We start from the raw sequence: 56,382 nt of genomic DNA, 5'->3' as shown, positions 1-56,382 counted from the left end.
ACTACAGTTAAAGGAAACATCACCCTGTATCCGATCAGTAACGAAGGTTTTACCAGGAGCCTCATTCACTCGCACGGGGTGATCACTGGTGCGGGTTTTGAAACACCTGCTGAAGCCTTGTACCTGGGTAAAAAATTATTGGTGCTGCCTATCCGTGGCCAGTATGAACAGTTATGCAATGCTGCCGCCATGAAAGATTTTGGGGTAGTGGTGGTAGATAAGATCACCCACGATTTTGCGGCACAGGTAAAACAATGGCTGCTCACACAGCAAATAACTCCCCTGACCTTAACGTATTCTACCTATGAGATTGTTCGGTTGGCAGTAGCAAAAGGAAGGTCTTTGCATAAACACCAATTATCCGGGGAAGGCCTGCTGACCGAGGAAGATATGTTAGCCCTGTACTGATACCTCCTGCAGACTGGTTCGGCACCATTCTTTAATCGTTGTCACCGGCCAGTAATACCTGCCAGGCTTCTGTGATTTTTCCTGAATCGAGCAGTTCGGCCGCATATTTATGCAATTCGTTTTCCATATCTGCCGGATTGATCGAAAAATACTGGATGATGTTCTTCAAACGCTCATCCTCAAAAGCCGGATTGATCTCGGGCAGTTCGTGAACATTTCCCAGTAGCCCCAGGTGATTACCCGTTAAAATAGCACTGTTACGGATACCCTTCGGTAATGCGTCTATACCTATGCCGAGCTGTGTATTGGGCTTGGGTACTTTGAACAGGTTGCTCTCATCCACTTTGCAATACCAGTCGCCGCCAAGCCGGGCCACCAGCTGCAGTTTCCGCTGGTCTATTTTTCCGTCATCGCCCAATATTTCAGGGTCAACATGCATGCACAATACTTCGGCAATAACCAGCTGTCCGGCACCGCCTTCTTCGCCCAGGCTTTTTACTTCGTTCACTTTACATTCCAGTTTGATCCTGGCTTCTTTTACCATAGGTGGTCTTACCATTGATGCGGTTTCTTTGGTAAAACCTGCTTTTACGAACTCGTCCACTCCTTTCGGAAATTCGCAGCTGGCGAGACTGGTTTGCTGTACCATATCGTAGTCAACGATATTGATCACACATTCCGGGACCTCCATTACATTCTGAAGTGTGTGTTTGGTGCTATTGTCACGCACCCTGCGGGCGGGAGAAAAGATAACGATAGGCGGTTGTGAGCTGAACAGGTTGAAGAAGCTGAAAGGACTCAGGTTTACATTTCCCTCTTTATCTATGGTGCTGGCAAAACAGATAGGCCTGGGTGCTACAGCATGGTTGAGCCATTGCTGTTTTTCGCCGGTGGTTATTTTTGAAAAATCTATAATCATAATCTTTATCCAACCGCGGAGAACGGGAGAGAGCGGAGTTTTCGCAGAGTTAGAAGCGATAAACCAATCTTCTGAATCCGTCCTTTAGCAGGGTTACGTTAAAGTTAATAAGATATCCAAGTCTTTTGTCGGCTAATTTCAAGTAGGTGATCAGTTGTGACGCAAATATCGGATTGATTACGTCCACTGATTTTATCTCGATGATGATTTCTTCTTTCACCAGAATATCCATTATGTATGATTTACCTAAAGGAACACCTTTATACATTAGTTCAACAGGCACCTGGGTTCGGATAGGAATATCTCTTAGTCTGAGTTCTTTTGCTAATGCCAGCTCATAAGCAGATTCCAGTAATCCCGGCCCCAACTCTCTATGAACGGCAATAGATGCATCCAGAATAACCCCTCCCAGCCGGTTCAATTCTTCTTTGGTCATATCTCTGCGTTTAACTCTGCTTCTCCCGTTCTCTGCGGTTAGCAGAGTCTGGTAACATGGCACGTTAAATTAAACGAAAGAGCCTCTATAAGAAACCTTATTTATACCCAGTATTTCTACTATTGTTATTTTTTCCTCTCCAAAATGGAGAAACTACTGTCTTCTGCCACAATGGTGTTGCTGAGTTTACCAATACCTTCTATCTCCATTTCTATGGTATCGCCTGCCTGTAGCCATTGCTCCACATAATCGGGATCATTCAATTTTCCGGTTCCGTTCAGTTCGAGAAAACAGCCTGTGCCAACGGTTCCGCTGCCAATCACATCGCCGGGGTGTATGTCTGTACCATAGGCGCAACGTTCAATGATCTCTGCAAAGGTCCAGTCCATATCACCCACATTACCGCTGCTTACCTGTATGCCATTTACCCGGCATTTCATAGGCAGGTTCCAGTTCTTGCCGGTATGCCCTTCTTTGCAGGGGATCTCATACTGCTGCAGTTCGTCCAGGGTAACGAGGCAGGGCCCTATCACAGTCGAAAAATCCTTTCCCTTGGCCGGTCCCAGGTTCAACAGCATTTCTTCCATTTGTAAACGTCGGGCGCTCATATCGTTCATGATCATCAGTCCGCCAATATACTGGTCGGCTTCTTCAGCAGGAATATTCCTGCCCTGCTTACAGATAACAATTGCAGCTTCCAGTTCAAAATCCAGTTTTTCAAAATGGTCCGGCATACAACGGATCTCACCGGGACCCTGTATGCTGTGGTGGTTGGTGAAATAAAAAATGGGATACTGGTCAAACTCGGGTATCATCTCCACTTTCCGGTTACGTCTTGCTGCTGCCACATGTTGCCGGAACGCATACCCATCCCGACAGGAAGTAGGGAATGGAACGGGTGCCAGCAGTGGTACCTCTTCCAAAGCAATGCCCTGCTCATTTCCAATTTTACCCGATTTGATCGCGGCATCCACTTTCTGTGCTATCGGGTACATATCTTCCCAGTAGTGCAGGAACATGTTCATGCTATTCGGCAGCTCGGGATGCAGTGCATCGCAGTCGAACAATAAGCCATCTACTAAAAATGCCAGTTGGTCGCGGCCATCGTTGAGGTAAGAAACCAATTTCATAAGCAAACAAAGATGAGCGACGAAATTAGGGCAAAAACCACAGCTAGAAACAGCCGTGATGACTATCTTTAATCAGAAATGTTGCTTTATGAAAAAATGGACATGGCTGCTTGCATTTATTTGCAGTACTGTAATAGCACAGGAAAGTTCCTGGATCCGTATCAACCAGTTGGGTTATCCCACCCAGGGCAGTAAAGTGGCCGTATGGGGCAGCAAGACAAATAAAATAATACCTGATTTTGAGGTAGTGGATGCTAAAACGGATAAAGTAGCGTATCGTTATACGGCTGGCAGGGCTTTCGGTGCTTATGGACCCTTTGTGCAAACCTATCGGCTGAAGTTCACAGATTTCACCAAGGCAGGTACCTATTACCTGCGGGTGGGAAAAACCCTGTCGCCGATATTCAGGATCGATGATGATGTGTACAAGGGTACCGCGGACTTTTGCCTGCGGTACATGCGGCAACAGCGTAGCGGATTCAATCCCTTTCTGAAAGACAGTTGCCATACGCATGATGGATATACCTTGTATGGGCCTATGAAAGACAGTACCCATATTGATGCTACCGGAGGATGGCACGATGCAAGTGATTATCTCCAATATACCACCACTTCTGCCAATGCTACCTGGCATTTGCTTTCTGCATACCGGGATTTTCCAGGTGTTTTTTCTGATACCAAACAAGCCAATGGACTGGAGGGTAAAAACGGAACGGCAGATGTGCTGGATGAAGCAAAATGGGGGCTTGACTGGTTGCTGAAAATGAACCCGAAAGATGACTGGATGTTCAATCAGTTAGGTGATGACCGTGATCATATGGGAATGCGCATACCCAAAGAAGATACTTTTTATAGCAAAGGTTTTGAGCGCCCGGTGTATTTTGTTAATGGAAAACCCCAGCAGCGTGGCAAATTTCTGAATGCCACTACGGGCGGAGCATCTACTGCCGGTAAGTTTGCGAGCACTTTTGCCTTGGCAGCGCAGGTGTTTAGATCCGCTTACCATAGTGATCGTGAATTGTCAGATATGTTTCTGCGTAAAGCGGAAGCAGCTTATCGATATGGAACCCGTATGCCCGGTGTTGCACAAACAGCATCGGTACGGTCGCCGTATATTTATGCAGAAGGCAATTGGGTAGACGATATGGAACTGGCTGCGGCAGAGCTGGCATATGCGGGCAGGAGCAATTTTAAAAATTATGCAGATCTGGTGCAACAGGGTTTTGCTTTTGCAAAGCAGGAACCCGTTACTCCCTGGTTAGGGAAAGATACAGCCCATCATTATCAATGGTATCCTTTTGTGAATGCAGGGCATAACAAACTGATCAGAACAGCTGCAATGGCCGATGGTTTTGAGAAGATAGGGGATACACTGAAGCTTTTCTATAAACAGGGAATTGAACAGGTTTGGGATAAGGCAAAGAACAATGCATTCTATAGGGGAGTGCCGTTTATCTGGTGCAGTAATAACCTGACGGTTTCTTTTGCTATCCAATGTTTGTGGTATGCGCAGTTAACCGGTGATCAACAGTTTGCAGAACTGGAGCAGGCCAATATCGATTGGCTATTCGGATGTAATCCCTGGGGAACCAGTATGGTGTATGGATTACCGGCCAACGGTGATACACCTGTAGACCCACATTCGGCTTTCACACATATCGGGAATTATCCTATTGATGGTGGTTTGGTGGATGGACCGGTTTACACGGCTATTTATAAAAACCTGATCGGCATCCAGTTAAAAGACCCCGACGAATACGCCGATTTTCAAAGTGACCTGGCAGTCTATCATGATGACTACGGCGATTACAGTACCAACGAACCCACCATGGATGGAACGGCTTCGCTGATCTATTTGCTGGCGGCCAGAGAGGATGCCTATAATGCAAAACAATGCGTAAAATGGCAGGGAGTGAATCCTTTCGGATCAGGTAAAACTTTTTCGCAGGGTGCCATTATCCGGGCTGATACCACTGCAAAGCAGGTTGCATTGGTTTTCACCGGGGATGAATTCGGTGAGGGGCTGTCAACCATCATGCATACACTGGAGAAACAACAGGTAAAAGCCAGCTTCTATTTTACCGGAAGATTTTATCGGAATAAGCATTACCAACCTGCTGTTAAAAGACTCTATCAGCAAAAACATTTACTGGGACCACATTCAGACCAGCATCTCCTGTATAACGATTGGAGTAAGCGGGATAAGATCCTGGTAAGCCGTGATTCGCTGGAAGCTGATTACAGCAACAATCTCAAAGCCATGCAACAACTGGGTATCAGGCAGCTGCCCGGAAAACAACTGTTTATACCACCCTACGAATGGTGGAACAAAGAGATCGCCGGATGGTTTGGTACCCAAAATGTGCAGCTTTTCAGCTTCACTCCCGGCATCACCAGCAATGCAGATTATACCTGGCCGGAAATGGGTAAGGCTTATAAAACCAGTGAACAGATTATGACCACGATCAAACAGCTGGCGGATAAACCGGGCGGATTGAATGGTGTTATCCTGTTGCTGCATGTGGGAACGGACCCGCGTCGTAAAGACAAACTCTATCATCGTCTTGATGAGCTGATCATGTATGTAAAAAAGCAGGGCTATACGTTCAAACGGATCGATGCCTTATTGAAATAATCCTGCGTAACCTCCCCGCTCTCTGCGGCTTCGCGGTGAAAATAGGGTCTCACCATTTTTCATCTTCCGGAATATCATCCTGCTGCTTGAATAGTTGTTTGTTTTTCTCTCTCTGAGCGATCCGTTCCAGGATCAGTTGGGCGATCATTTCGCCGGCATCCCTGGTGGGATGCTCCAATAACACCGACCTGAGTTTTGCCTCACTCACATCCAGCCTGTACAAAAGCTGAACCAGCCGGGAAAAATCCTTATCGATCAGTTGATGGATGAATTCGGCCAGTTGTTCCGGCCCCAGGTCTTCCAGATTAAGGAGTTCATTGTCGGTAGACATACTTCTCTAAAGATACTAAACCCACATGTAAACGCAGTACAGTGAAATGATGGCCGGTTCTCCTCCTGCTCCGTTATTGTGTATCTAATCAATATTTTTCCATCACACCCAGTCCGAATAAGGCAAAATCATATTTCACCGGATCGTTGGGGTCCAGCGTACGCAGGTAGTTGGTCAGCTCTACAGCGGCCTGCCAGTCGATCTGTTTGCGGTCCAGTAATCCAAAACGTTTGGCCACCCTGGCTACGTGCAGGTCAATAGGACAGATCAGGTCTGCCGGCCTGATCTTTTTCCAGATCCCGAAATCAACGCCCAGCCGGTCTTTGCGCACCATCCAGCGCAGGTACATGTTCAATCTTTTACAGGTGGAGCTTTTATAGGGTGTGGCAATATGTTTCCGGGTGCGGTTGGGTACATGTTCCAGAGAGAAAAAATAGTTGTGGAAATGGATGAGCGTCCGCTCAATACTGTTTTCCGCTTTCCCAGGCACAAAAGCTTCTTCCAGGCTGCTGTGACGGGAGTAATGGTATTGCAGGAAAGTAACAAAATATAACAGGTCCGTACTGTTGAAAGTGCGGTGTTTGAATGAGGTCAGTGATTGAAGCTCTTTGGCACTATGGTGCAGGCAGAAATCATAAGGAGCCTGATCCATCAGCTGCATCAGTTCGCGCGATTTATTGATGATGGTAGTCCGGTTACCCCAGGCAAACACTGCAGCGAATAAACCCGCTATTTCAATATCCTGTTTCCGGGTGAACAGGTGTGGTATGCAAACAGGATCATCTTTGATGAATTCGGGGCGATTGTACTGACGCACTTTCTCATCAAAGAAATCTTTCAGTGAACGACCGCTGGGTACTGCTGGTGACTGCATATGCAAACTTACCCAAAACCACAACGCGGAAATATAACAGAAAGACCTCCCGCAGGGCAGGAGGCTTTCCTTTTCTCACCACGTATGTTTATTTTCTGCGGATCCTGCCCGTGCCGCTTACCAGGGTATTGGTAATGGCCGGCCGGCCCCAGTAATCAATATTCCCTGATCCGTAAATAAAGGCACTGATTTTCTGTGAACAGGTGATCTCTATGTTCCCTGATCCAAAGATCTCGGTATTGGCTTCCAGAGCAGTGCATCCCAGTCCATAAATATTACCAGTCCCGTTCACTTTCAACTCTACCCGTAAGAAGGAAGAATTGGCGATCGTAATATTTCCCGATCCGTTAACAGAGCCCGCGAGATAGGGTTTATTGAAGAAGTTACTGATATTGATCTGCCCGGAACCATTGCTCCTGACCAATTGTATATCCGGCACCACTAGGGTAACCCTGATATTGTTCTTACGAACCCTGTAATAAGGATCCTTGAAGCGTAATACAAGGTTCCCGTTATTTACTTCGGTAAGGAAGAGGGGAACAAGGTTTTCGTAACCGCTTACCGTAACTACCTGCACATTACCCTGAATGATATCGACTATCGCCGTTCCTTCCAGCTGTACACTGCTGATAGCATCTATAGAACGTGTTTCTGTAATGGATTCACCATGACCGCGGATGCTTTTGGTACAGGAGTTGAACAGGAGAGAACATAAGAACAGAACAGGAGCCCATTGCTTCATCGTATTACTTTTATGAAAGCAAAAATGAGTTCTGTGCCCTGAACTATTTTTTGAGAATCAGTAAACGGTTCATTTTAGATGATGAACAGCCGATAATAAGGATAAGTGTAAATCTTTTATAATGCTTGCTGGTATTGTGTTTTAAAAGAATCACATGTTTATGTGATAAATAATCAGTGCCTGTTTTATTAAACAGATTTCTCTTTTTTAGTGATGAGCCAGGTAATGGGAATCAATACAATAAGAAACATGAGGTACAATAGTTGCCCGGAAAATTTGCCATGTCCGTTAACGGTATGCATAACACTATGTGTGGTATGGTATACGATATTACCAGCCCAGTGTAAACCCAGTGTCAGCCAGATATTGCCCGTTCTGACCATCGCCAACATGAGGAAAATACCAATGATGAGGATATACGACCAGAATGCCGGTCCTTCAGAGAGGCGATAAATATGATTGCCGAGATAAACCAGAGAAGACAAACCGATTAACACATAACGGTTCATTTTCCCGTTAAAAAAACGATAGAGGTAACCACGTGTTAACACATCTTCAGACAAGGAAGAGAAAAAAGTGCCAAAGGCAAACAACAGGAACTGTGAAATAAAAACGGAGGCGGGTGGTATTTCTTTGATCCTGTCTATATCCAGTGTAAAACTGGTTAAAGTAAACAGGATATAGACGATGATTCCCACGGCAAGCCCGGTTCCCAGCTGGTCCCAGGTTTTTTTCTCCAATACCATTCCCCAGGCAGCTAAACCGGGCAGTCCCTGCCATTTGGCTACCAGCCAGGCCACCACAAAAAATACGATACTGAGGCTGAGAAAACCTGCGGGACTGTTCTGAAACAGCATCATATATTCTGCAGCATGATAACAGGCGAACAGTGCAATAAAACCCAGCAAAGCTTTGGCAGCAGCAATTTTTCTCATGGTGTGTATTTGCGAGTCGGTTAACCGATGGCCTGGTTCAGGTCTTCGATCAGGTCTTCCACATCTTCAATACCCACACTTAACCTGATCAGGCTGTCTGTTAAACCATTTTTGATGCGTTCCTCCCTGGGGATCGATGCATGTGTCATAGATGCGGGGTGATTGATGAGTGATTCTACGCCACCGAGACTTTCAGCCAGGGCAAATACTTTGGTAGAAGATAATACGCGTTTGGCATTCTCCACGCTGTCATCTTTCAGTGTAAAACTCATCATACCACCAAAACCGCGCATCTGTTTTTTGGCAATAGCATGGTTATGATGGTCTTCAAAACCGCACCAGTAAACCCTTCCCACTTTGGGATGGTTGCGCAGGAAGTGGGCCACTTTTTCGCCATTTTCGCAATGGCGCTGCATACGTACATGCAGGGTTTTGATGCCGCGCAGTACCAGGAAACAATCCATCGGTCCGGGTACGGCACCGCAGCTTTTTTGGATGAAATACAGCTGCTCGCGTAATGCCGCATCGTTCATCACCAGGCAGCCCTGAATCACATCACTGTGACCGCCGAGGTATTTGGTAGCAGAATGCATCACAATATCTGCACCCAGGTCAAGCGGGTTCTGCAGGTAAGGTGAGGCAAAGGTATTGTCTACACAAAGGATAGCTTTGGCTTCTTTGGCGATCTCAGAAACGGCTGCGATATCCGTGATATTCATCAACGGGTTCGTAGGAGTCTCTATCCAGAGCAGTTTGGTTTTGGCTGAAATGGCTTTGCGAATCTGGTTCACATCGGTTGTATCTACATACGTGAACTGTATCCCGTACTTGGCAAAAATTTTAGTGAACAGGCGATAGGTACCGCCATACATGTCATTGGCACAGATCACTTCATCGCCGGGGGATAACAGTTTGATCACCGCATCGGTAGCTGCCACACCGCTGCCGAATGCCAGGCCGAATTTGCCGTTCTCGATCTGCGCATAGGCATCTTCCAGTGCTTTTCGGGTTGGGTTCTGGCTGCGGGCATATTCGTAGCCTTTGTTCACACCCGGTGCTTCCTGCACATAGGTGGAAGTCTGGTATATCGGGGTCATGATGGCACCGGTAGATGGGTCGGGTTCTGTTCCGGCATGTATGTATTTGGTAGCGAGTTTCATAATATCAGGTTCTTAGAATGAAGAAGTTATTTTGGCTGTATGGTAATCGGTAAGCTGGCTTTCAGGTCATCCCAGAGAAAAACCAGGTTAGCGCTGTTCTTGCCATCTTCGAAATACATCGTGAATGCTTCCACGGTATCGGTGTTTTTCTCAATATCGATATCTGTGCGCAGCACGTCCTTTTTACTGTCGTAAGTGTATCCCCCCCAGCTGTAATTATCCCGGTTCACAATGATGGTCCATTTGCTTTCGGAGGGGATGCAGTATAAAGTATAACGTCCTTTGGCAATGGATTTGCCAGCGATTTTTACATTGCTGAAAAATTCGATCTCGGTAGCTTCATTGGCACCCAGGCGCCAGAGTTCATTGTATTTGAGGATGCCGCCAAAGATGTTCCGTCCATTTTTCAGGGGGCGACCATATAATACGCGTGCCACCGGTAAGGCGCCGGCTTTGCCGCTCATTTTCAGTAAGGGGTAGTTATTGGGCCAATAGCTCATATCCATTGGCGACTTATCCAGTTCGGTCGGTTTGGGTTGTGCCTGGGTCGTGGTCAACAGCAGCAGGCATGCCAGGCTAAAGAATAGTTTCATGTAAATGGATTTTTTCAAAGATAAATGCTATTGGGATAGTAACTCGCTGAAATGTGCGGAAGCCAATGATTTAACATCCGGGAAGAAGGCAGCATATAGTTTTTCCAGTTCCGCATATTCTTTCCTGAATACACGGAAAGCTTCAGAAGCATCATCCAGGTAGGCGGCTCTGCGTACCAGTCCCCCAAAACTTTTTTCAATACCATATTCCGATCGGTAATGGTATAACCAGTTCTGGGTACGCATATAGGGTAACATGCCGGCAAATTTTTCGGGTAACAGGTGATGATGAGCAGTCAATTGTGCATATACCTGTTCTGCAAAAAGCTGTAATTCCGGTTCGGCCAGTTCCGATTCGTCTTTTGCCAGGAAATGATCATACACCACGTCGATAAATGCGCCGGCATAGGCGCCTACCGCCGGTTTCATAATGGCTTTCGCCTCCCGGGTGGCAGGGTGCTGATCGGTATAGCTGTCGATAAGCCTGTGCAGCCGGATGCCTTTTTGTATGGTATCGGGGTATTCGTATTGTTTTTTACCCTTTACAAAATCGCTGATCATATTGCCCACAAGTATGCCCGGATCGTTGAAGGAGAGATATGCGTGGGCGAGGTAGTTCATGATTCAATGAGTGAATGAGTGAATGAGTGAATGAGTGAATGAGTGAATGAACACTTTATGTGGTAAAGTTCCTTCATTTCGCGCCACTTTTCAAAATTAACCCGTTGGTAACGGCTTTTGTGATTTTGTTAAGAAATGTGCTCAAATGCTTAGCAGGACTACATTCTGTAGTACCTGGCTCAATTGATCAGGACCGTTCATCTGCCGTTCGTACCAATTTGCCGGAGGGATACCTGCTCTCGTCACAATTCGCTAAAACCGGCAACCTGGCTTTCTACATTTGATTTGTCAAACAGAAATGACAACAGCCAATCATTAAAAAACCGAAAACAAAAACTATGAAAAAATTATTCATCGCTGCCCTGTTCGTGGTGGTAGCAGGAAGCACCGCTTTTGCGGCAGATGTAACCACCAGATTGAACTACAAGGTGAAAAGCAATTTTGAATCACGTTTTCATGGCGCGCAGAATGTGGTATGGAGCGCTACGAATGCTTATCTGAAAGCCAGCTTCAGTATTGCTGATGAGAATGTAGAAGCATTCTTTGATGGACAGGGCGACCTTATAGGACTGACCCGTAAAGTGGACCTGAAAAAACTTCCCCTGAATGCGATCCAGAAAATCAAAAAAGAATATGCTTCTTACCGGGTAAAGGAAGCCCTCGAGTTTGACAGGGATGGCGATAAATCTTATTTCCTTTCGCTGGAAGATGGTACTAAAAAACAGATCCTGGAAGTGTCACTGTATGGCGCTGTTTCTAAATTCAAAGGATTCGAAAAATAAGTACAGGTTAGGTTGCAAAAATCACGGAGGCCCTGCTATTGAGGGGCTTTCTGTTTTACAAAATCATGCATTGAAATGAAGTCGCCTTCTTTTTTCAGGTCTTTGACCAATTGCTGTAAACGATTCAGTAAAACCAGGCCATGGTGTTTTTTGGTAAAACCCGGTAACCCATAATTGCCGATATCGGTGAACTCCCATGGATGGAAATAGAGGCAGATATAGCCATCTTTTCGCAGTGTCTGTACACTCAGCTGTTTAAAAACGGCATAGGGCAGGTTCTTAAAACTCAGCCAGAAAAGCGGGATGCGCAACAGGGGCGATACGGAAGCCGGCACACGTATCATTCCTTCATCCAGATAAAGGGTACGGGGCAGGTGCAGGTTATTGTACCTGCCGGGTAACCAGGTAGGGTTAACAGATGAATCATAGAGGTAACCTGCTTTTTTTACTTCCTGCATGGACACTTTGCGCATGCGGGGCATACGCAGTCCTGTTATGTTCTGGCCACTGATCTCTTCCAGTTTCTGTCTGGATAATAGCAGGTGTTCGTCTGTAAAATCAGAATGATAAAAAGTATGCGAAGCGATCTCATGCTGCTGCGCCAGTTGCCTGATAGCAGCCGGGTAATGCATGGCAAAGTTGGCCGTAGTGAACAGCGTACTGGTAATGGCCGGATCTGACAGTACGGGCGCAATGGCATCCAGTCCCTGTTTACCAACGCGCATCTGTTCTTCGGCACTGATGGGGAAGTTGTATTCCAGTGGCATGTCGAATTCTTCCACGTCGAAACTCAGGAGCACAAAACGGTTCATGCCGGAAGATTTGATTCTTTTACAATGTAATGTGGCCTTTGTTTGCCCTGCATGAACAGTTTACCCAGGTACATTCCGATGATACCGAGGATCATCAATTGTAATCCCCCGAAGAAAGCAATGGTGGCGATCATGGAGCTCCAACCGGAGATCGGGTGGCCGAAATAATAACTGTATACAATGTAAGGGATGTACAACAGCGAAGCCAGCGAGAACAGGAAACCAAGATAGGCTGCAATATACAGTGGCCTGGTACTGAAAGACGTGATACCCTGTAAGGCAAAACGGATCATCCGCTTTACGGTATATTTTGATTTGCCCTGTGTTCTTTGAGCAGGATCATATTCCAGTCCCAGCTGTTTAAAGCCCATCCATTTTACCAGGCCACGCATGAACAGATCGGTTTCCTTGAATGCGCGGAACACTTCCACCACTTTGCGGTCCATTAAACGGAAATCGGCTGTGCCGGGCTCCAGTTCTATATCGGATAGGTTATTGATGAGATCGTAGAACATATTGGATGTTTTACGTTTCATCAATGGCATTTCTTTATGGTCTTTGCGGATGGTGTATACAATGTCATAACCTGCTTCCCATTGTTTGATCATATCCGGTATCAGCTCTGGTGGGTGCTGCATGTCACCGTCCATCATGATCACCGCATCGGCATCCACCATATCCAGCCCGGCTTTTAAAGCGTTCTGATGACCGAAGTTGCGCGACAGTGAGATGAAGAAAACATTGGGGTGAAGGGCAGCCAGCTGTTTTAGTTCTTTCAGCGTGCCATCGGTGCTGCCATCGTCTATAAAAGTGATGTCGTACAGGTAGGGCAGGCTGGCAAAAGTCATCTGCAATGCGCTGGTGATCACACTTACATTGGCCTCTTCATTGCAGGCAGGAATAACTATGGAGATCCGTTTTTTCATCAGCTAACGGCTAAAGGGTTTCATGCGTAGGCAAAATACAATTATTTCTGCAGTTCCTGTGTTTGTGTTGCAGTTCCGGCAGGCAGCACTGTACCTGCAAAATCTTTTCGCAACAGCTGGTAAACGATCACACACCAGGCAGTAAAACAAGGCAGCGCCTTCAGAGAATAGGGCAAAATGATATTCCGTCTTACATAAGGTGGAAACAGGTCTGTTGCCGACAGGCTTGTGAGCAGGATCACAAACAGGAGCAAGGCGTTCATCCATTTCTTGCGGGGCTCTTCCTGTATGCTGTACCACAAAGCAATACCGGTTACCGCCAGCACGAATGTGGAAGATTCTGCCGAAGAGCTGAAGATCACTGCGCCGATCAGCAGCAGGCACAGGTAGCTCATCCGGAACGTTGCATACCGGTATTGGCTGATCCGTAAAAAAGGCAATGCGTAAAACAGGGCGGCAGGACCGATAACAAAGTAATTCTTCACCTGTACATGCCCCATGCGGCGGATCATACCCATCACCGAAATATCCTGCATCAGGTTTTCACCGGCGAGGTTCACATTCTCGGCATTCTTTTGTATAAGGGACTGGAGCCAGTCCTTATAGGATTGAATGATGAATTCCGGAGAAGACAGCAACATTGGCAAACAGAACAGAACCACTCCCCAGAAAACCAAAGAAAGCAGGAAGCGCAATTTATGTTTTGAGAACAGGAAAAATGCCACACCCACAATGCCATACAATTTTATAAAGAACCCGGCCATAATACATAAAGCTGCCCATCCGTCTTTTTCTTTTTCTACCAACACATAACTTAACAGGATCCACCCGGTGAGCATGGGGTTGAACTGTACGTTGTGTATGGCGGTCATCATTTCCACCAGCCCGATCAGTAAGATGAGCAGCTCCTGTTTTTTGCTCAGTTGTAATTGTTGGATGGCGTAGAACAGGACCCCGGCATTGGCCAGGCACCAGAGAAAACAACCCAGCCATACCGGCAAAAGGGCAAAGGGTGCTATCAGTATGCTGAAAAGCGGTCCGTAATGGTTAGAGTCCAGGTATTCGCCGGGATACTGCAGGTACAAATGTTTTTGTGCCAGTGTGTGCTCAAAGACCCCCTTGAAAATATAGTAGTTGTTGATGGCTTCCTGTCCGCGACTGATCTCGGCAATGGCGGCCAGTATGGCCAAAAAAAACCAGGCAAATACCGGCAGGGGTATGCGCAGGCTACCAATTGTTATGGATCTGTTCAGTAAATGCATGCAAGGGGTCAGGTGCAAAAATATCGGTAAGATCCCGGTACGGAAAAATAAATATTGCCCAACCTTCTATTCCGGCAAAAAACCGGTCAAAAAAATTACTTTTGCCCCCTAAATCAAGAACCATGAGTAAAGGACCTGTTTCGCAGTTTATCCAGCACCATTATAGGCATTTTAATGCCGCCGCATTGATCGATGCAGCCAAAGGATACGAGACCCACCTGCTGGAAGGGGGCAAAATGCTGGTAAGTCTGGCCGGTGCCATGAGTACCGCAGAACTGGGCATCAGCCTGGCCGAAATGATCCGCCAGGATAAAGTGGCCATCATCAGCTGTACCGGCGCCAACCTGGAAGAAGACATCATGAACCTGGTGGCACATAGCCACTACAAACGTGTTCCCAACTACCGTGATCTGAGTCCGCAGGAAGAATGGGACCTGTTGGAGAACCATTATAACCGTGTTACTGATACCTGTATTCCTGAAGAAGAGGCATTCAGAAGGTTGCAGCAGCATATCCATAAGATCTGGTCAGAAGCCGATGCCAAAGGAGAAAGATATTTTCCGCATGAGTACATGTACAAAATGCTGCTGAGCGGCGTATTGGAACAATACTATGAGATCGACCCCAGGAACAGCTGGATGCTGGCTGCCGCAGAAAAGAACCTGCCGATCGTGGTTCCGGGTTGGGAAGACAGTACCATGGGTAATATTTTCGCTTCCTATGTGATCAAGAATGAACTGAAAGCCAGCACGATGAAAAGCGGTATCGAATACATGGTATGGCTGGCCGACTGGTACCGCCAGAACAGCGGTGGTAAAGGAGTAGGTTTCTTCCAGATCGGCGGTGGAATTGCCGGCGACTTCCCCATTTGCGTGGTGCCCATGATGTACCAGGACCTGGAATGGCATGATGTGCCTTTCTGGAGTTATTTCTGCCAGATCAGTGATTCTACCACTTCTTATGGTTCCTACTCAGGTGCGGTTCCCAATGAAAAGATCACCTGGGGTAAACTGGATATCCATACGCCCAAATTCATTGTAGAGAGTGATGCCACCATCGTGGTGCCATTGATCTTTGCTTACCTGCTGGGTTGGTAATAAGAAAGAATTAGGAAACGTCATTTCGGATGGGATGCGGGTAACTACCTAAGCTATCCTTTTTTCGGAATGACGTTTTTATTGGATATATCTCTATAACAAAAAAACAACAAAGAGATCCCAGGTTTCCCCGCAATCCTCCTTATCTTTCTTTTCTTAATCATTTACAAACCATTTCATGAAAAAAATTATCCTGCTTGGATTCAGCTTAGTATTCTTTTTCCAGATCCAGGCACAAACCAAACTAACTAAAGCCAATGTAATTGGTAAATGGAACGTGTCTGCAGTAGAGATGACAGGTATGTTCTTTTACAGTATCGATAAAGATTCACTTGCTTTTGGCGAGATGATGAAAGCACAGGTAAAAGACGAGCAACAACTGGCATCCATCACCGCTATGATGAAACCGCAGCTCAGCATATTCAATAATGTGGCTTTCATCTTCAAGGAAGACGGTACGGCAGAGCTGGGTACGGGCATGGAAATGGCAGAGTCGGCCACGTACAAAGTGGATGAGGCCAATTCCACCATCATCACCACCGATAAGAACCAGAAAGAAGATGTGTTGAAAGCGGATTTTAAGGAAGACAAACTCCGCATCACTGTTAAACAGCCACAGGGTGAGATATTGATGGTGTTGAAAAAAGCAAAATAAGTACCTCCCTGTTTATAAAAAGCGAAGCCGCATCATTCCGATGCGGCTTCGCTTTTTTATGATATTTCTGCGTTTATTATCTCGCAGGCATGGTCAATGGAATGTCTCTTTTCAGCATGGTATCGCGGTTGGCAATTACCCAGGCAGTATGGAATACCAGTTGGGTACGTTTTTCCATGATGCCGAACTGGATCTTGTCTACGGTGTCGGTGGGTTTATGGTAATCAGCACCCAGCATACCATCGTAGAAGAACAGGATGGGAACACCTTTGCGGGCAAAATTGTAATGGTCGCTGCGGTAGTAGATCCTGTTACGGTCGTTGGGATCATCGTATTTGTAATCCAATGCAATGTTCACGTATTGTTTGTTCACGCCTTCATTGATCGGGGCCAGATCAGAACTTAATTTGTCGTGACCGATCACATAAATATAGTTCAGTGTATCCCCTTTGCGTGAAGAGTCACCTCTTCCGATCATATCGGTGTTTAGGTCAACAGATATTTTGGCCATATCTACCGTTGGGTGTTCTGAGTAGTAAGCAGAGCCTATTAACCCTTTTTCTTCACCACTGACCGTCATGAAGACCATCGTTCTGCGGGGTTTGTTCCCTTTTTTGGCGGCTGCAGCAAAGGCTTCTGCCATTTGCATTACGCCTACAGTACCTGAACCGTCATCATCGGCACCATAGAAGATGGTATTACCCTGTTTGCCCAGGTGGTCGTAGTGGCCGGTCAGGAATACGTATTCATCTTTTTTATCGGTTCCGGGTAATACACCGATCACATTACTGCTTTCCAGTGTTTCTGTATTCTTAATAGCGCTAATGGCTACTTCAGATACATAGTTTCCTTTGGGGGTATTTTTCAATTCAGCCTGAGAAATTTTGGTGGTTCTTCCCAATAAAGCGGCGGCAACTTCCTCAGAAATAGTAGCTACCACAAAATGGTTGGTAGCCGCAGCAGTAGTAGGTTTAGTGATGTACAAACGTCCCTTGATAGAAGTAGGATATTTGCGAGGGAAATCTGCTGAAATTATCAATATTCCTGCAGCGCCATTTTTGCGAGCAGCATTTATTTTGGCCGCAGAAGGACCTCCGAAGTTGCGTCCGGCAACAGGTGCAGCTGTTAAGCCTCCATCCATTACGAGTACGAGCTTACCTTGTACATTGAGGCCCTCATAATCGTTAACATTGGTGGCAGAATCTACATTGCCATAGCCTGCAAATACAACACTGTTATAATTCCAGTTGCCAGTAGAGATTGCCTGCATACTGAACATGAAATCTTTATCCCATTCATAGGATTTACCATTTATGCGGAATTTCTTTTCGCTTAGCACTTCCTCATAAACAGGGTATAATTGCTGGTAACTATCGCCATTGCCTGGTTTCAGGCCGATCTTTTTGAAATGGTCTTCAATAAATGCAGCGGCTTTTTTCTGGCCCGGGGAAGCGGTTTCACGGCCTTCCATTTCGGGTCCGGCCAGGATGGTCAGTTTTTCTTGTAATCCTTGTTGGGTGATCAGTGCGGCATATTTAGCGGCAACATCATCCCCTTTCTGCGCCATTGCCAGTGTTGCGGCAAACGGCAGGCAGAGCAGTAGCAGTTTTTTCATCATGTATGGTTTGGTTAAGAGCAAGCGATCTTACCTACGCGGGTGGCGTGGCGTCCACCTTCAAATTCGGTGGTCATAAATAATTCCAGCATCTGTTCCGCCAGCGCCAGTGATACAAAACGGGCGGGGATACAGATCATATTGGCATCGTTGTGTTTGCGTACCAGCAATGCCACATCATTCTGCCAGCACAGGCCCGCACGGATCTTCTGGTGTTTGTTGGCGCTTATAGCCACCCCATTGGCACTGCCGCAAAGCAGGATACCGAAAGAGGTCTCACCGATCTCAACACTGCTGGCCGTAGGATGGGCGAAATCGGGATAGTCAACCGAGTCGGCAGAATAGGTGCCAAAATCCTTTACCTGGAAACCTTTATCGGTCAACCATTTTACAAGGGCTGTTTTGTACTCAAAGCCGGCATGGTCGCAACCAATGGCGATGGGTTTGGAGGGGTCAAAAACGAAATTCATATGTGTTGATTAGGGCAGCTAAGTTAACGGATTGGAAAGATAGGGCTGCAAAATAATGTACGAATGGAGTAGAAGTGGGTGGGTGGGGGTTAAGGTGGTTAAATGGGGTTAAAAAAGTCAAGGTGGTTAAAATGGTTAAAGCAGTTAAAGAGGTTAAAGGGGGGGGCTTGGTCTCACTGGGTAGCCCTGTAACGCTCTAAACCATTCTAACTGCTTTAACGATTTTAACCTCTTTTAACCGTTTTAAAGGGTTATGGGGAAGGTACGTAAGCGCCCCCCCCATTTTAACTATTTTAACCTATTTAACTCTTTTAACTATGCGTTACCTCAAATCGGCTCTACAGACCCGGTTTAATCCCATTCTTCGTCTTCCTGTTTGTCCTGCTCCCTTTTTGCTTTGGCAGAAACCAGGATACTCAGTTCATACAGCAGCCATAAAGGAATGAATACAATCATCTGGCTCATCCAGTCGGGACTGGGTGTGATGAATGCTGCCAGGATCAGGATAACTATAATAGCATATTTACGTGCCTGGCGCAGGAAGCTGGGTGTGACCAGGCCGATCTTGGTAAGGATAAAAGCCAGTACCGGCAGTTCAAATGCCAGTCCGCAACCCAGTATGATATTGGTGAGGTTATCTATATAATCCGCCAGCGTGGGCATGGTGGTAATAAAACCCTGTGTACCCAGCTGAAAACCGCCCAGGAAGTTGAAAGTGAAGGGTCCCAGCAAAAAATAACCAAAGGCAGAACCGGTAAAAAAGAAAAAACTTACCCAGAAGATCACAAAGCGGGTATTCTTGAGTTCTTTTTCTTTCAGGGCGGGTTTTACAAAACGCCAGAACTCCCAGAATATGAAGGGAAACGCTGCAATGATACCACCGATCAGGGCCATGGAAATACTGCTGAGGAACTGACCGCCAAACGTGTTACTGATCATGTTCACTTTTACTGCGGGCATACAAAGTGCATCGCCCATATGTGCCCAGTGACTGAACTGGCAGAGTTTGCGGTAGCTGATGAAGTCGGGGTTCAGCGGGCCATAGATCACGTTATCAAAAACCCAGTTACGGTAAATGAAGATGATGACCGCCATGACCAGTATGGCCAGTACCGAGCGGATGATATGTACCCTTAATTCCTCAAGATGATCAATAAACGTCATCTCATTATTTTCCGATCCGCGGTTTCTGTTAAATATTGCCATTGCGTTCTTTGACTGTTATCAGCGGCCAAAGTTACGGGTATGGATAACATAAAAAACAGGGGTTTTGGGGTGGATAAGCCGATTTTTTGGCCGGCTCCGGCATTTTTCGGCGGGTGTCAGGCTTTACAGCCCTGCCAGTACTGGCTCCAGAACAGCGGCTATGGCGCCGGCATTCGTATAGATAAGTGAATGGGTAGCACTTCCGGATGCGGTGGTGGAATGTTCGGCTCCTGCATTGCGCAGGCAGATCACCGGTTTTTGCAGGGCGGCAGCATAACCGATCTCGATACCTACGCCCATGGCTTTTTCAGAAACTTCGGCGATCAGCAGGTCTGCTGCCTCAATTTCACGGAATGCATGCTGCATCATCTGTTGTTCTTGCTGTGGCACAAAACGGTATCGGTCCACAAAAACAAAGAGATGGATCCGGTGTTCGTTAAGTACTTCCCGGATGGCGTTTATTTCAGCATCCAGTAATGGCCTGCTTTGATAACCAACGGAGAAATAGGCTTTTTTCATGGGGCTTCCCTTAAACAGGGTTCAATGACTTACACTGTACCGGAAAGTATTACCGGAGAATCTTCATTTTTACCGACTCGATCCGGGTATCGCTTACGTTCAGGATATCGAACCGGTAATCATCGATGATGATGGTCTCTTTCTGCTTGGGAATGGTTTCGTGTTCGTTGATGATATAACCGCTCAGGGTTTCAGATTCGCCTGAAGGGAATTTCATGTCGTATTTCTCATTCAGGTAATCCAGTTCCATACGGCCGCTGAAAATGAATTCATCTTCTGCCAGCTGTTTTTCTACCAGCTCTTCCACATCGTATTCATCCTGTATTTCACCAAAGATCTCTTCCAGCACATCTTCCATGGTCACAATGCCTGCGGTGCCGCCAAACTCATCCACCACCCAGGCAATGCTTTTTCTTTCCTTAGTGAATTTGCCGATCAGGTCCGTAGCGCTCATACTCTCCGGTACCGCCATGATCGGGTGCAACACAGAACTAATGGAATCGGGTTTCTTGAAAAGGTCCAGCTGGTGTATATACCCCAGAATAGAATCGATATTGTCATCATACACTACCAGTTTACTCAACTGCGTGCTGATGAAAGTCCTTTTGGCTTCTTCTATCGATGTATTGATATCAATGGCTTCGATCTCGGTCCTCGGCACCAGGCATTGCCTGATCTTTACCATAGGCAGACTTAACGCATTCTCGAACAGTTCGGTGTTCAGTTCCTGGCTGTCTTCATCCTGCTCTTTGGATTGCTGGAAAAAATGTTCCAGGTCTACTTTGGTGAAAGCATCTTCCTTGTCCTTTAACCGTACATTGAACATATACTTGAGTATCCACTGCGAGATATCCACAAAAAAATTGGTCAGGGGCAGGAACAGGGTATGGAAAAAATTGGCTACACGCGCAAAAAAACTCAGCAGGGAATCGGCTTTGGCCCTGAAGATGGCTTTGGGGATGAATTCGCCAAATACCAGTACCACCAGCGACGACATCAGCGTATCAAAACCCAGTTTCACATATTCGTTCTGGAATTTCAGGCTGGTCCATAGGGCCGTCCAGATGGTCTTCGACATCAGCTCATGTACCAGCAAGCCGTAGATCACCAGGAACAGGTTCAAACCGATCAGGCAGGTACCGATGAAGCGGGCGGGATGCTCCATAAAATTGGATAAAATGATCCCGCTTTTTTTACCCTGTTTTTTCTTGAGTTCGATACTCAACCGGTTGGCCGATACAAAAGCGATCTCATAACCGGCAAAAAAACCGATCAGGATCAATGTAATGCCTATCCAGATAAGGGTATACAACTCCGTCATGGAGGGAAATTACAGAAAAATTATGATTAACAAGGGCGTGAATCGTGAGCAGTGAGTGGGGAGGGTTGTTTTATTTGCCGGGTGGGGGTATTAGAGTTTTTTCTGTTAGTGCGGTGATGTTCAGGATGATTGTTGTTGTAAATGATGGGTTTAGCAATGTATATGGAAAATTATTTTAGGAGAATGTTTTCTGTGTGATGAAAGTTGTGGTGTTTTATCATCAGTCGGGTCTTGACAAAGCCCTACCTGCTGTGTATATTTAGCAAGGAAGGCAGTTGGGATCGATCCCTTTTTATCAGGTATCGGATCGGTTGCAGGGCGCTCCCGGGTGTTAGCCGAATACAGGCTGAATTGCTACCGGTTATGGAATGGGCAGGAGTAGTATGTGAGCAGGACAGAGATCGGATAGTGACTGGATAGTGACTGGATAGTCTTAGCTATAACTTAGCTATAAGTTCGCTATAACTTAACTATAACTTCGCTATAAGAAAAACCATGCATCAGCCACCACCCTGCCCCGATCCGGAACGGTATATTCTGGTTAAGACACAGGAGGGAAGCTTTTGGCGCCTGAAACGTGGGTTAAAGAAAACGGCGGTATTGAACGATAAGATGTTGTTGCATGCCAACTATCTTTCTGTTTCGAGTAAGGCTGCCAGCAGGATGTTGCAGGTTTTGAGGCCCTATTTATGTGGGCTGAGTCCCGGTCGGATCAATACCCGCTTTTCTTCTTTTCTCCATAAAAGCCTTACACGGTCAGGAAAAGCCGACTATGCTTTTTTCCGCGACTATGATTTTCAGAAGAAACATACATTATCATCCCTCCTGATCGGTGGACCGTTCGTACAAAAGGAGGAGGGCCGTATCGGGATCCGGTTGTCATGGCCTCCGCATGGAGATATCATCATTGTCAAGAACCAGCTCATCAATGGTTTTGAATTTTCGGCTATTCTGTTGTTGGGTGATCCCTGTGGCATCAACCCTCCTTCTATCACTGCGGTTACATCGCCAGTATTCCTGCCCCGCAAAAAAGAGGAGCCTTGTACCTTATGGCTCCCAATGCCTGCCAGTGACCAGTCCTGGATCCTGTTTTGTAAAGTATCCTGCTATGAAAACAATGCGCCAGCCCATCATTACAAGCACTATGCTATGAAAGTAATGTTGGTGAACAGCTGAAACCCTGCTGAACAATAATAAAGTAGTGATACGCTCCTCATGTTCCAGTGAACTTTCAGAATATCTCTGCTAAGTAAGACAATTGATGTCACTCACCATTCACCCCCTCACACAAATGCCCCGTTTTTACGGGGCACGTTCGCCGATCGCTAAAAACATGAGAAAAATCGGCTGTGTGAGCTCGTGGAATAATGAATATTGAACAAGGAATGATGATCTGAGCGTACTTCAACATTCATCATTCCTTGCTCAATATTCAAAATTTATTTGCGATACAGTTCTGGCATTTCACTTCCTATCCTACCTACCCTATATACTTATTTACTTTACATACTCCTCTACTGCCCCTCTACGCCAGATCAAGAAATGGCTTATTCTGCAGGATCTCTTCGATTTTGTTCATGACATCATCTGAAAGGAGTTTTACGGCATCGAGCGCTTTCAGGTTCTCTTCCAGCTGTGTTTTTTTGGTGGCACCGAGGATGGCGGTGGTCACATTCGGGTTTTTGATGGTCCAGGCAATGGCCAGGGCGGCAAGGGATACGCCCAACTCGCCGGCAAGTTGTGTCAGCTGTTTTACTTTGGCCAGTTTGGCGTCCTGTATCCAGCGGTTTTTGAGCCAGTCAAAACCTTCAATGGCCAGGCGTGAATCTGCGGGGATGCCCTCATTGTACTTGCCGGTTAAAAAACCTGCAGCCAGCGGGCTCCAGATGGTGGTTCCCAGGCCAACGTTCTTGAATACCGGCAGGTAATCCTGCTCCACTTTAAAACGTTCGAACATATTGTACTGCGGCTGTTCAACAGTGGGTCCGATAATATGGTACTGATGGGCCACGCGGTGCGCTTCCATGATCTCGGCGCCGCTCCACTGGCTGGTTCCCCAGTATAGCACTTTGCCTTGTTGTATCAGGTTATGCATGGTCCACACCACTTCTTCAATGGGCACATTGGTATCGGGGCGATGGCAGAAATAAAGGTCCAGGTAATCGGTCTGCAGGCGGCCGAGGGCTTCGTGACAGGCTTCCACGATGTGTTTGCGGCTGAGTCCGGTCTGGTTGGGTTTGTTGTCTTTTCCGCGCCAGCCAAAATATACTTTTGAGGAAAGGGTGAACGAGGTCCGGTCCCATTTTTTTGCCTTCAATACGCGTCCCATCATTTTCTCACTTTCACCAAAAGCGTAGCCTTCGGCGTTATCAAAGAAATTGATGCCATTATCGTAGGCAAGTCCCATCAGTTCATCGGCGCTGTTATCGGCGATCTGTTTGTGAAAAGTTACCCAGCTGCCAAAACTGAGCACGCTTAATTCGAGGCCGCTGCGCCCCATTCTTCTGTATTCCATAGTGATTTTTTTAGAACAGCAAGTTACAAATATGCAAGAGCATGGCGTTCAAATAAATGCAGAAGGTCATCTATTTATGTGTGGTATCCGCTGCAGGGCTGCTCCCGTTGGCCAGGCTGTCTGCGATCATGGCAAAACTGCCCGGTTGTATTTTGTAGAGGGTAAGGTTGGTCAGGTCTTGGTTACAGATCATACCAATGCCGGAGAAACGTTTTTGGGGATAACGCTGGCTGATGGTGACTTCTTTTTCTGTGTAGAATTTCTGCTGGTTCTGGTCCCAGTACATTTCTTTACAGAATAAGGTATCACCTTTCACATTAAAAGCTACCACGCTGTCGCGTAAGTATACCTTGCTTTCGTTCTCCATATAGCGGCCATAGCGGGCGCTTAACTGGCTTTCGATGAGGGCGGTACTGTCGTTATAAAAATCCACATGCAATGACCTGGGAAACTCTGTTTTTCTGCCGGTATCGCCCTGGTAACGGAGCATCAGGGGGGCGGTCAGGTGCGCTTTCATCTTGCCGTCCATACTCAGGTAGCTGTCAATATTCCGGCCTTCCTCCACATTCTCTTTTTTGCGGCCCAGCTCCCTTACTTCGTTCACGTCGTTTTCGCAGGACTGCATAAAAAAGCAGCCCGTCAATAAGGCTGCTATGGTAATTATTTTATGGTGGTTCCGATTAATCATACCTGCGTTTGGTAAACCAAAGATCGCTGAAACTCATTCCAAAACTGAACTGGAAATAGTTTTCTGTGATATTATTAACGGCTGAACCGCGTTTGCCTATCTGGAAAGCTGTGTTCAGGAAAGTGAACTGGTTATCGTATCCCCTCCATTTCTTGATCGGCAAACCGGCACCAAAGGATACGCCGAACTGTTTTAAGCCATTGCCATCTGCGTTGATATAGTCTTTGCCGGTAAACACACCCGCACGGTAATTCACATTGTTCCAGTAACCACGGCCAGAAGACGGGTCGGGACAGAACTGGACTCCGAGTTTCATCTGCCAGCTGTTAGACAGTTGATCCGGCTGACCGTAGAAACGGTATTTGGTCCATTGTGTAGAAGTGTATTCTGCGCCGATCGACCACATTTCAAACACACCACGCTGGTTGCTCAGTGTTTTGTGCAGGGTGAATCCCGCGGTATAGGTAGCCGGTAATTCGATCTTACCTTTTACATTGAATTGTTCAGCCACCGAATCGATCTTGTAATCGCCGTTCACAGTGGCGGTATAGGTTTGTTTGATGAGGTCCTGTGAGGCGTTCAGTTTCTGCTGTAGGGTTGCGGTTGCGCCCAGTCTGAGCAGGTAGTTCTCAGTGGTTTTAGCTTCCGTATTCACTTTTTTACCCAGAGAAAACTCATACTGGAAACCGGCATTCAGGAACATGCCACTGAAGCTGGTTTTGGTAGAAGAGATGGATTTGTAATACGAAACTGTATCATTCAGGAAAGCTTTCCTGGTATCGATCTCTCGCTTTCCGAAATTCATACCGGTGTTGAAGCCGATGCTGAAGTTGCCGATCTTTTTACCGAGTCCTATGAATAGTTGGTTTAAACCGCCCTGTCCTTCGTAAACGGTCTGCAGACTGTCACCGGCAACCCTTTCGCGGCTCTCGATGGAATAGCTGATATTGCTGAGGGGTTTTAGACCAAAAGCCAATCCCCATCCCTTGCTTCTTTTCAGGGGCATACCCAGGGAGAGGTAGGAAGGAACGAAATTATTGGTGCTGAACTTTCCGGCAGGTGTTTTGCTGACGAGCGAGCGAGAGTCGATGGTCAGACCCACATCAAAAGTCACCATGTACAGGGAACCGTAAGTGGCGGGATTGTTGAAATTGATTGCCTGGCCCACGTTGTTGTTGAGGCCATCTGCATAGGCCGCCGTGAGGCCTCCCATGGAGCGGCTGATCACGTGTTGGTTGGTATAGAATTCTCCCAGACCGTACCTGGAAAAAGGGGAGTTCTGTTGCGCAGAGGAGCTAAGCAGAAAAGAAACCGGTAAAATAGCCAGGAAAATCCTAGCGGTTGTTGAACTCACTGATCGCATACAGGCCTTTGTAGATTAAGTTAGGGTCGGCAAATATCTTGTTTTTTAGGTGTGGTACAAAAAAACCCATATCACCCCCGGTTAACAGCACGTTAAAGTTCCCGTATTTACGGGCATAATCGTCAATAATTCCATCGATTTCCCTGGCCATTCCGAGGATCACGCCGCTTAGAATATTGGTTTTGGTATCATATCCCACCAGCGGAAAGCCATATTCTGCCTTTATCAGCGGTAACAGGGCGGTCTGCTCATGCATGGCCCTGAAACGCATATTCATACCCGGAGAAATACTGCCTCCCAGGAATTCGTGCGCCTGGTTGATGAAATTATACGTGATACAGGTACCCAGCCCGATGGCCAGGTTATGTCGACCGGGAAACAGGTCTACCGATGCGGCACAGATGGCCAGCCTGTCGGCCCCGATGGTTTCGGGTTTGCCAACGGGGGTGGTAAAGGGAAGTTGGCTGGTATGGCCCAGCTTATGAAAACGGCTGCCCGCTGCCAGCACTGTTTCAATTTCCGGCGGATGGTTGATCACGGATGACAGGATGGAGTTATCCGGCCGGAACCGGTTCACCAGTTCCCGGATGGTATCAGGCTCGGCATCATCCAGTACTACTTCTTCCTTGAAGTCCCTGCCGTGAAACACAGCGCATTTTAACCGTGTATTGCCAAAATCGAAACAAATAGTGGTTTGCATAGTGAGTGGTGAGTGGTGAGTAGTAAGTCGTCAGTCGTCAGTCGGCAATGGTGAATGGGCAATAGGCCATGATAGAAATCCATTGCCCATTCACGCCCTACTCCCCACTGACTACTCACGACTGACGATTCACGTCTGTTACTTGTCAAAATTAAAGCCTTTCAGCTCTTTAAAATGCCCGTTCAGCTGGATCCTTTTTTTGAGCGCTTCCATTCCGGTCATCACGGGCAGCACTTTGCTGAGGTGCTGTTTCAGGTATTCCAGGCGGTGTATCTCATGAAAAAGTCCCAGTAATTCATATTCCTCTTCCAGCGAAAGACCGGCATGATGCGCCACATCGTAACTGGTGAGTTCCTCGTCTGGCTTGTGAAAATCCTTCTGTATGTTCAGCAGCCGGTGCAGCTCCCGGATATTTTCGAGTACCCGCTGCATCAGTTTGGGTTGCCTTGTTTCTCCATTGTTCGGGTAGTTCACAATAGCACCGCTATAGAGTTTGTCAGGAATGGATTTGATCAGTTCCAGTGTCCTGAACACCTGGAGGCCCTTGGTATGGATATCCATCTTGCCGTCCTCATACATTGCTGCAATACCTGTGATGCTTACCAGCGTGCCCATTTCGGAAAGGCCTTTCTCCAGTACAACCGGGATGCCAAACGGTTTTGCCTCTGCATAACATTCTGTGATCAGTTGCTTGTAACGGGGTTCGAAAATGTGCAGGTTCACCTGTTCACCGGGATAAACCACGATGCCCAATGGAAATATGGGGATGAAATTGGTCATGCAGCAAAAGTAATCCTTACAAGGATTGACCGTTGCCTTTGTTCAGTTCTCTTAGCCGTGCATATTTGAGCCAGGTATACCAGGCGTTCATCCGGGCAACGGTATAACCCGCTTCCCCATCCAGAAAACCCAGCCGGAACAGATAGTTCTTGATGAACGAAAAAGCAGGTGCCAGCCTGCATTTCAGCCATCCCGCCCGTTTGCCCTGCTGGTGGTATTTCAGGGCATTCAGCATGGCGTAGTTCACGGTCTTGGCAGCAAAGTCCTCGAGGTTGCGTGAGGTATAATGATGAATATATCCTTTCAGGGTTACGGTTCTGGTATCGGAAGGGAATACCAGTCCCTCGTGCACGGCGGCCTGGTTCCAGCCGCCATGTTTCCGGTTGTACAGGCGGATATGGCGGTCATTACTCCATTCTCCATGCCGGATCATCTGCTCACCCAGGAAGGCACGGAACCGGATCATATAGATCACTGAAGCATCGGTGAGAGGCAGGTTTTGCAAGGTGTGGGCCAGTTCGTTGTCAACGATCTCATCTGCATCGATGGACAGGATCCAGTCGTTGGCTGCGGCAGCCACCCCTTTGTTCTTGTTGGGACCATATCCTTCCCAGCCGGTCTCTATCAGCCGTGCGCCCAGTGAGGTAACGATCGATTGGGTGCCGTCTGTGCTGCCACTATCAACTACCACAATATCGTTGGCAACTCCCTTTACAGCCGTAATGGTTTTACCGATGATATGCGCTTCATTGCGGCAGATAATAACGACGGAGATCTGATTATTCATGCGTGACCGGTGTTTCTGCAAGTTTCTGTTGTCCAAAGAAAGCAATAAAAGCCAATACTATCACGCCTGTTTGTCCTTCCAGTGTATCATCAAACAAAAAAGGCAATAAGGCAGTAACAGAAAGGATCACTGATAAGATATTTCTCCTGGTAGTGAAATACAGCAACGCCAGGAAACCCATGGTAAAACAAATGGATCCGGGAATGCCGCTGCCTGTTCCGTATACCAACCATTCGTTGGCGGGTAAGAAACGTTCATAGTCCGGGCTTTCGGGATGATGTACCGTGTGCCATTGATCCACGGCGCTGCGCATATCCCCAAAACCCACACCCTGCAATGGGTGCTGCAGGGTAAGCTGGTAACCGGCTTTCATTGACCATAAGCGTGAAGCATCGGTATAGCCGGGGAGGGTATTGCCTTTGGCATAATTGGACAGGTCGTAGACCACATATTGTATGCGGTTGCGCAAAGTGGGAAGTGTGAAGTAACAGATGGCTGCTGTGGCAATGGCTGTTGCCACTATGGCCAGTCCTGTTTTCCATTGTTTGCGGATGAAGAAGGCATATAAAACATAGATGCCGATACCTGTATACAGACCCACCAGACCCGTTTTGGCAGCCAGCAGGTGCAGGTATACGACCAGGAAAACAATGGCTGTCGATATCCCTAACCGGGTCTGTTGTTTCTGTTCGGTAAATACAAGATGGGTGCCCAGCAGTATGGCCACCACCACCATCCAGCTGAAACGGATATGGTCGTCATCGCTGGGTGTGGGTAAGGTCTTGGCCCTGAGATAGGCTTCGTGCATGGCCGTGGTATCGGTCAGGTATTGTGAAAGGCTCCAGGTACAACCCAGGCAGATCAGCAGTAGATACAGGTAGGCTAATCGGTTTTTGTTGCGTTGGGAGATGGTTACGGAACTGATACCAAGGAATAAGGTCAGTAAGGGCAATCTCACGGCAACACTGTTCCACCAGGAATCGATATCACTGCTCCATAGGCCGGACAGGAGTACGGGTAAGAGCAGTAAGGAGATGGCAACCAGTATTTTCCGTTGTGTAAACCATTGCTGATTCCCGAAAAAGAAAGGCAATACCATCAGTACAGAGGTAAAAGAAACCAGTGCACGGCTCACCAGTAAACCCACCAACAGACCCACCAGCATCCAGCAGATCCAGGCTTCTCTCCATTTATTTTTCAACAGGACTGTTGCCATGCGTCTAAATTCGTTCTTCCGGATTACTTTAGCAATCATGTGGGAAGAATTATTAGCTGCGATACGGAAAGGCCATATCAAATCACTGGCCCGTTCCATTTCATTGGTTGAAAATGAAGTGGCGGGTTATGAATGGCTGATGCAGCAGCTTCCCGCTGTGTCAGATACCCGCATCATCGGCATCACCGGTCCGCCGGGGGCCGGTAAAAGCACCCTGGTGGATGCACTGATCGGAGAAATGGTGGCGCAGCACCAGAAAGTGGCCGTGTTATGCGTGGACCCTTCTTCACCATTTAACCTGGGAGCCTTACTGGGCGACAGGATCCGGATGAGTGAATGGTACAACCATCCATCGGTATTTATCCGTTCACTGGCCACACGCGGCAGTCTGGGCGGATTACATCCCAGGATCATTGAAATAGCCGACCTGGTGAAAGCGGCAGGTTTTGACCAGGTGATCATTGAAACGGTAGGGGTAGGACAGAGCGAGATCGAGATCGCCGGACTGGCAGATACCACGGTGGTAGTGATGGTGCCCGAAGCCGGTGATGAAGTGCAGACCATGAAAGCGGGCCTGATGGAGATCGCCGACATATTCGTTGTGAACAAGGCCGACAGGCCCGATGCAGATAGTTTTGTCAGGAACCTGCGGCTGATGCTGGCACCGGTTTTCCACCGCACCACGCATGAGATCGCCATTGTAAAAACAGTGGCTTCGCAGAAAGAAGGCGTGAAGGAATTGTTTGAGAAGATCCAAACACACCAGCAACTGGTACAGGGCAACGATAAAAAATACTGGTTACTGGCCGAGAAAGCCTATCACCTGATACAGCAGCGCCGGATGAAAGATGTAGATAAAGCAGAATTGAAAAAGCAACTGGAAAAAGCGACCGATACCAACCTGTACCAGTTTGTCAAGAAATACCTGGTGTAGTAATTTGATCTGGGGGCAATAGTAATGTTCCGGTTAGGATTGTTGGTCAGATGACAACTATTGGCGGTAAAAAACTGAATTTTATACGCATTTGAGTGCGGGGAGTAGTCTAAATATTACACCCCTTTCGATAACTTACAATGTATTTTCTCTATATTCATTATCTATTAGTTATATACGTGAAGCCAACTGAAATAGCGGTATTGGTGCTTTAGTTAATCGTGTATATATAAGTGAGCCACAATTCTATCGCAGGTTTTGTAACCCATATTAAATCAACTTGACATGAAACTGATCTGTTTTTTTGTGATTGGTCTTACTTTTTTGTCTTGCAAAGGACGAAGTGATTCCGCAAATACCCATTCGTCAACGATTCAATATGTTTTAGACACTGTTTGGACGCAAACAGGTAATAACCATATTGTGAGCCAACCAACAGGTATTGGTATTGATAAGTACGACCATATTTTCGTTTTTCAAAGAACCGGACGCAGGTGGACTAAACCATTCCCTGATTCAGTGATTTCACAAAACACCGTGCTTGAGCTTGACAATGAAACAGGAAAACTCATTAATTCATGGGGTGCAAACTATTTTATAATGCCCCATGGATTGACAGTTGATAAAAACAACAATATATGGGTAACTGACGTAGGGCTACATCAAATTTTTAAGTTCAGTCACGAAGGAAAACTTCTGATGAAACTGGGGACAGCAAAAGTACCCGGGAATGATTCTTTACATTTCAATCTTCCCACTGACATAGCTGTTGCTGATGATGGCACTTTCTATGTAAGTGACGGTTATGGTAACAGCAGGGTGGCTAAGTTTTCTTCATCCGGAAAGTTTATTAAAACATGGGGCATATACGGCAGCAAGCCTGGCGAGTTCATGATACCTCATGGGATAGCAATTGACACGAAAAATGTTATTTACGTTGCTGATCGGCAGAATAACCGAATACAATTATTTGATACTTCAGGTCGTTTTGTTAAGGTGTTAAAAAACAATGCGCAAGTGGAGCAGCTTCCATCAGTTGCCATTGATAATAATAATAGACTCTTTGCCATTGACTACGATCCAAGGAAAAAAGCAGATAGCACGGTGAATGGCTCAACTTTTTTTGAGTTTGACTCGTCGCAACAGGCAACCACTCATTTTGGAGCAACCGGCTCTGTAAACAGAACTTCCTGCTGGTTTCATGATATTGCTGTTGATAGCAAAGGCAATATTTACACAGGAGATATTATCGGTTTAAAAGTGCTTAAGTTTAAACCCATAAAAAAACTTCAATTATAGCAGTGCTGTTTAATTCACTAAACTGCTGTTAGTATTGCATTGGCAATAGGGCAGGGTAACGAATATGTGCTGAGCTTCTGTCCCTTATTCCTTTTCAGTTCCGGCAGACGAATAACGCCGGGCTGCAGAATAAACAATGAACTTTTGTATGATTATTTAGCATTCGTTCCAGGGTGCATGAACAATGAATGCCGCCACATGACTAAAGCTTTGATGTTGTCCGAAAGAGACCGGCAACTAATAAGCCAGTATTTACAAAGACATTCCTGGGTAAATCAATGCGAGATCAACAGGGCAAAAGTGATCATCAATTGTCAACTGACATCGGTGGCAGGGTTCAATACCACTTCATCATTCAATATACCTTGCTCATAATTCGATATTCCCTCCGGCTTCTTCGTTGTGTAATGACTTTTCCGTCTTCCACCAGCGCCAGCCAATATAGCCCATGATCAGGAAGGGGGCGGCTGCCAGGTAAATGATGGCGGAATTGAGTGCAGAAGCGGGTCCCTCACCCAGCTGCGAAGCGGTTTTGGTGCAGATGGAACACTGGGCCAATAATCCGGTACTGTAGGCGGAGCACAGCAGACCGGTGATCAGTAAAAATCCTTTCTTCCTCATGGGGGACTTGTTTCAGCTGCAAAGATACGAGAGGAATCATTTGATAAATCGTTAACTTTCTTTCTCAATATTGGCACATGGAACCCCGGAGAAAATTTTTACAACAGGTTGGTTTACTGGCAGGAGCTTTCTCTGCCAACAGTTTGTTTAACCAGGTGCATGCTGCCTCCTGGGAGGCTGCCGCACAAAAGATCCAGCAGCTGACGCCTGAGCAGGCTGCGGCGGATGAAGATTTCTGGACAGTGATCCAGCAGGCGTATACGGTAAATTCCAACCTGATTATCCTAAACAATGGGGGTGTCAGTCCTTCGCCCCGGATTGTACAGGAAGCGGTGGAGCGGTACAATAAACTATCGAATGAAGGTCCTTCTTATTATATGTGGCGCATCCTTGACCAGGGCCGTGAACCGCTCAGGCAGAAGCTGGCGTTACTGGCCGGCTGCTCGCCTGAAGAGATTGCTGTGAACCGGAATGCCACAGAGGCATTGAATACGGTAATCTTTGGTCTTGACCTGAAGGCCGGCGATGAAGTGATCGGTACCAAACAGGATTATCCCAACATGATCAATGCCTGGAAACAACGGGAGGAACGCGAGGGCATCGTATACAAACAGCTGAGCTTCCGGTTTCCGATAGAAGATGATGAAGAGATTGTGAGTGCGTATGAGAAAGCCATTACGGTCCGCACAAAGATTATCCATATCACCCATGTGATCAACTGGGTGGGACAGATCATGCCGGTGAAAAAGATCGCCGCTATGGCGAAGAAACATAACCTGGAAGTGATTGTGGATGGCGCGCATTCATTCGGTTTGCTCGATTTCAAGATCCCTGAACTGGGTTGCGATTATTTTGGTACCAGCCTGCACAAGTTCCTGAGTGCGCCGATCGGCAGTGGTATGCTGTGGATCAAAAAAGAGAAGATCGGAAAGATCTGGCCGCTGGTGTGTAATGATAAACCCCGCGGCGAAGACATCCGTAAGTTCGAAACCCTGGGTACCCGGAGTTTCCCGATAGAACAGGGTATTGGTGAAGCGGTGAACTTCCAGAATGCCATTGGCAGTAAACGCAAGGAAGAAAGGATCCGGTACCTGAAAAACTATTGGGCTACCCGTGTAAAGGATATTCCGAAAGTAAAGATTCACACATCATTCAAACCCGAGTATTCCTGTGCGATCTGCGGGGTGTCGGTAGATGGTATGACACCGGGCGAACTGGACAGCGCGCTGTTCAACAGTTATAAGATCCATACGGTGGGTATTGTATGGGAGAATGTTTCCTGTGTACGCATCACACCGCATGTATACACGCGGCTGCAGGACCTGGATAAACTGGTGATGGCGATCGGGGAGATCGCTGGTCGGAAAAAATAAAATGGGAACCTGGTAGCCTTCTGAGGATGACAGATTCCCATTTATCCGGAATACGGTAGGTAGCTTATGATGCCTTTACTGCAGGCTTCTTAGACTTAGTCGTTTTTGCAGGGCGGCTTTTGCCGAATGAACCCTGGAATCTTTTACCTTTTGCGGTTTTTTTGTCGCCTCTTCCCATGGTATGGTTTTTTTGAATGAATGATGTAAGGCTGCAAAAATAGAAAAACCCACGGATTTCGGTACTTTCATTTCGTTCCGGCTGGAATCACTGTGGGATGACCATAAAAAAACCCCGCGGGTTACGCAGGGTTTCAATGGGATCGGGTAGTAATTAGAGCTTAGCGCTTAATTCTTTACCAGCTTTAAATTTAGCAACTTTTTTAGCTTTGATCTTGATCGCAGCACCGGTTTGTGGGTTACGGCCTGTACGTGCAGCACGCTTAGACACAGAGAAAGTACCAAAACCTACTAAAGTAACCTTGTCACCTTTTTTCAGGGTTTTGGTTACAGCGCCTACAAAAGAATCCAGAGCAGCGTTAGCCTGAGTTTTGGTTACGCCTGCATCTTCAGCGATCTGAGCAATTAATTCAGCTTTGTTCATAGATGTGTTTTTAATGTTTTAATAACTGGAACAAATTTATTCGCTTTTCGCAATCGACAAAATATTTTATTATTTTTTTAATCACGGTTTGTTTGCGTAAAACCCCTATGTATAAAGGATTTCAGCTGAATGGGTGGCTTCGGAAGAGGTTGTAAAATTTCAGGTATTCCTTCTGAAACCCTTGTGTAGCAAGTGTTTCAGGAAAAAACGGCTGAAATTCAATGCCCGAGCGGGTTTTAAGGGAATATAACAAAGATTTGTGATTGCCAAAACGAATTCGGGAAACTATCCACACTCAATTCACAAGTTCCATTAATGAGCGGAAACCGATGAACTGGTCGCCCCAGTTATCCAGTGCGTCTTTCCGCAAAGCTGCGGCATGTTCTGCCAGGTAGCGTTCGTACACTTCCCTGCTGGCGGCATAGTATTGTGTGGTATAGGTGGGCCCCTCGGTCTCGTCCGTTTCCAGTAAACGGGCAAACCGGTATTCGCTGAAACCGCCTTTCTCCATCACTTCAGGGATATGTTTCTCCAGCATCCATTTTACCCAGGCCTCGTGAATGGTCCAGCTCACTTTGGTGGTTACATTATAGATCAGCATGTTACTATTATTTGATGGCAATCTCTGCATAGATCGGGCAGTGATCGCTGTGTTTGGTATCGGGATAGATACGCGCGTCTTTCAACTGTGTTCTCAGGCTTTTTGTGATACAGATATAATCGATCCTCCATCCTTTGTTCTGCAGCCGCACGGTAGGGAACCGCTGACTCCACCAGGAGTACGCACCAACGGCTTCGGGATTCAGTTCCCGGAAAGTGTCTACCCAATCGTGCTGCAAAAACTTATCCATCCAGGCACGCTCTTCCGGTAAAAATCCGGATGATTTTTTATTGCCTTTCGGGTCATGGATATCCACTTCCTTATGAGCGATATTGTAATCCCCTACCACAATCAGTTTTTTACGTGTCTTGCGCAGATCCTGTAAATAATCGAAGAACTCATCCAGCCAATGATATTTGTAGGTCTGACGCTCATCACCGCTGGTTCCGGAAGGATAATAGGCATTGATGAGCGTAACATCGCCAAAATCGGCACGGATCACCCTTCCTTCAAAATCGCTTTGCTCTTTGGCATGACCGTATTCTATATTATCCGGTGTTACTTTGGTCAGTATGGCCACACCGCTGTATCCTTTTTTCTGTGCAGAGAACCAGTACGACTGGTAACCCAGTGCTTCCAGTTCTTTCAGGTCAACATCTTCTTTGTTGGCCTTGGTCTCCTGCAGGCAGATCACATCGGCGGGATCTGTTTGCAGCCAGTCTAACAATCCTTTTTTAATAGCGGCGCGTATGCCGTTCACATTATAAGAGATGATACGCATGTGTGGTGTTTAGGTCATTCAAGAAAACGGTTGAAACTGATCAGGAATAGCTGGTTCAGTTTTTCTGCGGATAAAGATGCATCAAAAACAACAAACTTTTCAGGCCGATATTTTCCCTGTGCAATACAAACCAGTTTGCCTGCCAGAAAGATCTCCCGAATGGTATTGTCTGTGCCGCTGCATTTGACCTGGAATGGCATGCCGGCAAATGAACCGTTGAGGATATAGTTGTATAGGACAAACCATTCTTTGGCATTGCTGATGGGTGACGGCAGGCTGTATAAGTTGCTGCTGTCGTAGCCGTTGGATAACAGGTTGGGATATACTTTGTTGTTCTTTTCCCTTACCTGTTTCAGGATGGAGAATTTGGCCAGTGTGTCTTTTTCCAGAAAGAGATAATGAAAATCTCCCCCCAGGAAGTTGGTGAATAGATACCTCCTGTCTTGTGGAATATTGGCTGGATCTACCTGTGTAACCAGCTGGATCAGATAGTTCCTGTCCCTTGCCACATCCCTGCCTTCCTGCCGGAGAAACACATAATCGGAGGCGGAAAACCTTTCGGTGGCTTTAATGGCAGCCGTAAGATTGTCGGGGTATTTCTCTGCTTTTTTACCCTTGATGCGGATTTCCACATAAAGGGCTTCACCGGCTCTGATCATTTCTGCCTGGTTTCCCCAACGATAAGTGCTGATGTTATTGTTATCTGTTACGAATACCCTGGGTTTGTGACTGGTCTTAGGCAGCAGATAGTTGTCTGCATAATAGGCAGGTTGCAGGCGTAACTCTATCATGGACAGATCATTGTCAGGACGCAACAGCATAGCGCTGGCAGTTTTGAAAAGATCTGTAAAAGTTTTCGGTGTGACTGTCAGGTCTGTAAACCGGATACCATTATTATAGAGATTACCGATGCCAGGTGTGTTGGCTTCACTTACGGCGATGGCCATAGTTTCCCTTTTTAGGGGCTTTTTGTCAGCAGTAAAAAAACGGGTGGTGAGCAGGAAGACCGTTTTCACCCTTTTGATCAGGCTGCTGTCCTCCGACTGGTATTCGCCGGACTTGAAAAAATAATAAGGATCTATTTCAATAAAATCAACGTATACGTGCAGGTTGCCCGTATCATTATCCGTGTATTCGGGTTTGATGACCGGCTCAATAAAATTGAAGTCGAGCAGATCAACTTCGAAGCTACTGGTATCAGCCAGGTACAGCTGTTGCTGTTCCAGGGCATGGTGTAAGTGTGTGGCAATGGTTTTCCTGATATCACTGCTGGCCAGGTAACTCAGTACCGGGTTATTCATATTATAACAACGGAATTTTTCCAGTATTACTTTTTTTTGGGCCGACAAAGTCTCTGTAAGCAGTAATAGCAGCAGGCAAATCGTTATTTTCCTCATAAATAAAGGCAGTTAAGTCGGTTGTATCTTTACTGCAGCAAATTTTATGCTAATTTGAATCGTTGTTGAATATAAGAATAGAAAATGGATAAAACAGAACGGATCATACCTGCGGAGAAATTTGTTTACCTGGATGGCCCCAAACCCAGGATTAATGAATTCTTTTTTGCCTGGAATGTGTTCCGGCAGATGATCAAGGGATTCCGTACCCTGCACTTTCTGGGACCCTGCATTACCGTATTTGGATCAGCCCGGTTCAGGGAGGGTGACCGTTATTATGAAGTGGCGCGTGAGTTTGGGAAACGTATTGCCGGACTGGGCTTTACCACTATGACGGGCGGCGGTCCCGGCATCATGGAAGCGGCCAACCGGGGTGCTTTTGAGAACGGCGGGCACTCGGTGGGCTGTAATATTAAACTGCCTTTTGAACAGCATCCCAATCCCTACATGCAGAAATGGATCACGTTCGATTATTTCTTTGTCCGGAAAGTATTGCTGGTGAAATATTCCTACGCATTCATCATCATGCCTGGTGGTTTTGGTACCATGGATGAACTGTTTGAAACGATCACGCTGGCGCAGACAGATGTGATCAATGACTTCCCTATTGTTCTGTACGGTAAGGAATACTTTGCCCCGCTCATGGAGGCGATCGATACGATGGTGGAAAAGGGAACGATATCACCGGCCGACAAGCAGCTGATACTGCTGACCGATGATATCGATGAAGCGATTCGTTATATACAAACGTATATCTCAGCCAACTTTACGGTTAAGCCGAGAAAAAGGCTCTGGTGGTTATTTGAGAAAAGGTAAGCGCTTATTTCCCTTCCATAACTTTTTTACCCGCATTGATGTTGAACCCGAGGTTCAGGATCAGTTCATAAGTGCCAAAAGCCTGGCGGGCTTTTCCCTGGTATACTTTCAGGTCTGAGTAGCGGGCATAATCCAGTTTATTGGAGAACTCCAGAAACACCCATCTGTTAAAAGTGGCACGCACTGCGGCTTCAACCCCCATGTTCCAGCCACCGATCTGAAAACCCGGATCATTGGCTTTGCCAAAAAGGCTGTTCTGCACATGCGGTATCACAGGACCGATGCCCGCTTTGCCCAACAGGTCCAGCTTGAACTTCCCGTTTTTACTTTCCTGCCAGTTCCATCTTTTTACAATATTGAAAAGCAGGAAATTGGCGCCGTTGTTCAGGTAATAATAAAAACCGTTAGCTTCTGAAAAGTTGATCGTGGAATCCACCTGTCTGCCGTTAAGGGTTCCGGAGATGCGTACATTCTGTCCATCACGTATCAGGTGTTTGGTATGATCAAAATTGATCTCGAAAGCCAGTCCTTTTTTCTTGTTGAAGAAATAACCCAGCCGGTAATTATACTGTGGAATGCTCAGAGGTATGCTTAACAGGCCCTCATCCCATCCGGGATGGTCCTTTGACCGAACATTGTGTAAGGTGTAATCATTGTTCAGTGCAGGCTGGTTCACCCGTACGTTGGAACGGGTATACCATTCTTTGTTGTATCCCCAGGAAAAATAAAGTTCGCCCTTGCGCTCTGTTTTTGTCTTTTTCTCCTGCGCCAGTCCTAAAAAAGGCAGGTAACAGATTGTTGCGATCAATACTTGTTTTATGCTCACAGTTGCTTGTTTTCTGCAGGCAAAATTAGCAAGAACCGGCATACCGTATAGAATTCAATATAGTAAAGTGATACAGACTGGTCAGCTGCCTTACTCCAGCACGGGGCTCAACCATCTTTCAGCCTCTTCTATCGGCATGTGTTTGCGTTTGGCATAGTCTTCCAGCTGATCACGCTGTATCTTACCTACCCCGAAATACTGGCTCTTCGGATTCGAGAAATACCAGCCGCATACAGAAGAGGCCGGGTACATGGCCAGGCTCTCTGTCAGCTGAACGCCGATGGTATCGGTAGCTTTCAGCAGGCCGAACAATTTGTATTTCTCTGTGTGGTCAGGACAGGCAGGATAACCTGGTGCCGGCCTGATGCCCATATATTGTTCTTTGATGAGTTCTTCGTTGCTGAGTTGTTCATTTTTATCGTAGCCCCAGTATTCTTTTCTTACCTGCTGGTGCATTGCTTCAGCAAAAGCTTCGGCGAACCTGTCGGCCAGGGCTTGCAGCATGATCTTATTATAATCATCATGACTGGCTTCAAAACGTTTGATATGGTCTTCTATACCATGCAGTGTAACGGCAAAAGCACCGATATAATCTTTTTTACCGCTTGTTTTTGGGGCGATAAAATCGGCCAGTGACAGATTGGGCTGATCCGCTGCTTTTTTGATCTGCTGGCGGAGGAAAGATAATTGCACCAACCCTTCGGGACTGGTCACTTCCACCTGGTCGTCTGTGCTGGCGGCTTCCCAGAAGCCGATAGTACCCTTGGCCGTCAGCCATTTTTCGACAATGATCTTATCGATCAGCGCATTGGCGTCGTTATAGAGTTTGGTGGCTTCTTTTCCTACTACGCTATCCGTTAATATCTCCGGGAAATTACCGTGCATTTCCCAGGCAATAAAGAAAGGTTTCCAGTCAATAAATGGCCGCAGGCTGTTCAGGTCATAGTCTTCCCATACTTTGGTTCCGGTAAAAGCGGGTGTTTGGGTGGTATGGTGTTCCCAGTCTACCGCCACTTTGTTCTGTAAAGCTTCTGCGTAGGGCAGGTAGGTCTTTACGGTCTTTTTATTATCGAAAGCTTCTTTCAGTTTGGCATATTCCACTTGCAGTCCTTCGATGAAATCAGTTTTCTGTTCCTTACTTAACAGAGAGCCTGCTACCGTAACACTTCTGGATGCGTCCAGTACATGTACAACACCTTCCGGATATTCGGGAGCGATCTTAACCGCAGTATGGATGCGCGAAGTGGTGGCGCCACCGATCAGCAGCGGTTGTTTCATATTACGGCGTTTCATCTCTTTGGCAATATGCACCATCTCATCCAGTGAGGGAGTAATCAGTCCGCTCAGTCCGATAATATCTACATTCTCTCTTTGTGCGGTCTCCAGGATTTTATCGGCCGGTACCATTACACCCATATCAATGATGTCATAACCGTTACAGCCCAACACCACGCCTACAATATTTTTTCCAATATCATGCACATCGCCTTTTACGGTGGCCAGCAGGATCTTTGCGGCACCTGCGGCTTCGCTGTTGCTGGTACCTGCGGCAAGATGCGCCTGTTTCCTGGCTTCTTTTTCTGCTTCGATATAGGGGGTAAGAATGGCTACGCTTTTTTTCATCACCCGGGCGCTTTTCACCACCTGGGGGAGGAACATTTTTCCGGCGCCGAACAGGTCGCCTACAATACCCATCCCATCCATCAAAGGTCCTTCGATCACTTCCAGCGGGGTGGGGTATTTCTGGCGGGCTTCTTCAGTATCAGCATCTATGTAATCAGTGATACCGTTGATGAGGGAATGCGCCAGGCGTTTCTCAACCGTTTCGTTTCTCCAGGCCTCGTCTTTTACTTCTACTTTTCCCTTCGCTTTTACGGTTTCTGCAAAAGCGATCAGTTTTTCCGTGGCTTCGTTGTTATCGTTGTTCCGGTTCAGTATTACATCTTCACACAACTGTTTCAGGGTGGGTTCGATCTCATCATAAACCACCAGCTGACCCGCGTTCACGATACCCATATCCATACCCGCTTTAATAGCGTGGAACAGGAATACGGAGTGAATGGCTTCTCGTACATGGTCATTACCACGGAAGGAGAAAGATACATTGGATACCCCGCCGCTCACTTTGGTCAGTGGCATCAGTTGTTTGATCTCGCGGGTGGCTTCAATAAAATCCACTGCGTAATTATTGTGCTCTTCTATACCCGTGGCAATAGCGAATATGTTGGGGTCAAAAATGATGTCCTGCGGGTCAAATCCTACTTTTTCGGTGAGTATCTTGTAGGCTCTGTGACAGATCTCTACTTTCCTTTCCCTGGTATCGGCCTGCCCCACTTCGTCGAAAGCCATCACGATCACGGCTGCACCGTAGGCTTTACAGGTGAATGCCTGCTCAATGAATTTCTCTTCTCCTTCTTTCATGGAGATAGAATTTACGATACAGCGGCCCTGCACACATTTCAATCCCGCTTCTATGATCTCGAATTTAGAACTGTCGATCATGATGGGGATCTTTGCAATATCCGGCTCACTCTGTAACAGGTTCAGGAAGGTGGTCATGGCGCTTACACCTTCCAGCATGGCATCATCCATGTTTACGTCCAGTACCTGCGCCCCGTTTTCTACCTGCTGGCGGGCTACGGACAAAGCTTCTTCAAAATGTCCTTCGCGTATCAGGCGGGCGAATTTTTTGGAGCCGGTTACATTGGTACGCTCACCTACATTCACAAAATTCGTTTCTGGTCTGATCACCAGTGGTTCCAGTCCGGATAAACGTAAATAAGGTTTGATGGTTGTGCTGCTCATACTATCTTTTTTTCTGTGTTGCTACGGGCAAAACAGGCTGATTCATTTATAAACTGTGTTCTATAACGGGCAGGGGTCTTGGGCTGATCTTTTTCACATGGTCTGCAATGTGTTTGATATGATCTGGTGTGGTGCCACAACAGCCTCCCACGATATTCACAAAACCTTCTTTGGCCCACTCTTCAATAAAGTGTGCGGTTTCGTTGGGTTGTTCATCGTATTCACCCATGGCATTGGGTAAACCTGCGTTCGGGTATGCTGAGGTATAACAGGCCGCTATCTGCGACAGCTCCTCTATATGACTCCTCATTTCTGCAGCACCGAGGGCGCAGTTCAGGCCAACACTAAGCGGTTTGGCGTGCATCACAGAAGTGTAAAAAGCTTCCAGGGTCTGTCCGCTCAGCGTTCTGCCGGAAGCATCTGTAATGGTACCGCTGATCATGATGGGCAGTTCTTCTTTTTTGTGATCGCGGAAATATTTTTTGGCGGCAAATATGGCGCCCTTGGCATTCAGTGTGTCGAAAATGGTTTCGATGAGTAACAGGTCAACCCCGCCATCAACCAGGCCTTTGATCTGCTCATAGTAGGCAGCAACCACTTCATCGAACGTAACGGCCCGATAGCCCGGGTTGTTCACATCGGGTGAGAGGCTGAGGGTTTTATTCAGCGGGCCGATAGCTCCTGCCACAAATTTTGGGGAAGCACCGGGGTTCTCTGCCAGGAATTCTTTTACGGCATCTTTGGCACAGCGGGCTGCTGCAACATTCAGCTCGTAGGCCAGCGACTGCATATCGTAATCGGCCATGGCGATAGTGGTGCTGCTGAATGTATTGGTTTCAATGATGTCTGCACCTGCGGCAAGGTATTGTTTGTGAATACCCTTGATGATTTCGGGCTGGGTAATGCAAAGCAGGTCATTATTGCCTTTCACATCGGTATGCCAGTCTTTGAATCGCTCGCCGCGGTAGTCGGCTTCGGTCAGTTTGTGCCGCTGTATCATGGTACCCATGGCCCCATCGATGACAAGTATGCGCTTTTCCAGTTCTTTTCTGATGTCCATACAATTCATTTTAGCTTATCTGCAAAGCATTGGCCATGCCGATAGCGATATATTTAATAACGAACTGTAAACGCTTTGAGAAGGTAAGTGGGGGTCACTTCAAAACGTTTATTAGTTCGATTGTTCCCGCCGCAGCGGAAAATCAGGCCGAACAATAAACAAATCCGCCTGGTAGTAAGGATGGCAAAGATAGGATGGATGAGGATTATGACAAAATATAAGGCAGGAAGGGCGTAGACCCCGTTGAACTCAGCGTTTCCCCTACCTCTCCGCGGCTCTGCGGTGAAAAGAGTAACAACAGGAATGAATCGTTATTTTTCACTGCAGAGCCACGGAGATAGGGAGTTTCGCAGAGAACTACTGATAGGCTAAAGCGTTATTTCTTTTTACCGATATGGAAGATCCTGGAGATGTTGAAGCCCCAGCGGATATCCCCATTACCCCAGGAACCGGTGGTTTCATGGAGAAAACTATGTTCGTTCATACCTGTGGCATTGGTGAAATGGAGTTGGAACACATGGCCACCGGTATTGATGTCGACCCCAACCGACAAAGGATCGTGCATGCCATCGAACTTGCTGGCCTGCGCAAAATATTCCACATTGATGCTTATTCTTTTGCTGATCCGCTGGCGTGCCAGTATTCCAAGGGCAAACTGGTCTGCAGAACCGCCATTCAGGAACAGTAAGCGGTTATAACGCGTATAGGTGGGAGAGAGCTGAATAGAAGTGTGTGTGTTCAGTTTCCTGGCGATCATCAGTTGTGCTGTGTAATAAGTGCGGTCCGCGCCGGTCACTTTCAGGCTGGGATCCATTTTGATATTGCGATAGGCCATGGCGCCGAGTAAGGTGATGGATAGCGGTTTGCCTGTTCCTTCCTGCTGGTGCATGAGGCGGTATTTGACAAAACCATCGTATTCTTTATTGATAGTGGAGCGACCAATTCCCAGCATCAGGTTTTTTGAAAGACCGAAATCAAAACCCAGGCGCATGGAAGCGTAGTCCAGCCCGAACATATCGTAGAATCCCATGTTCAAAGGAGAAAAGCGGTGGTTGATGCGGAGGTCCATGCTGCCGGTACCCAGGATCTCAACCGTATGGCCATTTACCAGGCGGGTAGAGTAAAAAGTGTTGATCACAGGTTCTTTGCCCAGGCGTTTGTTTTCTTCAGCATTGGTGCTGTCCTGCATTTTAAAAAGATCAACCTGTTGGGCAGTGCCGGTAAAACAGGCGAGTAACAGGCATAACATGGCCAGTAGCCTTGGTGCAAAGCTTTTCATAGGTTATATTTTAATTGTTAACTGACGGGTTATTGAAAGGCACAGGTCACTTCCACATTCACTTTTTCGGTAATGCTGGAAGCATCTACGTTAAAGTCTTTCATCAGGATCACAAACTTGCAGGAGGCAACTGGTTTACCACCTTTGATCTCAATAGTGCCGTTGGCGGTCAGATTTTTGGTCACGCCATGCATGGTAAGATCTCCTTTAACGGTTACTTTGTACGAGCCATCCCTGGTAAAATTGACTTCTTTCAGGTTAACGATGTTTCCCTTGAAATCGGCTCTTGGAAATTTATTGCTCTCCAGGTACTGGTCATTGAAATGTTCCTGCATTTCGGCGTACCTGAATTTAAATCCTTTGATCAAGGCACTAAACGTGATCTGGCCGTTATCGGCTAAACGGCTGGCTACTTCGTTATTGGTTGCCTTTACATCCTCGTCTGTTGGCGAAATAAAACTGATTTTCCCATTACGGGTTCCAAATACTTTCTGTGCTTCTGCCTGTGTGCCTAATAATAAAATGCCTGTCAAAAAAACATAAACAAATTTCATGTAAACGGGTTTAACTATTTAACTAATACACCTTCATTGATCACAATATTCATGTCCGGGATATACCCGGTACAAATGCCTTTGAACGTGATGGTTTGTCCCGGCTGTAATACACCCGGATCCGTTTTAAAGGTACAATTGATCACAAACAGGGGGTCGTTGGTTTTAAAATTCACGACCGTATTGCCTTCCTGGTTTTTGGTGATATCAGCCACTTCGCCGTTTAATTCGATCGCTTTGTCCAGATATTGGGAATTGGCTTCTGTTTCGTTGGTCTTAAAAGCATCGAACAAAGCCTGTGCCGTTAATTGAACTGCTTTTTCTTTTGCCACGTCACGGTGCGGCTTCAGGTATACATAGAGTACAACTGCGCCTGCAGCCAGAACGCCTGTGATACCAATGATGGCCAGCATTTTTTTCCATTTTTGCATACCGGGTAAATTTGGTGTTTAAACAGCAAATTACGCATTGTATCAATACAAATCGATACGGCGTAATAGAATTATGGTTGCCTAAATGCTAAAATTTTGGTGAAAAGGAATCTATTTTACGTACTGCTGAACCGGCAGTCGGTTGGCGATGCTGCGGGCCAGTGTCATTTCATCGGCATATTCCAGCTCGCCGCCAAATGCGATACCCCGGGCAATAGTGGTGATGCGACAGGGCAGGTGGGCGATCTTTTTCTGGATATAATAGATGGTGGTATCGCCCTGGATATTCGGACTGAGGGCAAAAACCAGTTCCTCGGTTTCTTCTTTCGCGATGCGTGATACCAGTGAAGCAATGTTCAACTGGTCAGGACCTATGCCGTCCAGTGGTGAAATAATACCTCCCAGTACGTGGTAGGTACCATTCAATTGCTGGGTACTCTCTATGGCTATCACATCCCGGATATTCTCCACCACACAAATCATCCGCTGGTTACGTATGGAATTGGCACAGATGGAACAGATATCGCCGTCGCTCACATTATGGCAACGCTGGCAGAATTTGATATCGCGTCGCATCCGTGCAATGGTTTCTCCAAAATGCTGTACCTCATTCACATCCTGCTTCAAGAGGTGCAATACCAGTCGCAATGCCGTCTTTTTACCAATACCCGGTAATTTGGTAAACTGGGCCACTGCATTTTCCAGCAAGGAAGAGGGTAATTGCATGGGTGATGATTAGAGGGCAAAGGTAAGGGTGAATGGGCAAAGGTGAATTGACTCTACCCACTGACTACTCACTACTCACAATGAAATGGTCACTTCATTGTCCCAGTTGGCGCGGATGGCCAGTTGACGGGGCACCAGGTATACCACTTCGGGTTGCCGTTTCAGTTTAAAATTGCCACTGTCCCAAACCCCGTTTTTATTCGTATCATACAGGATGCGCAGCTCATAGGTACCCGGCTGGTATAGTTTACGCTGAAAATCAGTAACGGTAAGTGTCACCGATTCAAAAACTTTATCGTTCTGTACCAATTGCAGTACCGGATTTTTGCTGAGATCGAGGTTGGTGAAACGGATGCGGATACTTCCGTAATCGGACCCACGTTTGGCAAAAAAACGTAAAGTGTCCCCTTTGCTCAGGCGGTTGCCTGCTGAATCGGCCACCGCATCCTGTGCTATCTGTAAACGGAATGCCTGTGCTTCTTTCCAGGGGTAACTAACCTGTACTTTGGTTCGGGTACTGTCTAACCGATACCGGACTCCCTGCAGGGGCTTGAAATTCATTGTATCAGAGAGGATGAACTTGCTGGTGTCGAAACCGGTTAGCTTCCGGTTGAAACTCAGGGTCAGCCCGCCCAGCAGATCCTGTAACCCGTTGTCGAGGTTATGGGTATACCGCAGCCGCTTCTCGTCGCGGACCGCTGCGGTTGCTTTGGGGGTGGTGGTACCGGTTGTTTTGAATTCTTTTCTTTTGGCTTCTTCAAAAGCGTACAAGGTATCGCGTTGTGTACTGCCGCCCACATTTACCGGGCTGTTTCTGAAGGCAAACATTTTGGTACTGTCGTCATAGCGTTGCGAAATACCTGAACCCGGCAGCACATATACGGCAAACTCTCCTTGCGGCAGGTTCCTGAAACTGAACTCGCCTTTGCCGTTCAGGCGTGTATAATAACGGGGTCTTTCTTTTAGTACGGCCGTATCGGCAAGATTTTTATGCAGCAGAACGATCAGGGTACTGTCGGTTCTGCCTGTCTCCGCCAGGATCACTTTTCCGCTGTAACTGTTTCCATCAATGGATGGACCGGTTGAGAAAACATAGGTAAAGTTCTGTGCAATATTTCCTTCATTCACATCACGGATGGCATCCCCGAAATTGAGGGAATAGGTGGTATTGGCTTCGAGACTGTCTTTTAAGCGCACTATCACATTGCGCAGTTTGTAATCTACAAAGGGCTGTCCCTGCGCGGAATGATTGGGCGATATGATCAGGCTCTGCGAAGCATTCTGCAGGGTAACGAATTCATCGAACGTAAGAGTGATGTTCCTGGACCGTACATTTACTGCCGAATCTTTGGGAACCGCTGTCACCAGTTTTGGAGGTAAACTGTCCCTTGGGCCGCCACTGGGCGGGATGATATTGGCGCAGGAGCTTAATTGTGATATCCATACCACAGAAAGTGTGATCACCAGTAAAGAGGACAGGAACTGTTTCATGATAGGTACAAATATAGAACACCGCACTGCTTTAACCCTAAAAGGATTGTGAAGGGAAAGCAAATTGTCGTTTCCGTAAACCCGGCCCGCGCATTTTCAGCTGGTGGTGATCCAGGTTGGAAAGGTTATTCCGGATCCGTTTCTTCCGACAGCTCGTGCAGGGCTACGGCCATTTCGTTGGTCTTTACAAAATTGCACCAGTGGCATTCCGGTTTTCCGCAGCCTGTATAAAAATCACGGTCCTGTATCTTCTGCCATACGGTTTTGATCTGTTCGGTGACCGTAGTAATGTCTTCCGGCCTGATCAGGATCTTTTCTTTCCGGTATTGTTTCTTTTTGTCCGGTTCAATAAAATCGAACTCGGTACTTACGGCTGTCCAGTTCTTCTGTTCGTAATGATCTACCAGTATTTTATAGAAAACAGCCTGGCGCCAATAATCGCCACCATTGGGATCTCCTTCATGTGGCGGTTTTAATTTGTCTTTTGCTTTGTCTATGTCACCGGTTTTATAATCTACTACGTTCACGTCTTTCCCGTTGAATTCGAGTTTATCCAGTTTCCCTTTCAAAGGCACGCCCTGCACTACAATGTTCCGGATGGTTCTTTCTACGGCCACCACTTTGTTCCAGCTGCTGATATACTGGTTGTAGTAATTACCCAGCACTTCCTGCCCGTATTCCATCCTGCGTGCAAACTGTTCTTTGGTAAAACTTTCCCGGTTACGGTTCATGTACCATTCAAAATCGAGGATGAATTCCTCTTTGCCCGGAAACTGTTCCGTCTGTTGCATTTTCTCGAACAGCTTATGTAAAGCATGGTGTACCGCGGAACCGAATTCGGTGGCTTCCGATTTGCCCGAGGGAACCCGTACCAGATTCTGGAAATAAAACTGCAGGGGACATTTCAGGTAATTGTTCAGTGCGGTCACATTCATTACGAATTTGTCCAGTAGTTGTGTCACAAATTCAGCTTCTGTTCTGTCAATTTCCGGTGCCTGTATTGCAGTGAACTGAATCATGGCGAATTCACTTAATACATCCTTATCCAACAGGATCTTTTCTACCGGAAGAGCATGTGTATCCTGTATCTCTGCAAGGAACATGGAGGGTTCCAGTTCTTTGCCGTCATTCTTGAAACGGCTGTAGGAAATGTGCAGGTGTAACCTTGCCCGGGTGAGTGCTACGTAGAACAAACGCCTCAGTTCCTCTTCCTCTTTTTGTTTGGGTTGAGAGCTGAACATGGTATCGGGGAGACTGTAGCCGCCGCCGGGTTTGCGTTTCTTTTCCCAGCTGGCTGCATTACAGCCCACCAGGAACACGTGTTCAAATTCGAGCCCCTTGGAACCGTGTGCCGTTAACAGGTTTACCCCTTTTTCGCTGCCGCTTACCTGAACCAGGGGTAAACTCAGTCCCTCTTTTTCCATCAGCATAAAAATATTCACCAGCTGATCCAGCGTAAGGTTTGGGTTACGACGGGCTTCCTCTTTGATGAAATCGAATAATCCGGTCAATACCTGGAGCTGCCAGTGTTTATCCGGACCAAGCATGACACTGTTCAGCACACCTGCATCGCGGATGCAGTTCTCAACAAGGTTCACCAAGGTGGTATTGGAAACATCCGACAATAGTTTTTCGATGGCATCACTCGCTAGTTTCATACCTGTTGGAGCGGCCTGACTGAACAGGTCGCGCGGCGGGGTATTCACTTTTTCATACAGGAGTTTGCGGAGAGAAGTCTTGTTCTGTCCGAATTTTCTGTCGGCCACAGCTGTAGTGAGTTTGGCGATTTCTACCGGTGCAATACGGAACCAGTCGAAATGCAGTATTTCGAACAGCATTTCATCGCCGCCATCGGGTATATCATGTTCGGCTGCCAGGTATTCGAGCAAAAGGATGATTTTTTTGGCCAGTGGTATTTCCAGTATGTTCAGGTTGCGTTTGCTGTATACCGGTATGTTGCGCTGTGCAAAATATTGTGAGAGTTCTTCTCCGTATTTATTCTCTTTATAAATGATGCTGATGAAACCTGGCTCTACACCCTGTGCCAGCAGCTTTTCCACGGTGAGTGTGATGTGGATCATTTCCTGACGCTGTGTTTCATATTCCGTGATCACAGGTTTGTGGCTTAGCTGGTTGATTAGCTGGTTGGCTGCGATCAGGTTTTTGGTAAGTCCGTTTATCTTTTTCACCAGCCGTTCCTCGTTGCGGTCGATCAGTGTTTTGGAAATATCGAGTATGGGTTGTGTAGACCGGTAATTGTCTTTCAATACCACTGCCAGCAGCTCTTCTTCGTAGCGTTGTGCAAAAGCTTCCATATTCTCTACGTTGGCGCCCTGGAAGCGGTAGATGCTCTGGTCATCATCGCCCACCACAAATACATTGGGTTGTTCCCAGTAGCTGATCAGCAGTTCTACCAGCCGGTTCTGCGTGCCGCTGGTATCCTGGTATTCGTCTACCAGGATGTATAAGAATTGTTCCTGGTAGCGGGCCAGCAGTATTTTATTTTCTTCAAAAGCCCTGATCACCCAGTTGATCATGTCGTCAAAATCATACCGGTTGCGGCTGCGCATCAGTTTCTGGAAACGGTCGAACTCATTTACGGCAGCCCGCAGTTTTTCCATCTTTTCTTTGGCTTCTTCTATCTTGTTCTCTTTCGGGTCTCCCGCCTTGAACTGTTTGTAGGCTCTTTGGTAAACAAATTCGTCGCGGGTAGGGATCGATGCGAGGTACTCGTCTATTTTCCGGTTGATATAGGCGGGTGTCCACCCTTCGCGTTTCATGGTGCTGAACAGCTGTTGCAGGTTATTGATCTCAAAATACACGTCTCCCCGGTATCGTTTCAGCGGGTGATTTTTTGGAAACCCATCGATGAGCTGTTTGAAGAGGTCTATTTTTTCCAGGTCTGAGATAGGGTCCAGGACGGTCTTCTCAAACAAGGAAAGATTTTCCTGGATGATATCATTACAGAAGGCATGAAAGGTATAAATGTTCACTTTGTAGGCATCGGGACCGATGAAACCCAGCAAACGTTTGCGCATGGCCACGGCACCCGCATCAGTATAGGTGAGGCAGAGGATATTCTCCGCCTGTGTATCTGTGTCCAGCAGGATTTTGCCAATACGCGCACCCAGGATCTGCGTTTTGCCGGTACCGGGTCCTGCGATCACCATTACGGGTCCCTCGATGGTATCCACAGCGATCCGCTGCTGCTCGTTCAGGCTGGCATAGATCTTTTCGAACTGTTCTCTTTGTTGTTGGGTGGCAGACATAGGGTAAAGATAATCAACTCGTCCCTACCGGTTGTGTACAAACTGATAGGTGTGACCGAACAAAATACCGGTTGTGCTAGCCGAACTTTTTGGTTATGCACTTGTTGTTCAAGCATGTCAAAAGTCTACTCGCTCAAAACCGTACAAAAGATTCCGATCTCTCTGGATGAAGCCTGGCAGTTTTTCAGCCGTCCCGATAACCTCAAAGACATTACGCCTCCCAACCTGGGTTTCCAGGTCACGTCACGGCATCATGGGCCGGTAATGTATCCCGGGCAGGTCATTGAATATATCGTGCGACCTATTCTGGGCATCCCACTGTACTGGATGACAGAGATTACCCATGTGTCGGACAAGCGATACTTTGTGGATGAACAGCGTTTTGGTCCCTACAGCTTATGGCATCACCAGCATCATTTCACCGAGATCGAGGGCGGTGTGGAAATGACGGATATTGTACACTACAAGATTCCTTTCTGGATCCTGGGCGATCTGGCACAGGTGATCATGGTAAGATCCCAGTTGAAAAAGATATTTGACTTCCGGTATGCCGCAGTCGAAGAGCGTTTCGGCAAATGGAAATGATCAGGTTCGTTGAGCAGTTATCTTAATTCTGTCATCGGGCTTACATTGTTATCCAGATCCACCGAAACAAAGAAGATCCGTTTGTTTTGGGTGTCTGGCAGTTTCGACAGGTCGATCACGGCTACCTTATCGGCCACTACCACCTGTACCAGTTGCGCCAGTGCGAATTTCACTTCGGTGTTGAGTGTGAGGGTAAGAACGCCAAAGGCTTTGATCTTTTCCTCACCCTTGTACACCAGTTTCACCATATTGTTATCAAGCTTCTGTACCAGGGGTTGTGCCGGTGCCGAATTATCGATCCAGGGCATGGGTGGCACCAATGCCGGGTAACGGTAGTAATGGTTGCGCAGGCTGTCGTTCCATCCCAGCGGATTCTTTTCGAATGTTTTGCTGCTGAAATAGACACTGCCCTGTGTGGTGGGATAGTTCCTCAGTGCCTGTATCTGTTTGGGTATTTCATCTGGATTTTTCCATGCAGTATTCGTTCCCGCCCGGTAAATGCCGTGACCTATGTACAGGTGTTTGCCGTAACTGTATTTGTTCCACCAGTCAAGCAGTACGTCGTAGTCGGCCAGTTTGTGCCCGCGTTCCCAGTACAACTGCGGCACCACGTAGTCGATCCATCCTTTCTGTAACCATAACAGGATATCGGCATACAGGTCATCATAATTGGTCTGTCCGCCACGGGTATCGCTTCCCATGGCATCCTGGCTTTTATTGCGCCAGATGCCGAATGGACTCACTCCAAACCGTACATGGGGTTTTACACTCCGTACGATATTGTGGATGAGTAATATCACGCTGTCGCAATTACTCCTTCTCCAGTCGTCTTTGCTCATACCCTTTCCGTATTTCAGGTAATCTTTCTGATCGGGGAATTCTTTGCCTGTTATGCGATAAGGATAGAAGTAGTCGTCCATATGTATGCCATCCAAATCGTAGCGGGTAACCATATCGCGTACTACTTTACCCAGGTGCTCACGTACTTCGGGTAAACCGGGGTTGAAATATTTTTTACCTCCATATACCAGGAACCATTCAGGATGTGTTTTGGTGAGATGGGAGGGTGATACGGAAGACCGTAGCATATCGAACACCGCCCTGTAAGGATTCAGCCAGGCATGAAATTCCATGCCACGTTTATGGGTTTCGGTGATCATGAATTCCATGGGGTCGTAAAAGGGCGTAGGGGGTAATCCCTGTTTACCGGTGAGGTATTCGCTCCAGGGTTCAAACGGTGAGGGATACAAGACATCTCCTGCGGGACGAACCTGCATCACGATCGCGTTCATGCCGTTTCGCTGGTGCAGGTCAAGCAGGCGGATATACTCTGCTTTCTGTTCTTCAACCGACAGGGTCTTTTTACTTGGCCAGTCGATATTGACCACCGAAGCGATCCACACGCCCCTGAATTCATAATTGGGCGAACCTGTCTGGGCATGGCTGTCTGACAGCAGCGTGATGGCTGCCAGCAGCAGGTAACAACGAAGGAGGGTATTCATATCACGAAGATAAACTTATGCAAGTTGGCTTGCCTGTTTTGTGGATGAATTCGCAGAAATGTGCAGGTAATTCACAGGTTGGTTATCGGGCATCGCGCATTTTATCAAGCAGGTCATTCAGGGCTTTGGCTTCTTCGGCATTGAGGTTGTGCAGCATCTGGTCTAGTTCGCTGTTCTTCCTGTCCAGCTTCTCCAGAAGGGCCAGTCCTTTTTTGGAGATCACCACATCTACCAGGCGTTTATCGGTGGGACAGGTTTTTTTCTCTACCAGGTTCTTTTTCTGCAGTCGTTCCACAATGCGGCTGGTATCGCTCATCTTGTCCAGCATGCGTTCGCGTATCTGCAAAGTGCTGAGGGGTTCTTTATGTCCCCTGAGTATCCGGAGTATGTTATACTGCTGCGGGGTAATATCTTCTGTATCCAGGAAGTTCTTGATCTTTTCCTGCAACCAGTTGGCGGAGAAAATAATATTCACCGTAGCTTTCTGGTATTCATTCCTGAATAACTGCTGCTGGATATCTTTTTCTATGCCCATGATTTTGTAAAAATAAGGGTATCGGGGGAATCGTGAGTTGTGAATCGTGAGCCGTCAGTCGTTAACAGGCAATAGCGAAGGAATGGCCAAAAACTACCCACTCACTACTCACTACTGACGACTCACGATTCCCAAACTTTCAACCCTTCGCTGCAATTGGCGCAGATATCTATGTTTTTACGGCTGGTAAGCAGTTCCCGGCGAAATTGCTTGTAGTTATCGTTTTGCCAGGTTTCCTTAAAGCTTTGGGTTTTCAGGTTACCCAGCTGGTGCATGGCATCCTTGTCGAAACAGCAGGGTACCACCAGTCCATCCCAGGTGATCACGTTCGCGTGCCACAATTTCCAGCAATGGTTGCTGAGGCCGCTTTTTACGATCCTATTGCCCCTGGCGTCTTGTTTATACCGGCTATATTTCTGGTTGGTGGGGATTAGTTGGTTCGGGTCGTTCTGGAAATCGTATACCTGGGCCGTTTTAAAACGGACCTGGTCAACCCCGATCTCGCGGCCCAATTCCTTAATGGCGTTTATCTGATGCTCATTGGGTTTTACCACCAGAAACTGGAAAAACACGAAGGGGGTTTTACTTTTCAGCGCTCTCTTCCATTTTACAATGTTGCGGGCACCCTCCAGCACTTTATCCAGTTTGCCACCTACGCGGTATTGCTGGTAAACATCCTGCGTAGTGCCATCGATGGAAATAATGAGCCGGTCGAGCCCGCTTTCCACCGTTTGTTTCGCTTTTTCGTCTGTGAGGTAATGGGCGTTGGTGGAGGTGGCGGTATAAATACCCTTATCATGGGCATATTTCACCATGTCCAGGAATTCGGGGTTCAGGTAGGGTTCGCCCTGGAAATAAAAGATCAGGTATAACAACTCCTTGTGAATATCATCAATGGTCTGCCTGAAAAAACTGTTTTCCAGCATACCTGTTGGCCGGGTAAATGCGCGCATACCGCTGGGGCATTCCGGGCAGCGGAGGTTACAGGAAGTGGTTGGCTCAAACGAAATAGACATAGGTAAACCCCACTGGATGGGTTTGCCGCTTAGTTTGCTGAGCTGATAACTGCTGTACACTTTGACAGCATTCCACAACCGCTGCAGGGTTAATTTTGAAAAAAAATTAATACTATCGTTCCAGTTGAAATAGGGCATAATTATTGTAAAAATAAGATGAGAACTATGATATGTAAGGAATTGTGTTAAAACCTGTCGCTAAATGATCCGTGAGGTGTTTGTTTTACCGATATTACCCCTACAAATTCCGGAAAACGAGTTAATCTATGGCATTTTAGCTATAATTTTGCCTCAACTGTACTATAACCGATGACTGATCATAGCACTTGTCAATCCTGTTCACAACGGTTCAATTCTGTTTTTTGTAAGGCAAAAGACGAATTTGTTAACCAGATCAACGAACAGAAGATTTGTAATGTATATAAAAGAGGACAGATCCTGTTTAACGAGGGTTCATACCCTTTTGGTGTCTACTGTATCAATAATGGTAAGGTAAAACTGTCGCACCTGGGCGATGATGGTAAGGAGCAGATTATCCGTCTGCTGAAAGCCGGTGATGTGCTGGGTTACCGTGCACTTTTGAGCGGTGATCGCTATAGTGCCAGCGCCGTTGCATTGGAGGATACACAGATCTGTTTTATACCCAAAGAGCTGTTTGTAAATGTACTCAAACTCGATCCGGGACTGGCTTTTGAGATGATGAAACTCCTCAGTGATGAGTTGCATCGTGCCGAGATCAAATTGACCCACCTGGCCCAGAAGCCCATACGGGAACGACTGGCTGAAACCCTTCTCTTTATCAAAGAAACCTACGGTTTTGAAGAAGATGGCGTTACGCTGAATGTACGTCTTTCGCGCGAGGAGATCGCCAACCTGGTAGGAACTGCTACCGAATCTGCCATACGCCTGCTTTCCGAATTCAAAAAAGATGGGATGGTAGAACTGGACGGCAAAAAGATCAAGATCCTGAAACAGAAGGAATTGATCCGGGCAGCCAACTTACAGGATTAACACACATTATTTTTTTTGATATATGCCAAAAACATGACAAAAATCATGTTTTTGGTTGAGCATCATCATATATCCCCCTTACTCACCGGGGTATCTTGCATTCAAATGGAATGGGAGATGTTGATGAAACAATGGGATACCAAATTACAGGAAGCATTAGACCCCACGGGTTTGTGCAACCTTATAGAAAAGGAATGCCAGCGCGATATCAGAAATTCCTGTCATAAAATAGCCGATTATTTTTCACAGGAATCCAATAAAGTCACACCAGAACCGGTTTATGAACTGGTTCAACTACTTTTCGTCAAGCTCCAGGACGAGCTGGATCACCTGTTCCTGAAAGAAAACGGTATTATTTTCCCTGCCATCAAAAACGGGGGGCCGGCTTATATCATTCCTCCAAAAATTCCTGAAAATATTCACCAGACACAGCAGGTTATGATTAACTTGTTACTCAAACTCAGGCAACTGCTGAACAATTATGTGGTGCAGCCCAGCTGGTGTAAAGAATGGAAGGCCTGTGTCAATGAACTGTTTTTCCTGGAAAGACAGATTCATCAGTGGATTTATATTGAACAGAGCCTGTTATATCCCTCTATCAGTAGCAAAACTCAACCGGCAGAATAGACATGAGTAAACCCACCACTTCTCCTGCCACACCCAGGTGTTATCATTGTGGCGAAGACTGCCATGAGGAAGTGCTTCATGCGCACGACAAGGATTTCTGCTGCAGCGGCTGCCAGATGGTATACGAGATCCTGAACCAGAATGGTATGTGCGATTATTATACGATCAGTAATAATCCGGGTACCAGCCGCAGGACAAAATTTCGCGAGGATAAGTTCGCTTTCCTGGACGACGAAAAAATAGCCGATTCTCTTATCCATTTCAAGAACGATGCGCAGAGCCATATCAGTTTTTACGTACCTCAGATACACTGCAGCAGCTGTTTATGGCTGTTGGAGAACCTGCACCGCCTGGAGCCGGGTGTGCTGAGCAGTAAAGTGAACTTCATCAAAAAAGAAGTGGACATTGTTTTTGATCACCAGGTTTTTTCTCTTCGGAGACTGGCGGAACTGATGACCAGCATTGGTTATGAACCGTATATCAGTTTCAGCGATATGGGCACCAAAAAGACCCGGATTGATTCGTCAAAACTCTATAAACTTGGGGTGGCCGGCTTCTGTTTCGCCAATATCATGCTCATGAGCTTCCCGGAATATCTGGGTATTGAGGCCAAAGAAAAGAACCTGCTGCTGGTATTCCGTTATGCCAACCTGTTTCTTTCCCTGCCTGTCTTCTTTTATAGCGCCTCAGAATTCTATATCAGTGCCTGGAAAAGCCTGAAACACCGGTTTCTCAATATCGATG

57 protein-coding genes (2 of these 57 only partly in view) are annotated in these 56,382 nt (G+C 46.9%); 14 read left to right on the top strand and 43 right to left on the bottom strand.

Annotated elements, in window-relative coordinates; translation table 11 throughout:
• Positions 1-408, top strand: partial view of a glycosyltransferase family protein gene (locus ACH3Y6_RS01790; RefSeq protein ID WP_490833854.1) — the end only. 645 nt of this gene lie to the left of the window's left edge; 408 of the gene's 1,053 nt are visible here — the last part of the coding sequence; its start codon lies beyond the left edge, outside the window; its stop codon occupies positions 406-408.
• 31 nt (positions 409-439) lie between these two features.
• On the opposite strand, the gene ACH3Y6_RS01785 is transcribed toward ACH3Y6_RS01790, so the two are convergent.
• The 3 genes from ACH3Y6_RS01785 to ACH3Y6_RS01775 all read right to left on the bottom strand — a co-directional run bounded on the left by ACH3Y6_RS01785 (position 440) and on the right by ACH3Y6_RS01775 (position 2,893).
• Positions 440-1,327: a flavin reductase family protein gene (locus tag ACH3Y6_RS01785; RefSeq protein WP_490833853.1), complete on the bottom strand. Its 888-nt coding sequence runs from the start codon at positions 1,325-1,327 to the stop codon at positions 440-442.
• A gap of 49 nt (positions 1,328-1,376) precedes the next feature.
• Entirely contained in the window at positions 1,377-1,763 is a 387-nt protein-coding gene (locus ACH3Y6_RS01780; RefSeq protein ID WP_490833852.1) for a GxxExxY protein, read from the bottom strand.
• Positions 1,764-1,888: 125 nt separating this feature from the next.
• Positions 1,889-2,893 carry a fumarylacetoacetate hydrolase family protein gene (locus tag ACH3Y6_RS01775; RefSeq protein WP_490833851.1) on the bottom strand — a complete coding sequence of 335 codons (1,005 nt, stop codon included), beginning with the start codon at positions 2,891-2,893 and terminating at the stop codon, positions 1,889-1,891.
• A gap of 88 nt (positions 2,894-2,981) precedes the next feature.
• Here ACH3Y6_RS01775 and ACH3Y6_RS01770 point away from each other — a divergent pair, with 88 nt between their 5' ends.
• Positions 2,982-5,528: a bifunctional glycoside hydrolase family 9 protein/polysaccharide deacetylase gene (locus ACH3Y6_RS01770; RefSeq protein ID WP_490833850.1), complete on the top strand. Its 2,547-nt coding sequence runs from the start codon at positions 2,982-2,984 to the stop codon at positions 5,526-5,528.
• Positions 5,529-5,577: 49 nt separating this feature from the next.
• On the opposite strand, the gene ACH3Y6_RS01765 is transcribed toward ACH3Y6_RS01770, so the two are convergent.
• From ACH3Y6_RS01765 to ACH3Y6_RS01735, 7 genes are all read right to left on the bottom strand, one after another.
• Entirely contained in the window at positions 5,578-5,859 is a 282-nt protein-coding gene (locus tag ACH3Y6_RS01765; RefSeq protein ID WP_490833849.1) for a hypothetical protein, read from the bottom strand.
• Between the two features lie 88 nt (positions 5,860-5,947).
• Positions 5,948-6,733, bottom strand: coding sequence for a TIGR02757 family protein (locus tag ACH3Y6_RS01760; protein WP_490833848.1), 786 nt, complete (start codon positions 6,731-6,733; stop codon positions 5,948-5,950).
• 88 nt (positions 6,734-6,821) lie between these two features.
• Positions 6,822-7,475, bottom strand: coding sequence for a GIN domain-containing protein (locus tag ACH3Y6_RS01755; protein WP_490833847.1), 654 nt, complete (start codon positions 7,473-7,475; stop codon positions 6,822-6,824).
• Positions 7,476-7,663: 188 nt separating this feature from the next.
• Positions 7,664-8,410: a CPBP family intramembrane glutamic endopeptidase gene (locus ACH3Y6_RS01750; RefSeq protein WP_490833846.1), complete on the bottom strand. Its 747-nt coding sequence runs from the start codon at positions 8,408-8,410 to the stop codon at positions 7,664-7,666.
• 20 nt (positions 8,411-8,430) lie between these two features.
• Entirely contained in the window at positions 8,431-9,570 is a 1,140-nt protein-coding gene (locus tag ACH3Y6_RS01745; protein ID WP_490833845.1) for a cystathionine gamma-synthase, read from the bottom strand.
• Between the two features lie 26 nt (positions 9,571-9,596).
• Complete coding sequence (locus ACH3Y6_RS01740; protein WP_490833844.1) at positions 9,597-10,163, bottom strand: DUF2911 domain-containing protein; 567 nt, start codon at positions 10,161-10,163, stop codon at positions 9,597-9,599.
• Between the two features lie 27 nt (positions 10,164-10,190).
• Entirely contained in the window at positions 10,191-10,784 is a 594-nt protein-coding gene (locus ACH3Y6_RS01735) for an acyl carrier protein phosphodiesterase (protein ID WP_490833843.1), read from the bottom strand.
• A gap of 338 nt (positions 10,785-11,122) precedes the next feature.
• On the opposite strand from ACH3Y6_RS01735, the gene ACH3Y6_RS01730 reads away from it, so the two are divergent.
• The gene (locus ACH3Y6_RS01730) at positions 11,123-11,566 is read left to right on the top strand and encodes a hypothetical protein (RefSeq protein WP_490833842.1); all 444 of its coding nucleotides are present in this window, start codon (positions 11,123-11,125) and stop codon (positions 11,564-11,566) included.
• A gap of 35 nt (positions 11,567-11,601) precedes the next feature.
• On the opposite strand, the gene ACH3Y6_RS01725 is transcribed toward ACH3Y6_RS01730, so the two are convergent.
• From ACH3Y6_RS01725 to ACH3Y6_RS01715, 3 genes are read right to left on the bottom strand one after another with little or no spacing between them, the layout of a single operon-like run.
• Positions 11,602-12,378, bottom strand: coding sequence for a polysaccharide deacetylase family protein (locus ACH3Y6_RS01725; RefSeq protein WP_490833841.1), 777 nt, complete (start codon positions 12,376-12,378; stop codon positions 11,602-11,604).
• Positions 12,375-13,304, bottom strand: coding sequence for a glycosyltransferase family 2 protein (locus ACH3Y6_RS01720; protein ID WP_490833840.1), 930 nt, complete (start codon positions 13,302-13,304; stop codon positions 12,375-12,377). The genes ACH3Y6_RS01725 and ACH3Y6_RS01720 overlap by 4 nt, the downstream gene beginning before the upstream one ends.
• Before the next feature lie 41 nt (positions 13,305-13,345).
• Complete coding sequence (locus ACH3Y6_RS01715) at positions 13,346-14,566, bottom strand: glycosyltransferase family 87 protein (protein ID WP_490833839.1); 1,221 nt, start codon at positions 14,564-14,566, stop codon at positions 13,346-13,348.
• A gap of 122 nt (positions 14,567-14,688) precedes the next feature.
• Here ACH3Y6_RS01715 and ACH3Y6_RS01710 point away from each other — a divergent pair, with 122 nt between their 5' ends.
• A complete protein-coding gene (locus tag ACH3Y6_RS01710) occupies positions 14,689-15,663 on the top strand; it encodes a deoxyhypusine synthase family protein (protein ID WP_490833838.1) in 975 nt (324 codons plus the stop codon).
• A gap of 178 nt (positions 15,664-15,841) precedes the next feature.
• Positions 15,842-16,318 (top strand): hypothetical protein, encoded by a 477-nt coding sequence (locus tag ACH3Y6_RS01705; RefSeq protein ID WP_490833837.1) that lies wholly within the window; start codon positions 15,842-15,844, stop codon positions 16,316-16,318.
• Positions 16,319-16,394: 76 nt separating this feature from the next.
• Here ACH3Y6_RS01705 and ACH3Y6_RS01700 read toward each other — a convergent pair whose 3' ends face one another.
• The 5 genes from ACH3Y6_RS01700 to ACH3Y6_RS01680 all read right to left on the bottom strand — a co-directional run bounded on the left by ACH3Y6_RS01700 (position 16,395) and on the right by ACH3Y6_RS01680 (position 21,449).
• Positions 16,395-17,936 carry a M28 family peptidase gene (locus tag ACH3Y6_RS01700; RefSeq protein WP_490833836.1) on the bottom strand — a complete coding sequence of 514 codons (1,542 nt, stop codon included), beginning with the start codon at positions 17,934-17,936 and terminating at the stop codon, positions 16,395-16,397.
• An 11-nt stretch (positions 17,937-17,947) separates the two neighbouring features.
• Positions 17,948-18,403, bottom strand: a complete 456-nt coding sequence (gene rpiB, locus ACH3Y6_RS01695; protein WP_490833835.1) for a ribose 5-phosphate isomerase B — start codon at positions 18,401-18,403, stop codon at positions 17,948-17,950.
• 351 nt (positions 18,404-18,754) lie between these two features.
• Positions 18,755-19,567 (bottom strand): twin-arginine translocase subunit TatC, encoded by an 813-nt coding sequence (gene tatC, locus ACH3Y6_RS01690; RefSeq protein WP_490833834.1) that lies wholly within the window; start codon positions 19,565-19,567, stop codon positions 18,755-18,757.
• A 165-nt stretch (positions 19,568-19,732) separates the two neighbouring features.
• Positions 19,733-20,128 carry a nucleoside 2-deoxyribosyltransferase gene (locus tag ACH3Y6_RS01685; protein ID WP_490833833.1) on the bottom strand — a complete coding sequence of 132 codons (396 nt, stop codon included), beginning with the start codon at positions 20,126-20,128 and terminating at the stop codon, positions 19,733-19,735.
• A 49-nt stretch (positions 20,129-20,177) separates the two neighbouring features.
• On the bottom strand, positions 20,178-21,449 hold the full coding sequence (locus ACH3Y6_RS01680) for a hemolysin family protein (protein ID WP_490833832.1): 1,272 nt from the start codon (positions 21,447-21,449) through the stop codon (positions 20,178-20,180).
• Between the two features lie 495 nt (positions 21,450-21,944).
• On the opposite strand from ACH3Y6_RS01680, the gene ACH3Y6_RS01675 reads away from it, so the two are divergent.
• Entirely contained in the window at positions 21,945-22,625 is a 681-nt protein-coding gene (locus ACH3Y6_RS01675; protein WP_490833831.1) for a hypothetical protein, read from the top strand.
• Between the two features lie 349 nt (positions 22,626-22,974).
• On the opposite strand, the gene ACH3Y6_RS01670 is transcribed toward ACH3Y6_RS01675, so the two are convergent.
• The 7 genes from ACH3Y6_RS01670 to ACH3Y6_RS01640 all read right to left on the bottom strand — a co-directional run bounded on the left by ACH3Y6_RS01670 (position 22,975) and on the right by ACH3Y6_RS01640 (position 29,498).
• A complete protein-coding gene (locus ACH3Y6_RS01670) occupies positions 22,975-23,964 on the bottom strand; it encodes a potassium channel beta subunit family protein (RefSeq protein WP_490833830.1) in 990 nt (329 codons plus the stop codon).
• 70 nt (positions 23,965-24,034) lie between these two features.
• The gene (lptC, locus tag ACH3Y6_RS01665) at positions 24,035-24,652 is read right to left on the bottom strand and encodes an LPS export ABC transporter periplasmic protein LptC (RefSeq protein WP_490833829.1); all 618 of its coding nucleotides are present in this window, start codon (positions 24,650-24,652) and stop codon (positions 24,035-24,037) included.
• Positions 24,645-26,015 (bottom strand): BamG family beta-barrel-assembly machinery protein, encoded by a 1,371-nt coding sequence (gene bamG / locus ACH3Y6_RS01660; protein WP_490833828.1) that lies wholly within the window; start codon positions 26,013-26,015, stop codon positions 24,645-24,647. The genes lptC and bamG overlap by 8 nt, the downstream gene beginning before the upstream one ends.
• Complete coding sequence (locus tag ACH3Y6_RS01655) at positions 25,987-26,715, bottom strand: type III pantothenate kinase (RefSeq protein ID WP_490833827.1); 729 nt, start codon at positions 26,713-26,715, stop codon at positions 25,987-25,989. Before ACH3Y6_RS01655 ends, bamG begins: the two co-directional genes overlap by 29 nt.
• 138 nt (positions 26,716-26,853) lie before the next feature.
• Complete coding sequence (locus ACH3Y6_RS01650; protein WP_490833826.1) at positions 26,854-27,495, bottom strand: LON peptidase substrate-binding domain-containing protein; 642 nt, start codon at positions 27,493-27,495, stop codon at positions 26,854-26,856.
• A gap of 16 nt (positions 27,496-27,511) precedes the next feature.
• Entirely contained in the window at positions 27,512-28,282 is a 771-nt protein-coding gene (locus ACH3Y6_RS01645; protein WP_490833825.1) for a glycosyltransferase family 2 protein, read from the bottom strand.
• Positions 28,275-29,498: an O-antigen ligase family protein gene (locus tag ACH3Y6_RS01640; protein ID WP_490833824.1), complete on the bottom strand. Its 1,224-nt coding sequence runs from the start codon at positions 29,496-29,498 to the stop codon at positions 28,275-28,277. The genes ACH3Y6_RS01645 and ACH3Y6_RS01640 overlap by 8 nt, the downstream gene beginning before the upstream one ends.
• A 37-nt stretch (positions 29,499-29,535) precedes the next feature.
• On the opposite strand from ACH3Y6_RS01640, the gene meaB reads away from it, so the two are divergent.
• Both meaB and ACH3Y6_RS01630 read left to right on the top strand, forming a co-directional pair.
• Complete coding sequence (gene meaB / locus ACH3Y6_RS01635; protein WP_490833823.1) at positions 29,536-30,432, top strand: methylmalonyl Co-A mutase-associated GTPase MeaB; 897 nt, start codon at positions 29,536-29,538, stop codon at positions 30,430-30,432.
• A 285-nt stretch (positions 30,433-30,717) separates the two neighbouring features.
• Positions 30,718-31,731 (top strand): peptidyl-alpha-hydroxyglycine alpha-amidating lyase family protein, encoded by a 1,014-nt coding sequence (locus ACH3Y6_RS01630; RefSeq protein ID WP_490833822.1) that lies wholly within the window; start codon positions 30,718-30,720, stop codon positions 31,729-31,731.
• A 369-nt stretch (positions 31,732-32,100) separates the two neighbouring features.
• Here ACH3Y6_RS01630 and ACH3Y6_RS01625 read toward each other — a convergent pair whose 3' ends face one another.
• Positions 32,101-32,352, bottom strand: a complete 252-nt coding sequence (locus ACH3Y6_RS01625; protein WP_490833821.1) for a hypothetical protein — start codon at positions 32,350-32,352, stop codon at positions 32,101-32,103.
• Between the two features lie 77 nt (positions 32,353-32,429).
• On the opposite strand from ACH3Y6_RS01625, the gene ACH3Y6_RS01620 reads away from it, so the two are divergent.
• Positions 32,430-33,725, top strand: coding sequence for an aminotransferase class V-fold PLP-dependent enzyme (locus tag ACH3Y6_RS01620; RefSeq protein ID WP_490833820.1), 1,296 nt, complete (start codon positions 32,430-32,432; stop codon positions 33,723-33,725).
• A 64-nt stretch (positions 33,726-33,789) separates the two neighbouring features.
• Here ACH3Y6_RS01620 and ACH3Y6_RS01615 read toward each other — a convergent pair whose 3' ends face one another.
• The 5 genes from ACH3Y6_RS01615 to ACH3Y6_RS01595 all read right to left on the bottom strand — a co-directional run bounded on the left by ACH3Y6_RS01615 (position 33,790) and on the right by ACH3Y6_RS01595 (position 37,105).
• A complete protein-coding gene (locus ACH3Y6_RS01615; protein WP_490833819.1) occupies positions 33,790-33,903 on the bottom strand; it encodes a 30S ribosomal protein THX in 114 nt (37 codons plus the stop codon).
• 153 nt (positions 33,904-34,056) lie between these two features.
• The gene (locus ACH3Y6_RS01610; RefSeq protein WP_161816834.1) at positions 34,057-34,326 is read right to left on the bottom strand and encodes an HU family DNA-binding protein; all 270 of its coding nucleotides are present in this window, start codon (positions 34,324-34,326) and stop codon (positions 34,057-34,059) included.
• A gap of 295 nt (positions 34,327-34,621) precedes the next feature.
• Positions 34,622-34,927, bottom strand: coding sequence for a DUF4286 family protein (locus ACH3Y6_RS01605; protein ID WP_490833818.1), 306 nt, complete (start codon positions 34,925-34,927; stop codon positions 34,622-34,624).
• A gap of 7 nt (positions 34,928-34,934) precedes the next feature.
• Positions 34,935-35,708: an exodeoxyribonuclease III gene (locus tag ACH3Y6_RS01600; RefSeq protein WP_490833817.1), complete on the bottom strand. Its 774-nt coding sequence runs from the start codon at positions 35,706-35,708 to the stop codon at positions 34,935-34,937.
• Between the two features lie 14 nt (positions 35,709-35,722).
• The gene (locus ACH3Y6_RS01595) at positions 35,723-37,105 is read right to left on the bottom strand and encodes a hypothetical protein (protein WP_490833816.1); all 1,383 of its coding nucleotides are present in this window, start codon (positions 37,103-37,105) and stop codon (positions 35,723-35,725) included.
• Positions 37,106-37,189: 84 nt separating this feature from the next.
• Between ACH3Y6_RS01595 and ACH3Y6_RS01590 the strand changes: the two genes are divergently transcribed.
• Positions 37,190-37,921, top strand: coding sequence for an LOG family protein (locus ACH3Y6_RS01590; protein WP_490833815.1), 732 nt, complete (start codon positions 37,190-37,192; stop codon positions 37,919-37,921).
• A 4-nt stretch (positions 37,922-37,925) separates the two neighbouring features.
• Here ACH3Y6_RS01590 and ACH3Y6_RS01585 read toward each other — a convergent pair whose 3' ends face one another.
• From ACH3Y6_RS01585 to ACH3Y6_RS01545, 9 genes are all read right to left on the bottom strand, one after another.
• Positions 37,926-38,747: a hypothetical protein gene (locus tag ACH3Y6_RS01585; RefSeq protein ID WP_490833814.1), complete on the bottom strand. Its 822-nt coding sequence runs from the start codon at positions 38,745-38,747 to the stop codon at positions 37,926-37,928.
• A 90-nt stretch (positions 38,748-38,837) separates the two neighbouring features.
• The gene (gene metH, locus ACH3Y6_RS01580; protein WP_490833813.1) at positions 38,838-41,552 is read right to left on the bottom strand and encodes a methionine synthase; all 2,715 of its coding nucleotides are present in this window, start codon (positions 41,550-41,552) and stop codon (positions 38,838-38,840) included.
• Between the two features lie 46 nt (positions 41,553-41,598).
• On the bottom strand, positions 41,599-42,612 hold the full coding sequence (locus ACH3Y6_RS01575) for a homocysteine S-methyltransferase family protein (RefSeq protein ID WP_490833812.1): 1,014 nt from the start codon (positions 42,610-42,612) through the stop codon (positions 41,599-41,601).
• 376 nt (positions 42,613-42,988) lie between these two features.
• Positions 42,989-43,891 carry a DUF5777 family beta-barrel protein gene (locus ACH3Y6_RS01570; RefSeq protein ID WP_490833811.1) on the bottom strand — a complete coding sequence of 301 codons (903 nt, stop codon included), beginning with the start codon at positions 43,889-43,891 and terminating at the stop codon, positions 42,989-42,991.
• A gap of 29 nt (positions 43,892-43,920) precedes the next feature.
• Positions 43,921-44,445: a YceI family protein gene (locus ACH3Y6_RS01565; protein ID WP_490833810.1), complete on the bottom strand. Its 525-nt coding sequence runs from the start codon at positions 44,443-44,445 to the stop codon at positions 43,921-43,923.
• A 14-nt stretch (positions 44,446-44,459) separates the two neighbouring features.
• Positions 44,460-44,876: an OB-fold protein gene (locus ACH3Y6_RS01560; RefSeq protein ID WP_490833809.1), complete on the bottom strand. Its 417-nt coding sequence runs from the start codon at positions 44,874-44,876 to the stop codon at positions 44,460-44,462.
• Between the two features lie 111 nt (positions 44,877-44,987).
• A complete protein-coding gene (gene recR / locus ACH3Y6_RS01555) occupies positions 44,988-45,602 on the bottom strand; it encodes a recombination mediator RecR (protein ID WP_490833808.1) in 615 nt (204 codons plus the stop codon).
• Between the two features lie 75 nt (positions 45,603-45,677).
• Positions 45,678-47,093: an Ig-like domain-containing domain gene (locus ACH3Y6_RS01550; RefSeq protein WP_490833807.1), complete on the bottom strand. Its 1,416-nt coding sequence runs from the start codon at positions 47,091-47,093 to the stop codon at positions 45,678-45,680.
• A 125-nt stretch (positions 47,094-47,218) separates the two neighbouring features.
• A complete protein-coding gene (locus tag ACH3Y6_RS01545) occupies positions 47,219-50,362 on the bottom strand; it encodes an ATP-dependent helicase (protein ID WP_490833806.1) in 3,144 nt (1,047 codons plus the stop codon).
• Positions 50,363-50,476: 114 nt separating this feature from the next.
• Here ACH3Y6_RS01545 and ACH3Y6_RS01540 point away from each other — a divergent pair, with 114 nt between their 5' ends.
• Positions 50,477-50,947, top strand: coding sequence for an SRPBCC family protein (locus ACH3Y6_RS01540; protein ID WP_490833805.1), 471 nt, complete (start codon positions 50,477-50,479; stop codon positions 50,945-50,947).
• A 17-nt stretch (positions 50,948-50,964) separates the two neighbouring features.
• On the opposite strand, the gene ACH3Y6_RS01535 is transcribed toward ACH3Y6_RS01540, so the two are convergent.
• The 3 genes from ACH3Y6_RS01535 to ACH3Y6_RS01525 form a co-directional block, all read right to left on the bottom strand.
• A complete protein-coding gene (locus ACH3Y6_RS01535; protein WP_490833804.1) occupies positions 50,965-52,449 on the bottom strand; it encodes a glycoside hydrolase family 10-like protein in 1,485 nt (494 codons plus the stop codon).
• Between the two features lie 82 nt (positions 52,450-52,531).
• On the bottom strand, positions 52,532-52,984 hold the full coding sequence (locus ACH3Y6_RS01530; RefSeq protein ID WP_490833803.1) for a MarR family winged helix-turn-helix transcriptional regulator: 453 nt from the start codon (positions 52,982-52,984) through the stop codon (positions 52,532-52,534).
• A 122-nt stretch (positions 52,985-53,106) separates the two neighbouring features.
• Positions 53,107-54,138 (bottom strand): radical SAM/SPASM domain-containing protein, encoded by a 1,032-nt coding sequence (locus tag ACH3Y6_RS01525; RefSeq protein WP_490833802.1) that lies wholly within the window; start codon positions 54,136-54,138, stop codon positions 53,107-53,109.
• Positions 54,139-54,309: 171 nt separating this feature from the next.
• Here ACH3Y6_RS01525 and ACH3Y6_RS01520 point away from each other — a divergent pair, with 171 nt between their 5' ends.
• The 3 genes from ACH3Y6_RS01520 to ACH3Y6_RS01510 all read left to right on the top strand — a co-directional run.
• Positions 54,310-55,011, top strand: coding sequence for a Crp/Fnr family transcriptional regulator (locus tag ACH3Y6_RS01520; protein ID WP_490833801.1), 702 nt, complete (start codon positions 54,310-54,312; stop codon positions 55,009-55,011).
• A 117-nt stretch (positions 55,012-55,128) separates the two neighbouring features.
• A complete protein-coding gene (locus ACH3Y6_RS01515; protein WP_490833800.1) occupies positions 55,129-55,638 on the top strand; it encodes a hypothetical protein in 510 nt (169 codons plus the stop codon).
• 2 nt (positions 55,639-55,640) lie between these two features.
• Positions 55,641-56,382, top strand: partial view of a heavy metal translocating P-type ATPase gene (locus ACH3Y6_RS01510; RefSeq protein WP_490833799.1) — the beginning only. Its footprint extends 1,661 nt past the window's final position; the window shows 742 of its 2,403 coding nt (coding positions 1-742); the start codon lies at positions 55,641-55,643; its stop codon lies beyond the right edge, outside the window.

The organism is Sediminibacterium sp. FW305-C-269 (genome assembly GCF_058231045.1).
This window is presented reverse-complemented; position numbering and strand designations above follow the sequence as displayed.

Excerpts from the sequence above, each read along its gene's own strand:
- ACH3Y6_RS01785 (WP_490833853.1), bottom strand. The coding sequence starts at position 1,327 with ATGATTATAGATTTTTCAAAAATAACCACCGGCGAAAAACAGCAATGG.
- ACH3Y6_RS01780 (WP_490833852.1), bottom strand. The coding sequence starts at position 1,763 with ATGACCAAAGAAGAATTGAACCGGCTGGGAGGGGTTATTCTGGATGCA.
- ACH3Y6_RS01775 (WP_490833851.1), bottom strand. The coding sequence starts at position 2,893 with ATGAAATTGGTTTCTTACCTCAACGATGGCCGCGACCAACTGGCATTT.
- ACH3Y6_RS01770 (WP_490833850.1), top strand. The coding sequence starts at position 2,982 with ATGAAAAAATGGACATGGCTGCTTGCATTTATTTGCAGTACTGTAATA.
- ACH3Y6_RS01765 (WP_490833849.1), bottom strand. The coding sequence starts at position 5,859 with ATGTCTACCGACAATGAACTCCTTAATCTGGAAGACCTGGGGCCGGAA.
- ACH3Y6_RS01760 (WP_490833848.1), bottom strand. The coding sequence starts at position 6,733 with ATGCAGTCACCAGCAGTACCCAGCGGTCGTTCACTGAAAGATTTCTTT.
- ACH3Y6_RS01755 (WP_490833847.1), bottom strand. The coding sequence starts at position 7,475 with ATGAAGCAATGGGCTCCTGTTCTGTTCTTATGTTCTCTCCTGTTCAAC.
- ACH3Y6_RS01750 (WP_490833846.1), bottom strand. The coding sequence starts at position 8,410 with ATGAGAAAAATTGCTGCTGCCAAAGCTTTGCTGGGTTTTATTGCACTG.
- ACH3Y6_RS01745 (WP_490833845.1), bottom strand. The coding sequence starts at position 9,570 with ATGAAACTCGCTACCAAATACATACATGCCGGAACAGAACCCGACCCA.
- ACH3Y6_RS01740 (WP_490833844.1), bottom strand. The coding sequence starts at position 10,163 with ATGAAACTATTCTTTAGCCTGGCATGCCTGCTGCTGTTGACCACGACC.
- ACH3Y6_RS01735 (WP_490833843.1), bottom strand. The coding sequence starts at position 10,784 with ATGAACTACCTCGCCCACGCATATCTCTCCTTCAACGATCCGGGCATA.
- ACH3Y6_RS01730 (WP_490833842.1), top strand. The coding sequence starts at position 11,123 with ATGAAAAAATTATTCATCGCTGCCCTGTTCGTGGTGGTAGCAGGAAGC.
- ACH3Y6_RS01725 (WP_490833841.1), bottom strand. The coding sequence starts at position 12,378 with ATGAACCGTTTTGTGCTCCTGAGTTTCGACGTGGAAGAATTCGACATG.
- ACH3Y6_RS01720 (WP_490833840.1), bottom strand. The coding sequence starts at position 13,304 with ATGAAAAAACGGATCTCCATAGTTATTCCTGCCTGCAATGAAGAGGCC.
- ACH3Y6_RS01715 (WP_490833839.1), bottom strand. The coding sequence starts at position 14,566 with ATGCATTTACTGAACAGATCCATAACAATTGGTAGCCTGCGCATACCC.
- ACH3Y6_RS01710 (WP_490833838.1), top strand. The coding sequence starts at position 14,689 with ATGAGTAAAGGACCTGTTTCGCAGTTTATCCAGCACCATTATAGGCAT.
- ACH3Y6_RS01705 (WP_490833837.1), top strand. The coding sequence starts at position 15,842 with ATGAAAAAAATTATCCTGCTTGGATTCAGCTTAGTATTCTTTTTCCAG.
- ACH3Y6_RS01700 (WP_490833836.1), bottom strand. The coding sequence starts at position 17,936 with ATGATGAAAAAACTGCTACTGCTCTGCCTGCCGTTTGCCGCAACACTG.
- rpiB (WP_490833835.1), bottom strand. The coding sequence starts at position 18,403 with ATGAATTTCGTTTTTGACCCCTCCAAACCCATCGCCATTGGTTGCGAC.
- tatC (WP_490833834.1), bottom strand. The coding sequence starts at position 19,567 with ATGACGTTTATTGATCATCTTGAGGAATTAAGGGTACATATCATCCGC.
- ACH3Y6_RS01685 (WP_490833833.1), bottom strand. The coding sequence starts at position 20,128 with ATGAAAAAAGCCTATTTCTCCGTTGGTTATCAAAGCAGGCCATTACTG.
- ACH3Y6_RS01680 (WP_490833832.1), bottom strand. The coding sequence starts at position 21,449 with ATGACGGAGTTGTATACCCTTATCTGGATAGGCATTACATTGATCCTG.
- ACH3Y6_RS01675 (WP_490833831.1), top strand. The coding sequence starts at position 21,945 with ATGCATCAGCCACCACCCTGCCCCGATCCGGAACGGTATATTCTGGTT.
- ACH3Y6_RS01670 (WP_490833830.1), bottom strand. The coding sequence starts at position 23,964 with ATGGAATACAGAAGAATGGGGCGCAGCGGCCTCGAATTAAGCGTGCTC.
- lptC (WP_490833829.1), bottom strand. The coding sequence starts at position 24,652 with ATGATTAATCGGAACCACCATAAAATAATTACCATAGCAGCCTTATTG.
- bamG (WP_490833828.1), bottom strand. The coding sequence starts at position 26,015 with ATGCGATCAGTGAGTTCAACAACCGCTAGGATTTTCCTGGCTATTTTA.
- ACH3Y6_RS01655 (WP_490833827.1), bottom strand. The coding sequence starts at position 26,715 with ATGCAAACCACTATTTGTTTCGATTTTGGCAATACACGGTTAAAATGC.
- ACH3Y6_RS01650 (WP_490833826.1), bottom strand. The coding sequence starts at position 27,495 with ATGACCAATTTCATCCCCATATTTCCATTGGGCATCGTGGTTTATCCC.
- ACH3Y6_RS01645 (WP_490833825.1), bottom strand. The coding sequence starts at position 28,282 with ATGAATAATCAGATCTCCGTCGTTATTATCTGCCGCAATGAAGCGCAT.
- ACH3Y6_RS01640 (WP_490833824.1), bottom strand. The coding sequence starts at position 29,498 with ATGGCAACAGTCCTGTTGAAAAATAAATGGAGAGAAGCCTGGATCTGC.
- meaB (WP_490833823.1), top strand. The coding sequence starts at position 29,536 with ATGTGGGAAGAATTATTAGCTGCGATACGGAAAGGCCATATCAAATCA.
- ACH3Y6_RS01630 (WP_490833822.1), top strand. The coding sequence starts at position 30,718 with ATGAAACTGATCTGTTTTTTTGTGATTGGTCTTACTTTTTTGTCTTGC.
- ACH3Y6_RS01625 (WP_490833821.1), bottom strand. The coding sequence starts at position 32,352 with ATGAGGAAGAAAGGATTTTTACTGATCACCGGTCTGCTGTGCTCCGCC.
- ACH3Y6_RS01620 (WP_490833820.1), top strand. The coding sequence starts at position 32,430 with ATGGAACCCCGGAGAAAATTTTTACAACAGGTTGGTTTACTGGCAGGA.
- ACH3Y6_RS01615 (WP_490833819.1), bottom strand. The coding sequence starts at position 33,903 with ATGGGAAGAGGCGACAAAAAAACCGCAAAAGGTAAAAGATTCCAGGGT.
- ACH3Y6_RS01610 (WP_161816834.1), bottom strand. The coding sequence starts at position 34,326 with ATGAACAAAGCTGAATTAATTGCTCAGATCGCTGAAGATGCAGGCGTA.
- ACH3Y6_RS01605 (WP_490833818.1), bottom strand. The coding sequence starts at position 34,927 with ATGCTGATCTATAATGTAACCACCAAAGTGAGCTGGACCATTCACGAG.
- ACH3Y6_RS01600 (WP_490833817.1), bottom strand. The coding sequence starts at position 35,708 with ATGCGTATCATCTCTTATAATGTGAACGGCATACGCGCCGCTATTAAA.
- ACH3Y6_RS01595 (WP_490833816.1), bottom strand. The coding sequence starts at position 37,105 with ATGAGGAAAATAACGATTTGCCTGCTGCTATTACTGCTTACAGAGACT.
- ACH3Y6_RS01590 (WP_490833815.1), top strand. The coding sequence starts at position 37,190 with ATGGATAAAACAGAACGGATCATACCTGCGGAGAAATTTGTTTACCTG.
- metH (WP_490833813.1), bottom strand. The coding sequence starts at position 41,552 with ATGAGCAGCACAACCATCAAACCTTATTTACGTTTATCCGGACTGGAA.
- ACH3Y6_RS01575 (WP_490833812.1), bottom strand. The coding sequence starts at position 42,612 with ATGGACATCAGAAAAGAACTGGAAAAGCGCATACTTGTCATCGATGGG.
- ACH3Y6_RS01570 (WP_490833811.1), bottom strand. The coding sequence starts at position 43,891 with ATGAAAAGCTTTGCACCAAGGCTACTGGCCATGTTATGCCTGTTACTC.
- ACH3Y6_RS01565 (WP_490833810.1), bottom strand. The coding sequence starts at position 44,445 with ATGAAATTTGTTTATGTTTTTTTGACAGGCATTTTATTATTAGGCACA.
- ACH3Y6_RS01560 (WP_490833809.1), bottom strand. The coding sequence starts at position 44,876 with ATGCAAAAATGGAAAAAAATGCTGGCCATCATTGGTATCACAGGCGTT.
- recR (WP_490833808.1), bottom strand. The coding sequence starts at position 45,602 with ATGCAATTACCCTCTTCCTTGCTGGAAAATGCAGTGGCCCAGTTTACC.
- ACH3Y6_RS01550 (WP_490833807.1), bottom strand. The coding sequence starts at position 47,093 with ATGAAACAGTTCCTGTCCTCTTTACTGGTGATCACACTTTCTGTGGTA.
- ACH3Y6_RS01545 (WP_490833806.1), bottom strand. The coding sequence starts at position 50,362 with ATGTCTGCCACCCAACAACAAAGAGAACAGTTCGAAAAGATCTATGCC.
- ACH3Y6_RS01540 (WP_490833805.1), top strand. The coding sequence starts at position 50,477 with ATGTCAAAAGTCTACTCGCTCAAAACCGTACAAAAGATTCCGATCTCT.
- ACH3Y6_RS01535 (WP_490833804.1), bottom strand. The coding sequence starts at position 52,449 with ATGAATACCCTCCTTCGTTGTTACCTGCTGCTGGCAGCCATCACGCTG.
- ACH3Y6_RS01530 (WP_490833803.1), bottom strand. The coding sequence starts at position 52,984 with ATGGGCATAGAAAAAGATATCCAGCAGCAGTTATTCAGGAATGAATAC.
- ACH3Y6_RS01525 (WP_490833802.1), bottom strand. The coding sequence starts at position 54,138 with ATGCCCTATTTCAACTGGAACGATAGTATTAATTTTTTTTCAAAATTA.
- ACH3Y6_RS01520 (WP_490833801.1), top strand. The coding sequence starts at position 54,310 with ATGACTGATCATAGCACTTGTCAATCCTGTTCACAACGGTTCAATTCT.
- ACH3Y6_RS01515 (WP_490833800.1), top strand. The coding sequence starts at position 55,129 with ATGTTGATGAAACAATGGGATACCAAATTACAGGAAGCATTAGACCCC.